Consider the following 57,671-nt stretch of genomic DNA (forward strand, 5'->3'; position numbering starts at 1 on the left):
ATTTCCCTCGCCATCGAAATTATTAAGACCTTCCTGTGCTTATATGTGGCGTATCTGATAGCCGGAGAACTATGGGCCTACCTTGTAATGATGGTCATCGCATCGATAGGTCAGATATGGAGCGTATGGCTGAAGGGCAAGGGTGGCAAGGGACAGACTATCTACGCCGCCGGATTCATGGTGATATGTCCCATTCCGTTCTTAATATCTATCGGGGCTATGTTACTAATATTCCTGGTATCCAAGCGATTTTTACTCGCTAATCAGGTCTGGCATATTATCACGCCTCCGATCATGTTGTTTGCTCTGCTGTTTAATCCGACAATACCAATACTAAATTTGGGCGAACATTCCTGGGGTTATGCTGTCACCGCGGGCGTGTTGTGCTCCTTCTTCTTTCTAAAGAACCAGGCTTCTAACGATGACATAGTGCAGTCGCAGGCCTGGGGCAGTTACAGCCGTTAGAGGCAGTAGAATATGTGGAATATCTATCAGGCAGCCGTCACCATATGTCTTGCTGTTTTCATAATTAACCTCATCTTGAATCTGAGGGCTCTCCACAGGCTCGGAAAAAACGACGGCGCGCTGCCAGATCCCCTGCCTTTGATATCGGTTCTTATCCCGGCTAGAAATGAAGAAAGCAATATAAGGAATTGCCTTGAATCTTTAACGAGGCAGAATTATCCGAATTACGAAATACTGGTTCTCGATGACGGATCGTCCGACCGCACGGCTGACATAGTGCAAGAGATGTCGCAGGCCAATCCTAGGGTAAGGCTGCTGAGGGGCGCCCCGCTGCCTCAGGGATGGGCGGGTAAAACATATGCCTGCCATCAACTTTCGCTGGAGGCTAAAGGCTCCTGGCTGCTGTTCACCGACGCGGATACCATTCATGCTCCAGAGATGCTTAGCAGCGCGCTAGCTTATTCCCACAACCACGGCGTGTCTCTGCTGTCCGGATTTCCTTTACAGCATACGGTCTCTTTCGCGCAGAGGGTGGCGATACCGATGATGTATTTCTTCATATTAAGCTGTCTGCCGTTATGGTGGGTGCAGCGGTCAAAAAAACCGAGGCCGGGCGTTGCCATAGGGCAGTTCCTTTTCTTTAAGGCTGATGATTACAGGGCTATGGGCGGTCACGAGATTGTTAAGTCGAGGATTCTTGAGGACGTCTGGCTTGGTATTGAGATTGTGCGCCGGGGCAAACGCCATGGCGTGGTTGATCTTACGGGTATGATCTCATGCCGTATGTATGAAAGATTAGGTCCTTTATGGGAGGGCATGGGCAAGTGGTTCTATTCTATTACTTCGCTGTCACCGTTGATCTTCACTATAATCATAATCGCCGTATTCGGCGTTTTTATCCTGCCTTTCTTGATAGCTGTCGGCCGTGTCACACCGGGGCTCCCGGACTACGGTTTTTCGTTATTAATTGTATTACAGATATTATTCATATTTCTCATGCGAATAATCATAGACCATCGCTTTCGCCATTCGAAGCGTTATTTTCTGCTGCAACCTTTAAGCATCTCATTCTGGATAGTATGCGGCACGGCTAGTGTTATCAAGCGTTTGACGGGGAGGGGCACAAGCTGGAAACAACGCGTGTACAAGCCGGGGTCAAAGGTCGAGTGAGAATGCTTTTAATGGTTTATCAACCGATGAATATGGCCATTCAGTTCTATGAATTGCCTGTGCCATATTATCATTGTTAAACGTCACTTTTATCTGTCCATCATATAAATGAAGGACAGATCGGCGGAACGATACTTCTTTAACTCTGTCCATGGTATTCTTATATCTTACTGGTTGCGGGTAGATCATTTCACGCTCTAATTTTACGGCGACAATGTTCTTAAGCATGGAGAGTTGTCGCCTTTCCTGTTTTATTAATCTGTGTCACTTCTCTGAAATAAACGACGGTAGCTATTTTGTCATGATGCTTCAGTGTAGCCGCGCTTATGAGGACGGGGATCATAGACCCGTCTTTGTATATGATGTATGTTTCATAATATGATATGGTTGGAATGCCTTTCTGTCTGTTCCTGTATCGTTCAAGAACAATCAAAAAATCATCGGGCGGCATGAATGTGCTCAGCGGTTTCGATAGTATTTCTTCTTTTGTATAGCCTGTTATTTGTATAGCGCCGTCGTTCGCGAAGACGATCAACGCTTCCTGATCTTCAGTGCTTTGCAGTATTACCATGCCGATACCGGCTTTGCTGGAGGCCTCAACCAGCGCCCTATGCCGTTCTTCTGATTCACATAGCGCTTCTTCCATCCGTTTGCGTTCGGTAACGTCGTTTACAAAATTGAGCGTGGCAGGCTGGCCCTCCCAGTCAATTGCCACCGTGTTCATCTGAGCCCACCTGATTTCACCCGATTTCTTGATAAAACGGAAATAGTTTTCATCAGGCACTTTATTTCCCTTCACCCTTTTGGTGTGTCTGCTAAGAATCTGTTCTATGTCATCAGGGTGGATCAGATCTGTCAAAGGCTTCATATGCAATTCATCTTTTGAGTAGCCGGTAATCTCTGCGGCCTTAGGATTGCATAGTTTAAGTATGGAGTCCTGTGCGATACAGATAGCTTCGTTTGCGTGCTCAAATAAGGCCTTGTATTTCTCTTCGCTTTGCCTGAGCGAACCTTCGATAAGACTGGCTTCCTCTTCCAGTTCGATATTGTGCAGCGCCGAGCTCAGGTATTCTGCGACCTCACGAAGGAAGCCGTGCTCTTCCATGTTATTAACTATATTGACGGGAACTGAAGCTACAATGACCCCATAAGCCGTGTTATATTTGAAGCTGACGCTCATGCATCCTTTGCCGTAATAGAGCATAGACAATGGACATTCGCAGCAGTCCATGAGAGGATTATTCGTTACGGATATTGCTTCATGGTTTAGTGAGGGCTTAATACACTTCGGCGGTTTGCCGGTGCTGCACTGATTGACGATTGATTTGAATTCATTTCCTATTCCGGCTTTAGCACTGGCTATAAGGCTGCCCTTTTCATTGAATAAAACAGCCCATGCGTTATGATATTTCCGCACATGAAGGAGTTGATCGCAGGCTTTTTCCAGCATAAGTTCGCGATTCTTCTTAGCGCTGGATGAAATATTAGCGCTTCTTATGGATTGCAGTACGGACTTAAGCTGCTCCGCTTTCTGGTCCGTAAGTTTTTTCGAGGTGATATCCCTGGCGATGACAAATATTTCAGACTTCCCTTTTACACTGACAGGGACTCCAACGACTTCGAAGAAGATTGTAGCTCCGGATTTTGACAGGCCTTCTATCTCATAGGGTGCTATAGGTTTGGCGCGGGTTTGCTTATCAAGTGAAGCTTCAACTACAGGAATGGAGCGTTTTGATACCAGCAGTGAGTCGACGATGTTCTTGCCGACAAGTTCATCGCGTGAATAACCGGTGATTTCTTCCGTCTTCTTATTTACGTATTGAATTAAGCCGCCCAGTGAGTAAGAAATGATAGGGTCAGGGAAATTCTCAATGAACAGATTGAAGCGCTCTTCATTTTGAAGAAGAGCAGTGATTTGTTCGAGTTTCTCAGCCTCGGAAGCTTTGCATTCAGCAAGCTGGCGATGAGCGGATTCAAGTTCTTTATAAAGTTGTTCTTTATCCTTGTTCTCCATCTCAATACACTCAAACAGATGTGCCACAGCCGATTCGGCGATTTCAAGAAGTTCGCGTAATAATGGTCAACCATTTTAGTAAACTAATGATATAATAAAACATAATATATTATAATAGAATATAAAGTATCTGTCAATGGTTTATTAATCATATGTAGCTATTCACCGGTCTCTCTGTGAACACACGTATATATCCTTTTGCCTGCTGTTATCATGTTAATCGTGGTTTATCACTATACTAGATAGCGTTTTTTGACAGCTTATTTGTATCGATATTATATGTGACTATAGTGAGATATAATATGACCCTATAGGATAGCTATTCTATAGTAATCCTTGAGATATGTCAAGGAAATATTACGAAATACAAGAATATTATATTGTTTTACGCCTGAAGGTTAAAAATAAGGAGTTGCTTGTAGTATCTGGGGGCTGTTGTTGGGGGTGATGCAAGATATCTTCAGCGGCTGATATCTCTAATGATAGCCATGAATCCCGCGTGCTCTCCGTTGCTGTCATGCAACAGGGTGGCGCTAATCTCGACAGGACATATATCGCCGGCCTTATTGGCAATATCATACCGGAGATTAACATTGCGTTGTTCTTTATAAATCTTTTTAATATCGTCTGCTAACCTTTTTTGATCTTTTCCCGCGATGAATTTCAGGCCGTCCTTTCCTATCACAGAATCTCTTTCATACCCGAACATTTTGAGAGCGGCATCATTGACCTCTATAATCCGCGCTTTCATATCTGTGGCGATTATCCCCACGTCCATTGAATCAAAAATGAACCGCAGCTTGTCTTCAGAGGATCTCAGTTCATCTGCAGCGAGTTTTCGCTCGGCGATCTCCGACTGAAGTCGCTGGTTGGTTGCAGTGAGCTCTTTGGTACGCTGTTCTATCAGTTTTTCCAGTTGATGGCGATGCTCGTCAAGTTCTTTTTCCATACGTTTGCGTTCGGTGACGTCGCGCGCTATGCCTACAACCTCGGAAGAGCCCTGCTTGGCGATAGGGAAAACGGTTACTTCTATTAGAACACGGCGTCCGCTCTTATTGATAAGTTCAACCTCCTGCGGCCCGCCCGGTATCCCTCTGAACTGCTTCAATTTTTCCGCTACTAACTGGATATATTCTTCCGATATGATTCCCATATCGAAGATATTCTTTCCCATGAATTCTATCTTGGAATAACCGGTAAGCTCTTCAGCTTTCCTGTTGCCGTATATCATGTTGCCTTCACTATCGTAGATAAAAATAGCATCGGGAGCGTTCTCTACTATGGCCTGGAGCCTCTCTTCACTGCTTTTGAGATTAGACTCTATTTTCTTTCTGCTGGTGATGTCCCTGACAACTCCGATAAAACCTTTAGGATCGCCTTCTTCGTCCCTTAACAGCGCGGAGCTGATTTCGGCATCGAATTTCTTGCCGTCAACAGCCCAGAGCGTGTATTCGACCTTGTCCAGCACATCTTTTCTGAGCAGTGTCTCGAACATGTCCTGTTGGAATCGCTGCTGATCTTTCTGCACGATGAACTCAAAGGCGTTCTGTCCGATTATCTCCTGCTTGCGGGTGTATCCCGCCTTCTGCAGAGTAGCGTTGTTGACTTCAACTATCCTGCCCTCGATGTCCGTTACTATTATTCCGTCCGATATTGAGTCTACTATGAACCGGAGCTTCTCCTCCGACATCTGAAGCGCCGCTTTATACGATTTATCGTTGCTTGTATCGAAAAATATACCCCTGATGCCTGTAACCTGGTCATCATCGTCAATTATCCGGTTAAAATGTATCGTCATGGGGAAGGTCGAACCGTCCGATCTTTGAGCGGTGTATTCTTCCAGACCCGGCGTTTCTGCCTTGTTTTCCTCATCGAGCAGTTTGCTTATCGACGATTTCATCCTGTCCGCCTCATCGTCCGCCACGATATTCAGTATATTAACGCCGCTTTTCAGGTCGCTCTGGGTATAACCTAACATTCTTAAGGTCATACGGTTTGCATAGGTGATGTTTCCGTTTGTATCGGCCTCAAAGACCGTATTTGTGATCGATTCCAGCAGATGGCGGATCTTATTTTCGCTGGCCGCGCTTTTTCGTCCCTTTTTGATATTCGATCTGGCATTTTTGTTTGTCTTCGGCATCACGCACCCCACATTTATCCGAGATTGCTAAACCTCTGTTACGATAATAACTGCCGGAATCTCGGAGTCACTATATTATACAATACTGATTCATTAAATATTACCGAACATGACGTTGCGGGGAGAATCGGTTTATCTATTGCGTATTAGTCATGCTTATAGCTTGGGCTCTTCCTCCGCAGCAGGGCTGTTTCTAAGACGCCATCTGAGCAAGACATATATGAAGAATATGAAGGATGCCGCGGGCAGAATAAGCACCAGATATATCCAGTCGCCGTGTGTTGCGGAAGGGGCTGGCGCCGGCTGCGGCGTGGGTTCGGTTGCTTGCAGAGGCGCCGCGATGAGAGCGTATGTGCTGAGGTGATTGGTCGAGCAGATTACGGAAGATGTTTCTGTATCCCAAAGGCTGGGAAGGGCCTCCCATTCATCGGGGGCGCCGTTCATCCTGTAAATCTGCAGCGTTAATTCCTCAGGCGATTTGGGCAGTTCCGAGTCATTGTAGGTGAACCCGATCTCAACCGGCGCCGAGAAACCGGTCCCGTGTGGCGAGAATTCGTAGACGTATACGAAGTAATGCTCGTCCGGAAGCGACAACGGAGGGGCCTTCAAAGTCGGGTCGATTGCGGTAATGTTTATCACCGACAGCGGTTCGCCGAAGGCGTTATACACGAAAGTGTCTTTATATATTGTCATGGTAATCTTGCCGTCTTCAGAAGCGGCGGTGATGTCGCCGAGCACCTTGCCGGTGACGGTCCGCAGACCGATTGTCTTCTGTTCCATGATATTTATGATGAATTGCAGTGATATTGACGGCTGGCTGCTCCCGCTGCTGCTTGTGGCTGTAGGCGTTGGGGTTGAGGTAGCCGTAGGCGTGGCGGTAGCAGACGGTTCAGGGGTTGGTGTCGAAGGCGTGACTGTAGGTGTGGGAGGCGCAGACGTAGGAGTTGGGTATGCGGTCGGTGCAGGCGTAGGCGTAGGAGTAGGTGTGGACGTGCCGGACACGTTGAAGCTGCCTGTAGCGGCGTGCATCTCGTTTTGAGCGGCGCTGATATACGCCATCGAGATACTTGCCGCCAGGCAGAGAGCGATTGTCCATATTACGAATACCCTCACCATAGCGGCCTCGCTATACGGTTTTATTCCCTTCTTATACGCCTCTTCTTAGTTCTGGCTTTAGCTTTGCTGTGTTTTGCCTTACGGCTTCTATATATCATGTAGAAAGCGATGCATAAAAGTATAACAACCGAGCAGACTATGCCTATTATCAGCGGGATATTTGAGTTGTCATCTTTACCCGCGGTTCCGCCATTGTCATCAACTTCGAATGTCATTTCCGGTGAGGAGGTATAAAGAACGCCGTCCACGAACAGCTGGAGCGTGAAGCTGTACAGCCCGTTTCCGCTGTAAGGGAGATAGTCTATTGATCCGCTAGCCCTGCCTATAACAAGCGTCGGGATCGTAGAGTGGTTCTTCTGCTCAACCGTGTTCCCGTCCAGTGTAACAAGCAGTTTTATAGCCACGTTGTCCACAGGTTCATATACGTTTCTGACCGTGTAGTAGATATTGATATAGCCCAGATTACCGTCATTATCGTAGTAGGGCAGGAGGCCGGGATTCTCAAAGTATATAGTGCCTGCCGTCAATTTTATGGTTTTATTCTCATCGGTCGCTATATCAAACGTCTCTTCATCGAGCAGCTGGCCGCCGACATAGGCTTGCGCCAGGAAAGTGCCGGGGGCCACGATCGCGTTAAGTGATGACGCGCTGGTATCGTATGCGACTTCCTGATACCTGCCTTCGATAAGTTTAAATAAGCGCAGTTCGGCGATTACGGGAGTATCGTCAGGGCTGACCGCAAGCAGCGTTACACTGGCGGATTCTCCTATAATGGTCAAGCCGGCTGTCTGCATGATCTCAGGCAGGAGTTGTACGCCGCCCGGGTTTGTAATGTATGGTGTGGCTATAATTGATATCGTGTAGTTGCCGGCGGCAGCGTCTTCCGTAGTTTGTACTTCTATGGAGATGGCTTGACTTTCGCCCGGGTCGAGGGTGAAATCAGTATCAGAGAGATTTATATTGACGCCGACCGGTGTTGCGCAAGTCATCTGGATGCCTATATTGGTTTCATATTCGCTGATGACGGTAACGAAAATCTCGGAAGAGCTTACCGAAGAGCCGCTGGGGATCACGTATTTCTGTCCGGCAAATGTTCCGGACATGGCTACTCCTTCGTCAGCCAGCGCTGCTGTGGAAAGCAAGAATACCGACGAAAGCATAATCATTGACATTATAAGAGCGCATAAGGCGATTATTCCCCGCGGCGATCCAAGCTTCATGATTATCCCTCCATACCTTTAAAAGTGAATCTATAATATATTGGATGATGTAAGAATTCAACAATGTTACGTAGAATAGACGTTGTATTTTAAACCTCCTCAAGCTATCCTCATCTTCTTTATCAGTGATTACCAGCTACTCGTGGCAAGGGGGCGACTATGCGCCCCCTTTGCTGTTCTCAGTTCCAAGATACCGATTAACTTCAACTGTTCGTTATTGTATATGTTATGGTTCCAGAGTAGGTTCCATATACGAAGCCAGAGGCTCCCAGTATACAGTCCATGTACATATCAGTATCGGTTGTACCTTCACTGGTTGCAGCATCCGTCGCGGTTCTGCTGACAGCGCCAAGATCTGTTATGTTGGCGGTCTCCGTAGTTACATATTGTGGCGTAGTCGGATGACCGCTGCCGTCACCGGCATTGTCCTGTGTTAGAGAGAAGTAACCATCTCCGGGCGTACCGTCAGCATCGAGTGTTGCACTGCTTCCGCCGTTGGTCCATGTTGAACTGGATTTCGCGCCGAGGGCAAATGTATCGTTAGATATAGCCACCAGAGTGACATAATGTTCCGCCGGCGTCTGGATCGCTGCCGTACCTCCCACGGCTATATCGCCGAAGGCTATGGTTGCGGAGCTCAGCGAAAGCGCGGAATATGCGCCCATGGATTTGCTGTAGATAGTGGTGCTGGCTGTACCGGCCTGGGCATCTGTGACAGTTACTTTTATGTCCCATTCAGCCGCGGTTCCGTCTGATTCCTGCGCCAGCTTGCCTACTGTGAAGTACAGGTTCCATTCACCCGACGTGGCGCCCATGTCTGCGGGAGTATCGCAGCTCTCGGTTGTTATGCTCCACGTAGTTGTAGCAACGCCGTTCTCCATACTCCAGGTTGGTGTATCAACCCACTTGTAGATGGCTTCATGGTCGGCGTCCCATGTCCCGCCGGGCGCTCCATCGTCGCCGGCATCGTCGTCGCGGAAGATCCATATGTCTATCTGGGTGATATCTGCCAGTGTGTTTGCGTCGCCGGCGACGATTTGCACGACATATGCCGTTTGTGGCGTCATGGAGCCGGTCTCAGTGGCTTTATCGGACTGTTGCAGCGTAATCGACGTTATCGTCGGGGCGGCGTTGGTACATGAGAAGGAACCGGTCGCGCCGCTGTCGGCAGCGTATGCGATCGAAGGCGTAAGACCTATAAGCAGAGTTACTATCGCAGCTATATATAAAATTTTATTAATACATGCTTTCATTTTAACTCTACCCCCTTTCCTTAGATTTTCGGTATCAATATTCGTAATTGCTTTCATAAACGGCCTCCATTTTTACCGTGTGCCGACGTTCCTTTCTTACGCTGCGCCCATATTATAATAGAAAATAATATTATTGTCAATATATTTTAAGCAATTTTATACAATATTGCGGCTGAAAAGAAGTTAATTATGGATAAACCGGTGAGGCTTTCTCAATCGTTTGTAATCGTGAAGGTGATTGTGCCTGAATAGGTGAGAACCTTTAATCCTGAGGCTCCCAGTATACAGTCCATATATATGTTGGTGTTGCTGGTGGATTCGCTGGCGCTTGCTGCAGTGGATGTTCGCGTGTCTGTTCCGTGACCTGTTATGGTTGCGGTTGACGTGGTTACATATTGTGGTGTGGACGGATGCCCGCTGCCATCGCCGGCGTCATCCTGGGTCAAAGAGAAGTAGCCTGCCCCTGGGGAGCCGTCCGTGTCAAGCGTTGCGTTATTCCCCCCGTTGGTCCATGGAGAGCTGGATTTTGAGCCGAGCGCGAAGGTATCGTTAGATATCGCGATAAGCGTGACATAATGCTCCGCCGGCGTCTGGATCGCAGCGGTTCCGCCCAGGGCGATGGAGCCGAAGCTTATGGTAGAGCTGCTGAGTGAAAGTGAGGAATACGCGCCCATCGATTTGCTGTATATGGTGCTGCTGACGGTGTTGGAGACGGAGTCCGTGACAGTGACCTTGATATCCCATTCAGCGGAGGTTCCGTCTGCTTCCTGCGCCAGCTTGCCCACGGTGAAGTAAAGGTTCCATTCTCCCGACGTGGCTGCCATGTTGCCCGGCGTATCGCAGTTGCCGGTCGTGATGCTCCACGTGGTAGTAGCCGAGCTGTTTTGCATGCTCCAGGTGCTTCCCGACTTAGTCCACCTGTAGATGGCCTCATGGTCCGCGTCCCAGGTTTCGCCAGGCGCACCGTCGTCACCTGCATTGTCATCCCGGAAAATCCATATATCTAACTGGTTTATGTCGTCGATAGTATCTGCATCACCGGCCACTATCTCAACGTTGTACGATGTTTGAGGGGTCATGGAGCTGGTGGAGGTAGACTTATCCGATTGCTGAAGTGTTACCGATGTTATAGTAGGCGCATCGTTTGTTACGTATTTTATTATCACTACGCCTGAGCCGCCTGAGCCTCCGTTTCTGATAGTGCCTGTACAATAAGCACCTCCGCCTCCGCCTCCGCTATTAGCGACTGTTACGCTATTACCGTTTCCGTTGCCGCTAGCGCCACTAGCTCCTCCTCCTGTTCCGCCGGAACCACCTGTGGAATGGTCTCCTCCTCCTCCTCCTCCTCCGAACCAGCCATTGGCCCCTACACTAGTGCCGAATATATCACCATAGTAAACCCCAACTCCTCCATTGCCGCCTTGAGTTGTGCTGCCTTCGGCTCCAACTGCGCCAGCGCCACCTCCTCCCCCGGCGGCATAATGAAGACCTATGAGCTGATAGAAACTTCGTCCGCCACTATTTCCCTGCCCTGATGTGCCGCTTCCTCCGTTGTACTCTATCGTAGTGCGTAAGCCACCACCGCCACCGGACCCTCCATTTAGTCCCGTTTGAGTTCCACCTCCCCCACCGCCGTATGCAGTTATTGTGCCAAATACGCTGTTTCCGCCGGTATCACCGGCATCAGTACTGGATCCGCCTGAAGCTACGCCAGCAACGGTGACCGTGATATCTGTGTCAGGGGTTACAGCATAATTGGAATTGTAGATCACACCACCACCACCACCACCACCTGCGGCGTAGAGCGCGATGCCAGCGCCAGCACCGCCGCCACCACCACCGACTACCAGCACTTGAACTGAGGTAACACCATCCGGGACATGCCATGTGGTGCTAGAGGTGAATACAGTCTGCGTTGTCCCTGCTTGGACTGGTTTGGGTGAGATGGTTTGAGGCAGCAGGGCAGATAAGAAAGAGGCGATTAGTATAAGCGCCGCCAGGATCGATATTACCGATGTCCTCTTAGCTGCCATGTCCGTTTCCCGTTAAATCTGAATTCAACAATTATATAGATATCTTCCGGATAATGAAAGACGTCATGAGAACTAGTGTTGATAAATAATTATATTTTATTAAGTAATTTTAGCATAAAAACTGGTTACAGTCAATGTCGAGCTAGAGGCGGCAATCTTGTTATAAATCGGAGTCAACGGTAGCCGGGCTCATGCGCCTGCGTCTGATGACGGCGTAGATGAGGAGCGCCAGCACCGCGGCGGGCAGCAGCAGCGTGAGGAATATCAGGTTGCCGGTTCCCGGCGGCAAGAACAGTATAGCCGAACCGCCGTGCCCTTTGGTCGGCTGGGCCGCGGCGGTCAGAGCGAACGTGCCGAGGGCGCCGATGGAGATAGTCACCATGTTGTCGTCCATATTCAAAGTGGATGGGATCTCATACCACTCATGCAATTCGTTGAGAGAGTACGTGATGAAACTAAGTTCGTCAGGCGACTTCGGCAGCTCGGAAGGGGAGTAGAAAATAAAGATATTTATCGGCTGCGAGAAGGTTGCGCCGTCGGGCCAGAACTCATATGTGCCCAGCACATAATCACCGTCCGGTAACGTTGAATCCGGAGCCTTCATGTGGGGATTGGTCAGTATAAGGGATATCTCCGAGAGCGGGTTGCCGTCGGCATCGTAGGCGTACGTGCCGGCCGGGATGAACAGGGCTATGCTGCCGTCCGGCGATACGGCATAGATGTCCTGGAGTATCTTGCCTTCCGCGGTGCGCAGCCACTGCGTCTGATGCCCGAAGATATCTATAGTCAACTGCACCGATATCGAGGGCTGACTGCCCTCGTGGCTGCCGCCGCTGCCGGAGGGGGTAGAGGTTGGCTCGGGCGTTGATGTTGGCTCAGGGGTGGGCGTCGGTTCGGGAGTGGCCGTCGCTTCAGGTATAGTGAAACTGGACGGAGCAGCCTGCGTCTCGTTATTGGTGACGCCGATAGACAGCATCGAGATGATCGCTGCCAGGCATAGCGCCGGTATTAATATTGTGCAAACCTTTCTCAGAACGACCTCACTGCTGCGGCTTGCTCTCCTCTTTGCCCTTCTTCTTGCTCTGTGGCTGAGGAGCCTTTGCCTTGCGTTTCTTCAATATCATGTAAAGCGCGACGGCAAAAACGACAACTATCGCGCAGACTATGCCGATTATCAGCGGCGTGTTCGAGCCGCCGACGGAGGCATCGCCGGTCACGTCCAGCTGTTTCTCCGTCGAATAGGTATATACTTCGTCGCCTATCTTAAGTATCAGCTTGAAACTGTAATCGCCGGATTTCCATCCTTCAAGAGGCGTGTATTCCCAAACGCCGTTCACTCCGTCCAGGGTCAGCCTGTTGGGCGGGGCGATGGTCTTCTGCTCAAGAGGTTCACCGTCGAGCGTGACATCAAGCAGTATCGACGCATCATCGACCTCTTCATATACGTTCTTGACCGTATATTGTATCTCTACATATGCCAGATTCCCGGTGTCCGAGTTGAAATATTCCAGCACGGCGAAGTGATAGAAATAGATCGTCTCCACCGTAAGGGAGATGGTTTTCGTTTCCCCGGCCGCTATGTCGAAGCTCTCCTCATCCAGCAGTTTGCCGCCGACATAGCCTTCCGCTACATAGCTTCCCGGAGACACCGTGGCGTTTAATAATCCTGTGTCGCTGTAGGCAAACTCGACCTTGCTGCTGCCGATGACTTTAAATAATCTTATCCTGGCGGGGACCGGGATCCCGTCCGGGCTGACCGTCTGCACGGAAACCGTCCCCGATTCGCCGGTGACCGTGAGGCTGGCCGTTTGCCTTACCGAGCCGAGAAGCTGTATTCCCTCGACGCCTGTTGTGTATGCCTCCGCTGTGATGCTGACCTCGTATTCACCGGGGACCGCATCCGTAGTAACGTCGATGCTGACTATGCTGACGGTCTTGTGACTGTCGGGGGCCAGTTCGAAGCTCGATTCGGAGAAAACAAGGCTTACGCCCGTGGGGCACTGGCCGGTCAGATTTATGCCTATGCTTTCATCGTCGTTGTTGAACACCACTATATTCACATTCGACGCTTCAACAGAGGAGCCCTGTGGTATCTCAAAGGTCTTGCTGGAGAAGGTGCCGGAGAGCGCAATTCCTCCGCCATCGGCCGCTGCGGAATAGCCTGGTACAGCTACCGCCGCGAAGCAAGCCATGGTGCATACGGCGAGCCATAAAGCGATTGTCTTATAGAATCGAGATATCTTCACTTTACAATGCCTCCGAGATATATTTCCTGCTTGGAATATACCTCAGGATGGTTTGTTTATCAATAGCATGAATTACGGGAGCACTATTTACGATTATATGAATACCTGTTGCCACGTTACCTGTAATTAAAAAACAGTTCTTTTATAAGCCAACAGAGGGGCGAGATCAAACTCGCCCCTCTGTATCAAACCTTATTTAGGTTCCTTTCTTAGTATGTACCCTGCGCTATCTGATAGTAGATAGCACCGGCGTAGGTGTCGGAAGCAAACGTTGCGTTGAGCTTGAGCCAAACGCTGTTGGTAATTACGGAGTCGCCCACTTCCTCGGTTAAGCTGCCGGTGTCGTCGATCGCTGTATAGGTGTCGGCGACTGTTACGGCGCTGACCAGGTCAGTGTTATCGTCAGCTCGCAGAGCGAACTCGTTAGCATTTAACGCATCCGCTGTCAGTGTTGCTGTGGATGCATTGCCCGCCCAGGTGGCTGTAGAAGCGACCTGCTCGTCATAGGCGCCGTTGCAGATGTAGGTTACGGAGATGTCTGCTATCTCGCTGGGAGCGCCTTCGGCGAAGTCCATACCGGGAGTTACCTCGCCCCAGTGGACGCCTGCTGTGTTGATCGTGACCGACCCGTACCAGGCCATCTCCAGGTCTTCCGTATAAGAGGTGACCGGGGTGGTGCTTCCGTCATCAACCACTAAGAAGATATGCCACTCGGCGTCGCCGCTTGTGCTTTCCTGAGCAACAGGGCTGGGGATGTAGGAAAGAACGAAGTCGCCCGAGGTTGAGCCCAGGTCCGGTGTAACGCAGTTAGCTGTGTCTATTTCCCACATGGTTCCGGTTGGCTCTATGGTCCAGCCGCCTTCCGGTGTCCAGGTCAGGATTACAAAGGTATGTACGTCAGCGCTCTCGTTACCAGTTGGCTCGGCGTAAACGCCGTCGGCATCGTAGTATAGATAGACGGTTATGCTCTCGATATCGGCAAGCGTGTTCGCGTCGGAAACCGAGAAGTTGATGGTGTTTGGTACATCAGGGATGATGGTGTCTTCACCGGTCGTGATTTCTCCTACTATCTCGGGCTGCGAGCTGCCGCAGGAGAAGGAGCTGGGTACCTCAGCCGCGAAAGCTACGCCGGGCGTCAGAGCCATGGCCAGCGACAGAACGGCAATGATTGAAAATACTGCCTTAAGCTTCAAATTCATTTCACCTCCTTTCGCTGTTAATTTGATTGAATTCCTGTTTAAAGTTGTCTTCACTACTAGAACCTCCTTTCAGGTTTCTATTTTGATTAATATTGCCTCTTTTACTTTCTGCTAAAAAATTCGAGCCGCCGAGAATCGCTTCGATCTCTGGCAGCTCAGCTGTCTCCGTTTACTGGAGACCTGTGGCTTTGCGTCCCCCGATCGCTCGGGGTTTACCTTTGTCCGGACCGTTCATCTATTGAATTTTCTATAAAAAAAGAGTTGTCGGCAATTACTCCTCTGTCGGCAACCCAGCTGTCTCCACTACCAGAGACCTGTGGCTTTGCGTCCCCCGATCGCTCGGGGTTTACCTTTATCTAATTCACTTATTGTCTATAATTAATCTAATCTAAAATTTAGGCAGAAGTCAAGTATTTTAATCAAATTTCTAAAAACATCACCTTATTGATAAATTAATCCAAAATAGCATACCTTTATACAATTACTGGGATATCTGGTAAAAAATCGTGCCGCTGAAAGTAGCGTCCGCCATGGGTATTCCAAGGCTGAGCCATAGGCTGTTGAATACTTCAAAGTTGCCGCTCTCCGGCGTTATCGTCCCGATGTCAAATGTCTGGTATAAGCCTGAGACTGTAACCGCTGAATCGAGGTTCTCGTCATCGTTTGCCTTCAGAGAAAATTCATTAGCGCCCGGTGTGCCTGACGGGTTCAGTGCCGCGCTTCCGGAAGGGTTCCCGATCCATAAAGTGGATGCGGCTATTTGCTGGCTGTACGCGCCATTTGATATGTAAGTTATCGAGATGTCGCCCCGGCGGCTGGATGCATCCGTGAAATCGATACCCGGCTCCACAAAGCCCCAGTGAACACCGGTGCTATTTACGATAACCGCGCCGTACCAGGCCATCGTCAGGTTCTGCCTGGTCCCTGTGGCGGTGTTGAAAACGCTGTCCGTTGCCTTAACATGTATGTGCCATCGGGCAGGGTCAGTTGTTTGGGCCGCAACCTTGCCCGGCTTGAAATGAAATTCGAACGTACCGCTGGTCTCGGTCAGTTCGGGCTGGACACAATTCGGTGTTTCGATAGTCCACGTGGTGTCGCTTGCCGGAGATATCGTCCAGGCAGGTGATCCTCCCTTTGTCCACGTGAGTATGGCGCAGTATTGAGTATTTCCTGATGTCGGCACTTCACCTGCGCTGTAAGAGCCGTCTGCGTCATAATAAACATTAGCTGTTACCGTGCTCAAATCATTCAGCGTATCGCCGTCGGTTATGGCTATCTTGATATTGAATTCCACCTGCGGTATGAGAGCGTCCGTTTCATAAGGGGAGCCTTCGGTGGCCCATAACTCTATCGTGTCGATGACGGGCTGCGGTACGGGTGTTGGTGTTGATGTCGGGGTAGCGGTAGGTGTCGCAGTCGGCGTCGGTGTGGGTGTAGGTGTCGGTGTAGCTGTAGGTGTCGCAGTCGGAGTCGGCGTTGCGGTAGCTGTAGGTGTCGCAGTCGGAGTCGGCGTTGCAGTAGATGTAGGTGTCGCGGTAGGCGTCGGTGTATAAGTTGGCGTGGGTGTGGGGCCGGTGCATATATATTTAATTATGACGATGCCGCATCCGCCCTCTCCGCCGCTGAACGCGTCGCCGTTGGAAGAGCCTGTCGCTCCGCCTCCGCCGCCGCCGAGGCCGTTTGTCCCGGGGTTGCCGGCGCCGCGAGTGGGAGGGGCTGATCCGCCGCCGCCGGCGCCGTCTGCGCCCCCAGTGGCTTCGTATCCACCACCACCACCACCACCAGCATAGGTAATCCATGTCCCTGTTATGGCACTGGCAGTACCTGACCCGCCGGCACCGCCGACGCCATAAGCAGCGCCGTTGGCTCCTGCCGTAGACGCTCCGCCGCCGCCGCCGGCGCTATATCCTGATGAGGCGCCGTTGCCGCCTTTATTGCCCTGTGAAGGGCTGGTTGCCGGTGTGTTACCTGCGCCGCCGACCCCGTAAGAGTTGTACCGTCCTCCGCCTCCGGAACCGCCGGCAAGGCCGTCGTCATCGGGGGTTGGGCTGGAAGCCCCGCCGCCTCCGCCTGCGGCAGTTATCGTTGCGAATGACGAATCACCGCCGTTGCCGCCATCGATAGTATGCACACCTGCGGAACCGCCTGTGCCCACCACTACTGTGTAAGGCTGTAACGGAGTCACCGGATATGTTCCTGTTCTGAATCCTCCGGCGCCGCCGCCTCCCGCACCTGCGAAAGCGCTCCCGCCGTTTTCGCCTTCACCGTATCCGCCGATACCGCCTCCACCGCCTCCACCTCCGACTACTAGATACTGAATTTCGGTTGCACACGCAGGAGGTGTGAATGTGTACGAGCCCGGTGTGTCGTAAGCTACTACCACCTCGGTTCCCTGATATCTGATAATGACAACACCGCATCCGCCATTGCCGCCGTTTCTAATATATAAATCATCCGCTCCGCCTCCGCCTCCGCCACCGGTAAATGACTGAGCAGAGGCGCCGCTGCTGTCGCCGCCCCCGTTTCCGCCTCCCCCTATGCCGCCTATTCCACCGCCGTTGTCGTAGTGAGGAGTGCCGCCCCCTCCGCCGCCGCCGAACCAGCCGCCGTCTCCTACGTCTGTGCCGAATATGTCGCCGTAATATACGCCGTCTCCGCCATTGCCGCCTTCTCTAGGATAGCCATCCGCTCCTTTTGCTGAGGCACCGCCGCCGCCGCCGGCTGCATTATCCCAGGAACTAAAAATGCTGCTGTAGTAGCTCTTTCCGCCGTTGTTGCCCTGTCCCGTGGTACCACTGCCGCCGCTGTAACTCGATAATCTGGTTGCGCCTCCGCCGCCTGAACCGCCTGTGCTGCCTGTACCCCTTCCTATAAACGCAAAGCCTCCTCCTCCTCCTCCTCCTCCAACCGCCGTCAGCGCACCGAATGAGCTGTCTCCCCCTTTTGTTCCCTGATTATTATCGCTGCCGGAACCGCCGGCGCCGCCGGCACCTACGGTGATTTTGATTGCCTGACCGGGGGTTACACTATAGCCGGACATATATAATACTCCGCCGGCACCGCCTCCGCCGCCGCAGTAGTTGTCGATGGCGCTGCCTCCTCCCCCTCCTCCTCCGGCAACCACCAGCACTTCCACTGATGTGACTCCCGCGGGCACGGTCCATGTGGTGCTTGAAGTGAGAACCTTTTGTATAGTATCTGCCCGGACAGTATGAGGTGATATGGCTTGAGGCAGCACGGAGACAATTAACGAAGCTGCCAGCGCGAACGCTGTCAGGATCGACGTTGTCATGAATCTCTTAGTTGTCATCGTATCGATTATAACCTTACTCTCACAGCTTACCCGGCTGTATTTGTGATGTGGTTATTTTATACCTGTGATTCTATTATATGGGGTAAAAATTACAGAATCAATCCCATTTAAATTTCATACTATTTTAAGCGATATTAGTATGACAAATATAGTTAATCGCAAAATATAGAAAAGACTATTCAGGTGCCGCAAAGCAAAGCGTATCTGGAAAGTGGAATCCGGGGCTATTTTTTAGGTTTCTTTGCCTTAGCTTTGGTTGTTGTCCTAATACTAGTGATGTCTCTTATGATATCGCATACTTGAGTCTTGCCGTCTTTTGTAATAGGGAAGCCCGTTACTTCCACAATGCCGTGCGAGCCATTCTTCTTTATGAACTCCAATTCAACAGGCTTATTGGCTTTGCCCTTTTTAATTTCCTTCAATCCATCGATGATTATCGGCAGACGTTCCTTGCCGACTAAACCTATATCGAGGATGCTCTTGCCGATATAACCTTTTCTGTTAATGTCGAGCATCTCCGCAGCTTTTTTATTAAAATCTACGATAATTCCTTCAATATCATGTACAAGTATGGCGTCAGGAGCATTATCGAGGAAGGCTTTTAAGTTTTCCTCGCATTCCTTCACTTCATCTTCCAGCCGCTTGAGCTCGGACATCTCAATGCCGACACCTGCGAGGTACGTCTTGTCGTTCAGTGTTATACGGGATCCCGTAAGGTAGTACGGCACCACGCGTCCGCTTTTTGAGACAGCGTTGATCTCTATCGAATCCTTGCCATCGGTAAATGTTCTTTCTATCCTCTGCTGGATCAGGGGCCTGTCTTTCTTATGAAAGAGTTCAATCGGGTTCATCTTAGATATTTCTTCCGGCGTGTACTCCGTCTCGGTCTCGAAGTTATTATTCCACCTCACGAAACGGCCTTTCGTATCTATCATATAAAATACGCCGGGAAGGCTGTTAATCGTGGAATCGGAGAAGTTCTTCTCATGCAAAAGTGCTTCTTCGGCTTTCTTGCGCTGTGTTATATCGACCCATATCGATAGATAACAGGAAAGTTTATCGTTCTGCATTACAATTGTGGTCGTTATTTCGACCCAAAACAATTTCCCGCGCTTTGTTTTCATGGGCAGTTCAAGTTTTTGTACGCTGTCCATCAGGGCTTGCCCGGTATTTTGCACCATTCTTTTGGTGGCTTCCTCAGTCCAGTAGGGATAGGGAACTTTTTTACCTATAAGATCGGCTAGCGAATACCCTGTCAGTTTCAACAACGCCGGATTGACGTATTTAATCGCTGTATTGGGCTCGGCGACAAGTATAGGGTAAGGCGCATTATCAATAAGACTGGAGCTGAACTCCTCGCTTTCCTTAAGGGATTCGAGCAGTTTAAGTTCGGTTATATCCGTAGCCATGAGGCCAAGGCCGTTACCTACCTTGAATATCCTAACCGAAACTCTCATATCACCGAAGGCGGGATCTACTGCAATGTCGTTGATTTCCATCGGCTTTCCCGTACGAAGCACTTCCAGCAATTGCTTATCGCGTCCGCTGGCTTTCATCACGGGCATGATTGATAAGAAGTTCTTGCCGATGTAGTCTTTATTAACGGTGCCGGCGGGAAGATACTTGGTTACCGTATTATTCATTTCCACGATATTTAGTTCTGAATCCATCAGTATGAATATATCATTGGAAGAGTCCATAATGCGGCGCAGTTTCTCTTCCGTCTGATACAGCTTCTCTTCCGTCCGGTTGCGCTCGTTGCCGGAATTGGCAAGACTGCTAATGCGCCGGCGCAAATCTACCAGCTCGGACATCAACTGGTCGGTCGCCTTATCTTCGGCTCCTGCTGTCTGGCTGTCGATGCTATGCAGGATCTTTAGGACATCGTTTTCTTGAAAAGGCTTCTGGATTATATAGGACGGTCCGGGAGGAAGCGTATCTAGTGCGATGGGCTCGCCGCCCAGTCTGGCGCTGATGACGATTGTCGCCTTTTTATCGCTTCTTCTGATCTCCGAGATGATCTCTGCGGTTGTGTCGGAAGCAGGTTTTGAAATTAGAAAGATGACGGAGTAATTTGTTCGTTCCAATTCTTGATAGGCCTGGTTTGGCTTCTTAACGGTGGTGACCTTGAAATTGTCCCGCGTGGTGATCAGATTATTTATCTCCAGTGTCTCCAGGTCGTCCCCGATGAGAAGGACGTTCCTTTCGCTGACCTGCGCTTTACCGGCGAACCAGCTATCGAGCACGGTCCTGTTGAACCGCCAGTGTCCGCCCAGCTTGTAAGCGGGTATCTCGCCCTGCTGCGCCAGCTTGTACAGGGTCATATAGCTGAGCTTCAGGTATTCCGATGCCTCCCTTGTTGTCATCAGGTCGCTCATATTGTCATCCCCTTCGGATATGTTAATAGTATATTATTATATAAAATTTATTAATAAAATTAAAGTGGTTGGTTGGAAAACCATCATTTTGTCATAATAGCACTATCAATATGGGCAGGCAACGTACTTCGTGATATCTCAACCATTATAGTCTGATACATGATATAATATTGCTCTGATAATAGCTATTGAATATACATGTCTAATTTAACAGATTTTCTGCAATCAACTCCATACTTCAACAACCTTGCGGGTAAGAACGAGCTCGAGGGCATAGGCAGGTATGTGCTTGAGAAGAAGGCGGAGAAGGGCGATCTGATAGTGGCGGAGGGCGAGCATCCCACGGCCCTTTATTTCGTCGTCTCCGGCGCGATTAAGCTGTTCAAGACATCGCCCGAGGGCAAGGAGCAGATATTCGGCATCGTGTACGGCGGCGGAACGTTCAACGACGTAGCGGTGTTCGACGGGGGACGCAATCCCGTAAGCGCGCAGGCGATGGTTGCTTCGACGCTTTACAGCATACGCAAAAGCGATATCGAGATAATAATCAAAGAACATCCCGGCGTGGCCGTCAACGTCGGCAAGGTCCTTGCCGGACAGGTGAGGCAGCTGGGCGGATTGGTCGAGGATCTGTCCTTCAAGAACGTTATGGCCAGGGTAGCGAAAATCCTCATTGAAAATTCTGGTGACGGATATGGCAGGCAGCACAGGCTGACGCAGCAGGACATGGCGGCCATGGCGGGGACGGCGCGTGAGGTGGTGGGGCGGTCTCTGAAATCGCTTGAAGATGACGGCGTGATAAAGATAGAGCGGCATCGCATCATCATTAAAGATATCGATGTGCTTAGAGACATCGCGGGGGCGAATGTATGAGACAAAAGTCATATTCTATACGAGATTCCGGTAATAAGATTATATTTAGAAGGTTTGACCTATGGCAATAGAGATGCCGAAAATAGACCACGATAAATGCGACTGCTGCGGCCTTTGCGTGGAAGTGTGCCGATGCGGTGCATTGGTTCTTGTAAACGGCGTAGTGACAATTATAGAATCGAAGCTCTGCGGCTGGTGCCTTCAGTGCGAAATCATTTGTCCCCGGGATGCCATATCCTGCCCTTACGAGATAGTCGTCGAGAAGCGTTAGCTATCGGATTCATCCCCTGTTATTCCCCCATACGTTGGTTGCAGGGTAAGGGCTTGATTAATCAAGCCCTTACAGGACACCCACCGGCCCCCCGGTCCTTCCGCGGAAGGGCAACTCTTCTCTTGAGGTTGACGTACGAGAGATAGATTATCCAAACCCCCGGCTAATCTCACATACGTTGGTAATCGGGTAGGGGCAGACCTGCGTGTCTGCCTGCAATGGGCGAACACATAGGTTCGCCCCTACAGGTCATTACCATGTCTCCCGTCAGGATACGATTCTCCTGAACTTCTTCTGAATATGTCTATACATAGACGTTTCATCACAGATTTTTCTCGATCAAATAGCTTCATAAGAACAAAAATGGGACTTAAATCACATACAAAAACCCGACAACGACATAGAATGTTCGTGAAAAAAGGAAAGGGGGTGCGCCATGAAGAGGAACGCGACATTAGCCCCCCGTGTTGACAGGGAACCGGCTGATAAGGAGCGCTCAACCTGTAGCCATTACTGGGTTATAGAGAAGGCTAAAGGTCCTATCAGCAGGGGGCAATGCAAGTATTGCGGAATAAGGAGGGATTTCTCCAATTTCATCCCTGATTACCAGTGGGATTCGGGATTATTTAGTAAGCCCGGGTCCGGATTGCCGGTGATTGATGAAGTGAGTAAAGAATCCGTGTCAGTTAATTAAAAAGCATATAGTATACTATTAACCGAATCGATCTGGTACGGAGGGTTACAAGTGGATATAAAGATATACACCACGCCGACTTGCGGCTACTGCCATATGGCCAAGAAATATCTTTCGGAACGAGGGATACCGTATACAGAATATGACGTATCGCGAGACAGACAGGCCGCTGATGAGATGGTGAATCTCACCGGTCAGATGGGAGTTCCGGTTATCGTTGTCGACGGCCAGGCCATCGTAGGATTCGACAGGCAAAGGCTGGAACAATTGATCGCCGGAGGCGGCGGAAGTAATCGTCCCAGGTTCGGTTTGAAGGTGGCGGATGCAAGCAAGGTCGCCAAGAAGGTGGGCGGATTACCCGTTTTCGGGGCGCTTGTCGGAGCCGTGGCCCCGGGTTCGCCCGGTGAGCGCGCCGGAATAAAGGAAGGGGATATCATAACCGAAATCAACATGCGACCAATACGGGGCGCCGATGATCTGGAGAAAGCTCTGGCCAATCTGCGCGCGGGAGGCAGGGTAACTATTATCCTGCAGCGGGGGCAGCAGGAACTGAGGGCGGAAGTAGTTATCTAGTATCGACCAGGGCAAGGGTATCGAATGAAACTGTCGCTCGTGTTGGCCTAATATTCAGGAAATATGTAATGTCGAACAATTGGAAGAGCGGAAGACGGGTGTTGCATTGGATGGTAGCGGCGGCCTTCGTCGTGATGGTACTGACCGGACTGACGCTGCTGGTGCCCGCTCTGTCCGGACTGGCCGCGGGCGGCTGGACCCGACTAATTCATAAAATAGCGGCGGTTTTACTGGTCGCGGCTCCGCTGGCTTATATTTTTGTGAACCGCCCCGCTGTCCGGCGCTGGTTCAGGGACGCCGCGGTCTGGCACAGGCCGCAGCAGAAAGAGCGCTACGCAGTTCATGTCTGGCAGCGCTGGCACAAACTGATCATATCCGCAGGCTTCATCATAGTCGTAATCACCGGCTCCATACAGTGGTTCCTAAAAGGCATCGTGCCGTCTTCGGTGTTCAATTTTTCCTTACTGGTACATGGCATAGTGTTCTTTTCCGCGCTGCTCATCCTGCTCTACCATGTCTACTTCGAGCTCGTGTGGTGGCTGTGGCGCAGGAGATATTGCAGGAACTGTCACGAACCCCAATGCGTCGACGAGTGTCCCGTAAACGCTGTTTCGACCGGAAACGATAATATGGCTGTGCGCGATATGTCAGTATGCAACGGATGCCGGCTTTGCATGAAATCGTGTCAGCGCGAAGGTTATTACATAAAGTCTGTTCGAACTAAAAAGACGGATGCGACGACAACCGATTAACTACGAAGTGGGATGTCGATCACTGCCCGATGTTGTATTCGAAGACGGAAACGTTTAACTCCACAGCATCATCGCCGAAGATGTAGCGATCGTATCCTTTCAGACCTTTAAGGTGGTATTGAAACCACGCGGTAAAGTAGCGGCTCGAAATTCGCCGCTGTTCCTCAAAGCCTATGCTGATTTCCGGCTCTATTTCAAATAGTACGGCTATTTCCGCGAAGTTCCAGGTTAAGAAGCCTATGTGGTTGCCACCGTTTATCTCGATGTATTGCTTCGTAGTCGTATCAGGTATAATGTCGGTATAAAAGGGCAGAACGCGCTCGGGAGGCACGAATGTATCGGCGCTCCCAATCTGAAGTTGGACGGGAACGGAGATATTCGCTGCGGCGTTCATGGTCGCCGTAGTGTGGCTGGAGTTATATCCCGCCGGCGCCAGCGGAACGGCGGCATCAACGCCGGAATTTGCGGTTCCGGCAGCCTCCAGGCACCCCCCTCCGCCCATAGAAAGGCCGATTACGCCGAAGGTTTCTGTGTCGATGAGTCCGTAGACAGGCGATGACGGGTCGCTGTTCTGCAACTTCAATTGTTGGATTCCCCCGATGAAACCGGCTGCCCATTGCGTTGTGCTGTTGCAGAACATGTCGGGAGGCGTGAATGCCAGCGTCACGTATCCGTGTGAGACGAGGTGCTCCGATATCCAGCTGACCGACCATTCGCCCCCGCCGCGCCCGCTGCTGACGATGATGCCCGGGTATGGCGCGGCGGAATCGTCGACGGATGCAAGCTGTCCGTCCTCCTCAGCTGGATACCTTACTGTGGCTTCATATGTCCCGTAATCCGAAACATTGTATGAGATGCTGTACTCGCCTACGTGGTATGCGCCGGGTTCATCCGGCGGAGCGATGGAGATACATGAGGTCAGGATAGCGGCCATTGTGATCACTAGCAAGGTCGCCGAGCACTTCAGTGCTTTCATGTGCGTTATTATATCACGGGAAAAGAGGCTGAAGATTGTATATCTTCGTTTACGTATAGATTGATTATCCAAACCCCCTGGTAGTCCACCATATATTGGTCACCGGGTAAGGGCTTGATTAATCAAGCCCCTACGGGACACCCCTATCCTTCCATACATCTTAATATCATGGAAGGATCGTCAGAGGGTGATCCCTCTGTACTCCCCTTTTACGATAAATCGTGCCGGGGCGAGTAATATCGGTTCCTTTCTGGATTAATGAATTATGGACTTTATAGCGGGCTTTTGTTATATTGATGGACTATTAGAAGTAGAAGTCTCCGGCGGCGATTTCAGACAGCGAGGCGATATGAAGAAAAGCAAAGAACCTCAGAAGGATTTGTTCTCGTTACAGGGCGAAAAGGATTTTCAGCAGGGGGCTCCGCTGGCGGCAAGGATGAGGCCGCAGGGCTTCACCGATTTCCTGGGGCAGGAGCACCTGGTAGGTGAGGGGCGGGCGCTGCGCAGAAGCATCGAGTCCGATCAGCTTTCCTCGATGATATTGTGGGGTCCGCCGGGCAGCGGCAAGACGACGCTCGCTCTTATCATCGCGGGCATGACCAAATCTCACTTCTCGCCCATCTCCGCGGTGAGCTCAGGCGTCGCCGATATGCGCCGCGTTATCGAGGAAGCTAAGGAGAGGCGCAGCCTGCATCGGTTGAGGACGATACTTTTCATCGACGAGATACACCGTTTCAACAAGTCCCAGCAGGACGCGGTGCTGCCGTTCGTGGAGGACGGGACGGTCACGCTCATCGGCGCCACTACCGAGAACCCGTCTTTTGAAGTTATATCGCCGCTTCTCTCAAGGTGCAGGGTGTTCGTCCTCAGGCCTTTAAGCGATGACCACGTGCGGCTCATCGTGGAGCGGGCGATTAAGGACGAAGAGAGGGGACTGGGGAAGCTGAAGCCGACCGTCGATGCGGAAGCTGTCGATTTCCTGGTCACCATGGCCAACGGAGACGCAAGGATCGCATTGAATAACCTGGAGATGGCGGTACTAGCCGCCAGACCCGATAACGACGGCGCGAGGAAGATAGCCGTTTCCACCATCGAGGATGTCATACAGCATCGCGCTTTGCTCTACGATAAGAGCGGGGAGGAACATTACAACCTGATATCGGCTTTACATAAGTCGCTGCGTGGTTCCGATCCGGACGCCGCGCTGTACTGGCTGGGGCGTATGCTGGAGGCGGGGGAGGACCCGCTTTATATCGTTCGCAGGCTGGTTCGATTCGCTTCCGAGGATGTGGGTATGGCCGATCCTCAGGCGCTGGTGGTAGCCGTTTCGGCGCAGCAGGCCGTGCATTTCGTGGGTATGCCGGAGGGCAACCTGGCCCTGGCCCAGGCGGCTGTATACCTGGCCACGGCGCCCAAGAGCAACTCGCTTTATGCAGCTTATTCGCATATGCAGCAGGATGTTCAGCAAACGCGGAACGAGCCGGTGCCGCTGCACCTGCGCAATGCAGTGACCGGGCTCATGAAAGCCGAGGGATACGGCAAAGGGTACAAATACGCCCATGATTATGCCGGGCACTTCGTGGAACAGCAGAACCTGCCTGATTCGATAAAGGATAAACAATACTATTTCCCGAGCGACCAGGGCGAGGAATCGAAGATTGCGGCCAGACTTAAGTCGCTGCGGGAGAAAAAGAAATAGTCGCTTGAAGTCGCCGACTTGTCTCCGATAAAGACCTGACAAAAGTCTGCGCCGCCCGTCTTTATAGGTAAGAGCGAGAGAGGGCGGCAGATTCATGGACGGTTCTGTATATTGCGGCACTATTCAACGGGCGGATTCCCGTGCTAAAGAAACGAGGAGGGATCACCTGAACGAGAAATGCGATAGCGAAACCAAGACCGTGGAATCCGTGATCGCCGATCTTTTCGAGGAGTATTACGACAGGGTCGTGCGTTATATCTATGTCCGGATCAGCGACCAGCCGGAAGCCGAGGACCTGGCGGGAGAGGTGTTTTTAAAAGCTTTGAAATCCATGGGCTCTTACCGGGGCTCGGTTGCGCAGATGCGGTTCTGGATCTTTAAGATAGCGCGCAATATAGTTATCGACCACTATCGCAAGAAGGGCATACGCAAGACCGTTAATCTTGACGATGTAGAGATACCGGATCATTCCAATGTCGAAGAGCTGGCCGAGCGCAGGTTGCAGGTCGGCGAGTTGACGAAGGCTCTGAAACAATTAACCGGGGCGCAGCAGGAGGTAATAGGTCTGCGATTCTTCGCCGGGCTGTCATCGGCCGAGACGGCCCAGGTGCTGGGGAAGAGCAGTGGGGCGGTGAGGGAGATGCAGTGCGATGCCATACGCAAGCTGCGCACGCTGATGTAGATAGGATGAAGGGGGTGTTGTGATGAGAGATGACATAGAAAAAATACTGGACGAATGCATAGACCGCATGAGCGCCGGCGAGTCGCTGGAGGCTTGTCTCGCAAGCTATCCTGAGCATGCCGAGGAAATTCGTCCGTTGCTGCTGGCGGCCGGCGGTATCAGGAATGCCGATATGCCGCCTGTGAATCAGCAGGCCAGAGCGGCGGCGAAGCTCAAGCTTAACGCGGCGTTGGTACAGAGTAGAGAGGAGGCTGGATTTATGCAGAGATTACCTGGTTTATTTGCGTTTCAGAAAGTTAGGGCGATGGCCGCAGTGTCCGTATTGCTTGTCGCGGTTATTGTGGGGGTTAGCGTCTACTCGGTTACGGGGGGAGGGGGAACAACTCCCGGGCAGAATGTAGCTGTGTCTGCCGGCGTCAGCAATTTCCTGTCGCAGGAGGAGTTCGCTAATTATATATTGGCCAATTCGCAGAACACGGGCGGCAACTATTGGAACGGCGGAGTCGGGCTTGGTCTGGAAGGCGAGTGGGAAGATTCCAGCATGGTTCCTGCGCCTGTCTGGGAAGAGAAGGACTATTCGTCGCAAACCTCGGGTGACGGTTATAACCGGGTGTCGGGCACCAATGTACAGGTCATAGGGATAGACGAGCCCGATATCGTGAAGACGGACGGCATGAACATATTCTTCTCAAGGGAAGAATTCTATTATTACTATTACGAGTATGAGTCAATTGCGGGTACGGATATTATGCCGCCGGAAATGAACAGCGGTATCCAGATCGTCGCTGCGAATCCTCCAATCAACATGTCAGTGCTGAGCGAGATCGACAGGAACGGCGACCTGCTGCTGTATGAGGACACGCTTGCGGTCTTCACCTGGGACGGCATCTACGGTTACGATGTGTCGGATCCGCAGAATCCTGTGAGCAAGTGGGAGATTACGCTTGACGATTACACCAGCGTGGTTGCGGCCAGGCTGTACCAGGGCAAGATATACCTGGTGACGCAGACCTGGGTCTACGCCTACGACCCGCTGCCGATAAGACCGATGGAGGTCAACGGCCAGTCCGTGGAACTGAAGTATACCGACATATACTATCCGGTGATGCCAGTAGATACAGACAGCACCTTGAACGCCATGGTTTTCGATATGGGGAGCGGCAACCTCGAGGATACGGTATCCTTCGTCGGCGCCTCGTACTCCTCGACGGTATACATGTCGGGCAGCGCCATATATATCGGTTACTCCTACTGGGAGGACGAGACTCCGTTCGTCATAGATTTCTGCAGGGAGAGACTGCAGGGGATAGTGCCGGATTCCGTTATCGCCAGGATCAATCTGCTGGATACATATGATATCAGCGACGCGGCCAAGATGACCGAGATTGGCGTTATCTTTGAGGAATACCTTAGTTCATTGAGCGGCGATGAGATGGCGCAGGTGCAGGACAATATCGGGAATGCGATGGATGATTATTTCGCCGAACACATGCGGGAACTGGAGGGAACCGGCATCTTAAAGATATCGCTTGACAGCCTCGACGTGACGGCTGCGGGCGGCGTGCCCGGAACATTGCTGAACCAGTTCTCGATGGATGAGTACGACGGTTATCTCAGGGTGGCGACCACTGTGGGGGGCATGTTCGGGTTCAGCGGGTTCTGGGTCAGCGGCGGGAGCGCCAACGATATATATGTGCTGGACGGCGACCTGAACATCGTCGGCTCCGTCATGGACCTGGGCCTCACCGAGCAGATATACTCGGCCAGGTTCATCGGCGACAAAGGATACATCGTCACGTACAGGCAGGTCGACCCGTTCTACGTGCTTGACCTGTCCGATCCGACCAATCCACAGCTCAAAGGCGAGTTGAAGATACCGGGATATTCCTCATACATGCATCCGATATCGGGGGACAGGATGCTGGGCATTGGGGAGGAGGACTGGCAGGTGAAGATATCCCTGTTCGACGTGCAGAACCCGGAGCAGCCTGCGGAGCTGGGTAAGTACATACTGGACGACTACTGGTCCGACGTGCTGAGCACGCATCATGCCTTCCTGTTGGACGAGGCGCACGAGATATTCTTCCTGCCGGGAGATGACAGCGGCTACATCTTCTCCTACGCCGGCAATACCCTGGAAATCGTGATGGAGGTCAGCGACATACAGGCGACAAGGGCCATTTACATAGATGACAACCTTTACGTGATAGGCGACGATAAGATAGTCGTGGTCGATGAGCTTACTTGGCAGGTCGTGAACGAGCTCGAGTTCTAAAGTCGCAAATCGACGGATAACAATAAAGCCCTTCGTAGCTTCGCGCCGCGAAGGGCTTTTCATTTGCGTCGTTCGACAGCCGTTCTTTTTAGAACGTCTTTCTGTTCCTGTATACCCGTCAGGCTTTTTTCGCAGAATATCCTGTTGCCGGACATATCCGTCTCGCAATAGTACATAGCGGTCGATATGGTCGACGGCGTGGGTGTGAATATCTGCACCTGTTCCGGGATCAGCTTTAAACGAGACGACATGAATGTCCTGAGCGCCCGCATGTGCTCCGGGGTGCAGCCGGGGTGCGCGGCGATGATGTAGTAGGTCAAATACCGTCGACGGCCTGACTTCTCGCATGCTTTGTCGAACAGCGCCTTGAATGCCATGAGCGATGAGATGGAAGGCTTGTTCATCAGTGACAGGACTTCGTCCTCGCAGTGCTCCGGCGCGAGCTTGAGCTGGCCGGAGACGTGATGTTTAACCAGTCCGTCGACGTAGCTTTTCCCGTTTTCCCCGTCGGCGACCACCATGTCGTGGCGGATGCCGGAAGAGACGAAGACCTTCTTAACCTTCGGGATCTTCATGAGGTCACTCAGCAGCTTTACCTGCTCTTCGTGTCCGAATTTCAGGTTCGGGCAGATATCCGGCATGAGGCAGTGCTTGCGCTTGCAGCGCCAGCCCTTATCGCATGTGACGCCGTACATGTTCGCGGTGGGGCCGCCTACATCGTGGATGATACCGTTGAACCCCGGCTTCTTTGCAATACGCTCCGCTTCCTTTACTATCGACTGCCTGCTGCGGGAGACGACGCCGCGCCCCTGATGTACGGCTATAGAGCAGAAATTGCAGCCACCGAAACATCCGCGGTGCGTGGTTATCGACTGTTTGATGGTTTCCAGCGCTCTGACCTCGCCCGTTTTGTAGTAAGGGTGCACGTCGCACTCGAAATCAAGGTCGCATATCTCGTCAAGCTCATCGGTCGAAAGCAACGGCTGCGGCGGGTTATGGATGAGATATCGCTGGCCGTGCTGCTGGATAAATTCGGTGTTCGCATCGTCGATTTTCTCATGGAACAACCTGGTCATGGACATGAAGGATTCTTTGTTCGTCGAGGTTTCTTCAAATGAAGACAGCCTTGTGTATTTGTCGACGGGATTCGGCGAGATGTAACATATGCCTTTGAGCTGCTTCCAGTCGGCGCCTTCAGCGAGCGTCCGTGCAAGCTCAACGATTGTTTTCTCGGCCATGCCGTAGGCCAGGATGTCAGCCTTTGAATCGAACAGGATGGAGCGGCGTACGGCGTCGTCCCAGTAATCGTAGTGAGCGATGCGGCGTAAGCTAGCTTCGATGCCACCGATAACGATGGGGACGGTGTTCTTGAAATGTTGTCTGATGAGATTGGTATAAACTATCGTGGCGCGATTCGGCCTTACGTTGATGCCGCCCGGCGTGTAGTCGTCCTGCCTGCGGGGCTTCTTGACCGGAGTGTAGTTAGCCACCATCGAGTCGATGCATCCCGCAGTAATCCCCCAGAACAGGCGCGGCTCCCCCAGGCGCTTGATATCGTTCCCATTCGCTGTCGACGGCTGGGCGATGATCGCGGTCTTGAATCCGTGTTTAAGCAGGTACTTGCCGATTACGGCGACGCCGATATGCGGGCCGTCGATGTATGTATCGCCTGTGACCAGTATGACATCCGGCCTGTCCCAGCCGAGCGTTTTGATTTCTTTTTCAGTGGTCGGTAAAAACATAGCTTCTATCCTATCAAAAGGATAACCAAGTTGTCCGGCAATATCAAATTGAGAAGCAGGGTGTATTTTACATGGCATGTAATATAATATATGAAATAGATATCAGTTTACGTTGGCGAGTATATTGTCTGCGTAGATGTAGAGGTGATTATGAATAAGAAAATCTATAATAAGCTTATAGAGGTGGCTAAGAAGAACACAGTTATCTACGAAAGCGATCTTGCCAATGCAGCCGGCATGAATTTGAGCCTGCCCCATGAGCGGCGCGAGCTGGACAGGCAGCTCGACGAGATAAACAGCTATGAGCGCGAGCAGGGTCGTCCGGTGCTTTCGGCCGTGATTATTCAGAAAGACAGCCATATGCCGGGACGACACTTCTTTGAGTTTTGCAGGGATATCGGCTTACTCAAGAGTGAAGACGAAGACGAATTTTATATAAAGGAACAGCGCAAGGTCTACGTCTTCTGGGCTTCGCAGTAGCTATACGTAAACTACGCCGGCTTTGCATCTGCTGTTGGGACACGGCTTGACGCCGGTGCCGTTACACACCCTGCATTTTTCATTCGGTTCGGCGTGCGGGTCGATAAGCTTATGAACGGTCCTTGTGCCTTTTCCGCCGCAGAATCTACATGTAACAACGCCTTTACCACCGCAGTTGCCGCAGGTGCAGTGACCCAGTCTCGATAATGACATATTATGCCTCTATATATTTCAGAGTTTTCTGATTATAAGTAACAGAAAATTGAAGTAATTTACTACAATGCGGAACGTTTGTCAATAGGCATTCGGTAATTCTGTGGCTAAGGCAGTGGGTCTTTTCGCGGGTTTTGCGGGGTGGGACGGTCGCCGGGATCAGCTATGTTGCAGCTATGAAAAAGCGTCCCCGGCGCGACTCGAACGCGCGACCCACTGCTTAGAAGGCAGTTGCTCTATCCAACTGAGCTACGGGGACGTCTGCTATCGAATTTTAGCACCTGCCTAGTGCTGTGGCAAGTAATCTAGTACTGATAACGATGTGCGGTATCAGGCTGCTATATCCTGTAAAGCGCGTTCGTAGGCCTTATATGTACTGTCGTCGAAGAGCACGAATACGACCTCTTGCAGCGATTCATCGTGTTTCAGAAAATCGATGACTGTGTTGATAGCGATCTGCGCAGCCTGCGCCAGCGGATAAGAGTAGACCCCGGTGCTTATCGATGGGAATGATATAGTCTTCAACTTGTTGTCGACCGCTGCTTTAAGGCTCTCGCGATAGGCACTGGCGAGCAGTTCAGGCTCGTTGGACTTGCCGCCATGCCATATCGGGCCTACGGTGTGAATCACGTGCTTCGCTGGCAGATTGCCGCCGGTGGTGATTACCGCCTTGCCCGTCGGCAGTCGCCCGCTCTTGGCGACGATTTGCTTGCACTCATCGAGTATAGCGGGGCCTCCCGCGCGGTGGATCGCGCCGTCCACCCCTCCTCCCCCCATCAGGCTCGAATTAGCTGCGTTGACGATGGCGCCGGTGGACTGTTTTGTGATGTCGCCCTGGATGAGGGAGAGAGTGGTTTTGTTGATTTTCTTGTTCAGCATAATGCTAATCAACCCCCTTTATCCCCCAATCATGGGGGAAGAAAAGTAAATTAGGGGACACCCCTAAAACCCCGGCAGGAGATTTCTCCTGCACCTCGTATCTTAGCTACCCTCTCTTTAGCAAAGAGAGGGTCAGGGTGAGTTCGCATCCGTCATTGCGAGGAATCCTTCACATTAATTCTATCATGGAAGGATGACGTGGCAATCTCGTCGTAGGTCAACCCCCTGACCCCCAATCTTGGGGAAGAGAAAAAGAATATGGGGGACACCCCCATGTCCCCCGGCAGGAGATATTCTCCTGCGCCACTTTTTAGCGTTCGACTACGGGATTTTCTGAAAAGAAAAGAGGGCTCGATGTACCGCACCAAGCCCTCTTGCTAACTTCTTTAGGTGCCGACGATTGCGACGCCCACCACGCTCCATGGCGGGTATCCGCCCATGTTGTGGGTTAGCGCCAGCTTTGGATCCTTTATCTGACGGTCGCCGGCCTTGCCCTGGAGTTGCTTGTAGCACTCGTACATCATCCTGAGACCAGAGGCTCCGATGGGGTGCCCGAAGCACTTGAGGCCGCCGTCGGGCTGTACCGGCAGTCCGCCGGTGATATCGAAGAATCCGGATTCGATATCTTCCTTGACCTTGCCGCGCGGGCTGAACTGCAGGTCTTCCATGGTCACCGCCTCGGTGATGGAGAAGCAGTCGTGTACCTCGGCCATGCTGATCTCCTCGCGCGGGTTCTTAATGCCGGCTTCCTTATAAGCGCGCTGTCCGGCGCGGAAACCGGTCTCAGCGTGCGCGTAATCGTAATCGGTATACCACATGTCCTCGCCTGAGGCCGCCGCGATGGTGCAGCCCTTGATGTAGACCGGGTTTTTGCAGGCCTTCTTTGCATCCTCGGCGCGCATCAGTACGGCCGCAGCCGCGCCGTCGCTAACGCCGCAGCAATCAAACAGGCCCAGGGGCCATGCGATTATCGGCGCGTTGATGATGGCGTCCAGCTCAACGGCTTTCTTCAGGTGCGCCTTGGGATGCTTCGAACCGTTCTGGTGGCTCTTCCAGGTGACCCTGGCGATCATCTTCTTGCCTTCCTCCGGTGAGAGGCCGTAAACGGCGAAGTACCTGGTGGCCATCATGGCGTATACGCCGGGTCCGGACGCGTTGGGCGCCCAGTACTGCTCGGCGGGCGGTCTCATATCCGGCAGTCCGCCGTAGCCGACGTCCTTGAGCTTCTCCATGCCGACGCACAGCGCGACATCGATAGCTCCGGAGGCCAGCGCGTAGGTGGCGCCGCGTATAGCCTCGGTGCCGCTGGCGCACAGGTTCTCGACGTGGGTTACAGGTATATAAGGGAGGTGCAAAGTCTGAGCCAGCTGTATGCCGCTGAGGCCCTGCATCGGGTAAAGAGTGGAGAACCACGCGGCGTCGATGTCCTTCATCTCGACTCCGGCGTCCTGCATGCACTCCTGATAGGCGTCGATTATCAGATCGGGCCCGCTCTTATCCCACAGCTCGCCGAACCTGGTGCAGCCCATTCCGATGATTGCAACTTTATCTTTAATGCCCTCTGCCATTTATCGTCTCCTTTACCCCTGAACGGGGGTTCCTTTCCAGCCATAGCCGACGTAGCCGGGGGCTTCCCATCTCTTGCGGAACGTCATCTCTACAGGCATATTAACCTTGAGTTCTTCAAGGATACAGTCGCTGAGATTGAACATGGCGCGTCCGCCGCCGTCGAAGTCGATCATACCGTAAAGCTCCGGCGGTGTCGGGGAGAATGCCAGGTTGTCTCCGGTGTAGGTGAACAGTTTTCCTTTTTTATCGGAGAAGCGGCACTCTTCCATCTGGTCGATGACCTTGCACTTGGGGTTGATGCACACCCGCTGCGGCGGCCATTGCGGCGTGCCGCAGGCCTTGCACTTTGTGCCGATCAGTCCGAAAAGTTTCTTGCGGTCGCGCCAGAGTATGGTTGCCGAAGTTTTGAAGAACTCGTCGCCGCGACCAGCGGTATCGATGGTAATCACGTTGCGGAAGGTGACCATCTTCTCGTAGCTCTTGAGCTCCGTCTTGTGCTCCATGTGCTTCTTCACGCCCTTGCGCGGGGCCAGTTTGGTGATCTCTTCAGTCACCTCGAACAGCAGCACGTCGCCGCCGTTGCCGTAGCTGGCCACTATAATCTTGTCGCCCGGCTTTGCGTCTTCCAGCGCCGCCACCAGCATGAGCAACGGGTTGGAAGCGCCGCTCAGTCCCACCGTGGTGAACATGTGGTCCTGAAGCTGCTCCGGGGTGAAGCCAAGCTTCTTGCCAATGGCGGGATGCTGGCGGTGGTACATGCCGGGGAAGCAGACCTTGGAGATGCTCTCGGGCTTGAGGCTGTACTTCTTCATCAGTCCGCCGATAGCCTCGCCGACGAACTTGCCGTAGCCCTCGTCGCGCACCCATCGGTCTTCCCAAATGCGGGTGAACCGCTCGCCGTCGGGCCGCCAGTGATCCATGAAATCGTATGTTATTGAGTGTGTTCCAATGAGGTTGGCGATGACCTTATCCTTGCCGATAAGGACGGACGCAGCCGCGTCGCCGTATATCTCCTCCTGGAAACTTCCCGCAGGTCCTATCCTGCAATCCGAAGCGCAGACCAGTACGTTGTTTGCCGTTCCAGCGGCGACCGCGTCGCACGCGGAAATTGTGGCTGTTGTTCCCGCTTTTACCGAGGCAGTGAAGTCGGCGGAACGTACTTCAGGCTTAAGGTCGAGAGCGGTGGCGATTATGCCCGCGTTCTGTCTCTCCTTGTACGGTGCCGTCGTCGTCGCCAGGTAAAGGCCGTCGATCTTGCTCCGGTCGATGCCCGTCAAGCAGTCCATTCCCGCATTGACGGCCATGCTGAGGCTGTCTTCGTCATAGTTAGCTACTGCCTTTTCCCCCGGTGTTATCGTTGCCTGGTTGATAAAACCGATAGTCCAGTAAATGGTCATTCGGTTGATACGATGCCAGGGTATGTAGGCGCCATAGGCTGTGATACCGACCATCTAACGCTCCTTTCTTGTAGAGGTTCGTATAAAAGATACTGTTTTTGGGGCCTTTCTGTCAAGCTGAAACCGTAGCTGGAAAGCCCTGCGCGAAGCAATTTGGTTTATAGCTGGGGTACGAAGGAAAAACGTTTGTCGCAAGCCGGAGCGGGAGGTCGTAACTCTGATCGACATAACGCAGAAGAAGCTATCCTATAATGGCGTGAACGATTGTGGAGTTAATAGTATTCCGCTCTAATCGCGGGAAAAGACAATCACGCAGGCGAATAACAGGAAACCAACGCCCAGTCCGATGAACATGCCGGGGACCAGGCTGTCCACCGCAAAACCGACGCCCATGCCGATGAATAGTCCCGCGGGGATGAACAGGCCGCTGGCTCCCTTTTTGCCGGACTTCTTGGGATTTTGCGCTTCAGACATTTTCCGCCTCCTTCAATTCATGAACAACATTTATTGCTGAAAGTAAGATGATAGACCAATCATTTCCAACTAGTCAATTGGGCCCCTTCCGTTATCGTCCGCCGATACAAGGATGCTCACATTGCCGGTGCCCGCTTCGATGAAGTCCGTTGCATTAGTTGCTAAATTACTATTGAGTCTGGTTTGGAGTTCCTTAAGGATAATATTAGTTTTTCACTTCGGAATCTTTTTTCTCCGATTCCTTCTTCTCCAACTCTCGTTGGCGCAGCATTGAGAAGTAGTTTTTCCTATCGAGGATAACAAGGATAAGAGGGATTAAATAGATTAGAGTCCAAAAGATAAGCATAATGAGAATCTCAGAATAATTAACAGCATCTTCAGAATACTTTGCAAAGTCTATTGATTCGTATAAATAAATTCCTATAGGGCAAAGAGCAATAATAGAAAGAAGAGTCACAACAATTATCCAAGACCGCTTACTTCTTTTTAATAGAAAAAAGCTCGAGGCAAAGTAGAAGATACTCCCAATAAACAGAATCAATGCAATAATAATTGCTTGTTTAAGTTGTCCCGTATTGAATGAAAAATAAAACGAATAAGGCGACCATATTAAAAGAAAGATTATCAAAGCCGCTCCTATGATTATCAGCCACCACACTGCAATCTTGGTTTTAGTCGGGAGCTTGGCTTTATTCATACTCACACCCTCGCTTTGTGTCATCTATTTAGGCTGTTACTTTCAGTGTAAAATATCACATATAGCACCATGTAACAATAACTATGCATGCGGCATCTATTGGGTAAAATGCAATCGATGCCGCACATACTTGCAGTTCTCTCTATCCTACAATTCACCGAGTTCTTTTACTCGTTAGTGATAGTCACCTCGATATAATCCGTCCATATACCGCAATTCCAGGAAAGGCCGCTTCTCTGGGCACAGGCAAGTATATACAGGTTTCCTGTTGCATCTATGTAGTTCGAGCAATTAGCCACGATGTTATCGATCCAGGTCACGTCACTGGTTGTGTTCTGTTGATTATGAAGCTGTTCCCATGCACCGCTTGATGGGTTCCATATCTTAAGGGTTGTATAGTAGATCGTTTCTCCGATGGTGCCGTGCCCCTCCCACTTGAGGCCGATGTTACTGATGGCGGACGGGCTTTCCGCGATGTTGAACTTGAAGAGCTCGCAGTTCCTATCAAATGCGCAACAGCCTAGATCATGAGAGATGCTCGATAGCCATCGCGAATCATCCGAGGCGCTGAGTGCGGAATAGACGGATGCTCCGCCTTCGATGTAGCCGTATGAGTTAGCAAGGTCGGCCGGTGTCGTGGGATGGCCGCCGTTCCAGTCTATCATATGCACATGTCCTTCCCAGCACCACTTGTTCGTGCCTCCGCCGCTGGCGAAGGTGTATGTCGTTGTGGACGGAGACGCCGGAGTATTCGCGGCATTCACGTTCAATGCTATGTAATCCGTGAATATACCCTCGGTATCTTCGGTCAGCCCTCTCCCGTCATCGTCCGCCGACACAAGGATGCTCACATTGCCGGTGCCTGCTTCGATGAAGTCCGTCGCGTTAGTGGTTATGCCGCGGTCATAAGTCTGAAAGATTTTACTGCCGGGGCTGGTGACATCTACAAGGGTATGCCATGAGCCGGTCTGGTAATTCCATATCTTGAGTTTAGTGTGGTATATCAAATCACCGTTGTCGCCGTGTCCCGTCCATGTGATCGAAAGGTTTGAAACGCCGGCTCTGTCCTGGGTTATTGTATATACAAACAATTGTGAGTGTTCCCAGGGCAACGGGAGCGATTTGTAGCCGGTTTGCCGCCAGTAGCTGGAATCATCGGCGCTTATCCGTGAGTATATGGAGCCATCGGCGGTTACAAGGGGATACGAATAACTGCCGAAAAAGTCGGCGGGGCTTGTGGGATATCCGCATCCGTACCATTCCAGGAAGCCCCATGTCCTTCCCCATGCCGACAGCTGCGGCTTGATGATAAACGTTACCGAAGCCGCTGCGACATTGCCGGAGCTGTCGGTGACTGTTACAGTCATCGTATGTCCTCCCAGTGCCAGAACGGCTGGGTCGATGTTTTCGCCATCAATGGCGTTGCCATCGAGCGTGATTACTACATCCGGTGTCTGATCGCAGATATCGACGGCCGTGTAGGTTACAGCTATCGGCCCCTGCGTGTTGATGTATATGCGGCCGTCCTCCGGTGAAGCAATGCTTACCTCCGGCGATATAGTATCAGTTACAGTAACTGTCATTGTGTCGGTACCGACGCCGCCGTCGTCATCTGTCACGGTCAGCGTCACCATGTATATTCCGGGATCGCAGTATGTATGCGCGGGAGAGAGCGTGCCCGAGTCGCCGGCGCCGTCCCCGAAGTCCCAGCTGATTGTATATGTATCAGGGATGCCGGGATCGGTGAAGCTTCCGCTGAAAGCTACCTCGGTGACGCAGCACTCGGCGTTCTGGTCCGGGCCCGCGTCAACTGTAGGCGCGACATTGTTCACGGTCACCGTCGTCGTGGCGAAACCCGTCGTTCCCTCGTCGTCGGTAACTTTCAGGCCGATGTTGCCGCTATAGTCGTCCGTCCAGGTGTTCTGTATTATTGCTCCCTGGGCATCGGAGAAATCGCCGTCGCCGTTCAAATCCCACTCGTAACTGACTATCGAGCCGTCTGGGTCATATGAAGCGGAGCCGTTGAAGGTTATCGCCGAGCCTTCATCTCCCGTGTACGGGCCGCCCGGGTCGGCGATAGGCGCATCGTTCACGTGAACGGTCAGGGTATCGCTTCCAACGCCGCCGTCATCGTCAGTTACCGTTAATGTCACGGTATAATCGCCGCCCGAGGCGTATGTATGAGTCGGCGTCAGAGTGCCCGTTACTACCGGCGTGCCGTCGCCGAAGTCCCATGCGATGGTATGAGTATCGAGCCATCCGGGATCGGTAAAGCTGCTGTTGAAGTTGATCGTTGAGCCTATGGGCACATCCTCCATGTCCGGCCCGGCATTTACTACAGGCGCGACATTGGCTATCGTCGCGGTGGTCGCAGCCGTGCCAATCGCACCGTTATTATCGGTGACGGTAAGTGTCACGGTGTATGTGCCGTTGTCACCGTATGTATGAGATGGAGCAGTCCCTGTTACTGTCGCTGTGCCGTCGCCGAAATTCCAACTGTAGGCAGTTATAATCCCGTCAGGGTCGTGGGACATGCTGCCGTTGAACGTAATGGCAGAGCCTTCATTGCCGGTGTAAGGTCCTCCGGTGTCGGTGACCGGAGGATGGTTGACGTGGACTGTAAGTGTATTAATGCCGATTCCTCTGTCGTCGTCGGTGACCGTCAGTGTCACCGTGTAGCTGCCGCTAGAGGTAAAGGCGTGCGTGGGTGTCAGTGTTTCCGTTACCGTGGGTGTCCCGTCTCCGAAGTTCCATTCTATGGTGTGGGTATCCAGGACTCCGGGATCGGTGAAGCTGCCATTAAAGCTTATAGTTGAGCCAACGAGTACGCTCTCGATATCCGGGCCCGCGCTGACTGTCGGCGCGACGTTATTTATCGCGACCGTTGTTGCAGCGGTGCTCGTAGCGCCGCAGTCGTCTGTTACTCTTAGGCCGATGTTACCGGAATAGTCATCCGGCCAGGTATGCTGTACCACTGTGCCTTGAGCGTCCGAGAAGTTTCCGTCCTCGTTCAAGTCCCACTCATAGCTGACTATTGTTCCGTCCGGGTCGTAAGAACTGCTGCCGTCTAATTCTATCTGTGAACCCTCGTTACTTATATATGGCCCACCTATGTTAGATACTGGCAGCCTGTTTATTATTTCAAAAAGCTGGCTATCATAGTAAGGCAGGTAGTCCGTATCACCGTCAAAGCCGTACTCGATGTAGTAGTACTGGCATGGGATTTGGTTGAGCGTGAGAGAGGCTGTTGCTATGCCGTTGTAATCGGTCACGGCCGATACGGATTGGTTTCCGATCGTGAAGTTGATGGTTTTACCGGATAATCGGCTGCCGTTTTCAGTGGATAGGGTGGCTGTTAAGTTGACCGTGTCAGATTTGAAACCGCTGAGGGCTCCGGTATAGCTGAGGTTGGTAGCCGTTCTTTCTTTTACTTCGAATATATAAAGGTCAGCGGGAATTTCTTCCATAGAAATATTCTGTGCCAATGTTATTGGTGTATAGCCCCACTTATCTTCTGTCGGTGATGCTGTGAGAGTAAACGTGTCTGTGTTGTTTGCAGTGGACCATGGTATAACCTGTATTGAATAGTTCCCAAGCTTCCGATCAGGAATCCAAACTACGTTACAAGAGGAACTATTCCCATTAATGTCGTATTCCTTTGTTATATACATTGCTCCCGGTATTTGGTTTACATCTTTGCTTATCACAAGGCCATCAGGATCGGTAACAACCATATCCACGGGGCAGTCAGCCCTATAAGTTACAGCGTGGAATAAGTCTTCATCATGGTTTATGTTAGTTTTATCGTTTGGGTCTAGCTTGACGATTTGGACCCATGGCACATTTAAGTTGCCTGGTATTGTGACACAGGGCATAACGAAGTTTACCTGGGGAGAATACGGCTGTCTAAAGATCACCCACTTCGTTATAGCCATACGATCACTCAGTATATAGTCCTGACCAAGGAAATGACCTGAATCACCTGGATGATGATGCCCTGAGAACTGTATTGCTAGATAGTCTTTGTAGAACCACAGTGTTTGTGCTATAGTGTCCTTTTCTCCAGCAGAAAAACCCATCATTTCTTCTTCTATATCACCTACTGGCCAATATGTACCAGTATAAGGGCCTTCAAATGGGTGATGTGACAGGATTATGACATTTTTCCCGTTATCTGTACTGTTTACATAGTTATAAAGATGTTGGGTAAACCAATTCCATGTTCCCCCTTCAAAGCTATGTAGATCGCCTTCAGGACCAACACCTGGATTGCGGTTACCAGGCCAAGGGATAAAGGGAGCATGATTCCTGGTGTTGAAATCCAACCCTATGAAGTGGAAACCGCCGTATTCAAATTCAAAGTTTTGGAAGTAGCTGTAAAAGTTAGGGCTTGTCTCAGTATTCAGTATAGGTATAGGCTCTTTCCAAGATGAAGGTAGTCCTAAATCGTCAGCGAAATTTTGATAAACATCATTCCACATGTTGCTATTGAAATAGTCGTTGAAGTATATATCTGGACCGTCCCCATTGGTTATCGGATAAGGGGCTTCGGTATCACCAGTATAAGGCCAGATATCATGGTTGCCTATTATAGGCAACCATGGCACAGATAAAGTATTTAAAATATCAATAGCCGCCTGCATCTCCGATAGTTCCGCACTTGAAGTAATATCGCCTAAAACTGCGACAAATTTGATTTTATCAGTGTTAACTCTTGCATTTATTTTTTGTACCGAACTCATTAAGTTTTGAAGTTGCTGGTTCTGAATATCTTCATTAGAACCATAAGAACCATTGTCATTCCATCCAGGATATCCGAAGTCATTGTCAGAATCACTTTCTCCAACATGCAGGTCCGTAATGATAGCAAATGACCAGGGCGTTGCAGTGGGCGTAGGTGTGGGTGTAGGAGCCGGCGTTGGCGTAGTTGCCGCGCTTTCTGTGATGAAGTGCTGGATTGAAGAAGATGTAATGGAGCCGCAGTCATTGACTGCTTCGATCTTCCAATAGTAAGGCGTGTTATAGGATAGCGGTTTCGTTACGGAGTACTCACTGCTAAGAATGTATGCGGCATATAATGAAAGATAATTTTCATTAGTTCCTAAATATAGGTCGTAATATTCGACGTCACCTGAGGCGGACCAGTCCAGATCCGGAGTGGTATCAGTGGTCTCGCCGTCGATCGGGCTGTAGAGCACAGGTTTGGTAGTAGTTGGACAGGGGGAAGGTGTAGAGGTGGGGGTGGGGGTCGGGGTTGGTGGGGTGTCTTGTGTGTATTTTATTTTAAGATAAGGCCAGTATCCATCTCCTTTCATATAATCCCAGTAATCGAACTGGTCGCCATTTCCAAAAGTAGGGGGCTGACTCAATCTATCAGCATTAGACATCAAACAGAATTTAGTGATATCTCCCGGGTGGATCAAATCGTAAGAACCCCTCATTCGGATGGAGCAATAGTCTGTAGTACACCATGACGATGCTCCTATACTCCCGAAAGGAGTCTGTTCAGCGCCAATATAAGGCACTCGATTGAAGTCCGATGCTCTTAAGGGAATATGAGGATATTCGGGCTGTTCTTTGTCATTTTGTGCGGATAACACAAACAGATCGGCACTTGATAACTGGGGTCCCTCAATGCCGTACAAATATATCCAGGCACCAGTTATTGTAATATCCTGTGGCAGTTCCTGTGTATTGAAGTACAGGAATCCTCTCATAATTTGATAGTCTGAATAGGTTTGTCCGTCAGTTCCTATATAATTGCTCATATCTTGTCCGGCGGACGCCCACATATAGTTTTCAGATCCGCCGTGTTTTGTATTGATATGAAGAGTAATTTCGGCCCCGAGGTTGCCCGTTCCATCATCGGCGTGTGCCGATTCATAGCTGGTAGGATGGTAACTTTCGATGAATCCGTTGTAATCCGTGGAATAGTAAGGAAAGGTTGGATCAACAGTTACCGGGTATGCAGCGCCATGAAACTCGCTGGCGTTTACTAACTTATCATCGCTTATATTCAAGGGATTACGATTTGCATCATAGGCAAAAGGCTTATTATCCCATGAGAAATTTCCGGTCTTCAGGGTGTTAGACTGAATTTGTATGTCGCCGTTAGGGTCCGTATCGAATACGTATGTCTCGGATAGAGCTCCTTCTATGATCCTGATTCTCCGTACGCATATGCCGTAATCCCATTCAATGGTGTTGTTGTGGTAGTTCTCATTTTCAGGGTCGGTTTCTAGGAGTACGGCATCTCCTATTACCGGGACGGGAGTATTATTGAGGAGAACGGTCGGATTCCAGATCATCTCCTCCCCGTCTTTCCCTGTGGTCGCAATTGTCCTGCGGACGCTTAAATTAAAGATGTTAACTCCGGCATGCCACTTGCCGTTCTCCGAATCCCAGTAGAATTGCGGATCGATCTTGGTTACCAAATCCGGCATGTATATGGGTGCCGATTCAATGGTGGCGGTATACTCGTAGACCGTCCCGCTGGGTATAACTGTCTCTCCGACAGCATTTGTATAAGGACCACTAAACGTATTTGTAAGTACTACCTCCGTGTTCTGGTTTAGAACGATTATACCGGGTTCAGGTTCTTCAGCCGCGGCACTTTGAGGATTTGTCAAAGGAATAGAAGCTGCCACAGCCATAGAGCTTACGATCAAGATGATAGCTAGGACTGTGAATGCCAGACCTTTCATCGAATACCTCCTAATTATCTTTTCAACAATAAAAAAAGCTTTCCTCTCTCAGAGAAAAGCTCGCAAATGCTCAACCGGTCTCCGGCAGCCCAGCCATCCTTCCTCGTTCAGGACCTGCGGCTTTGCGTCCCCCGATTCCTCGGGGTTTGCCTTTCTCGGAAATTAATAATAGCTTAGTGGGTTATTTTAAAATTATCCTGCTGGGTAATAATATTATCATGCGGTGTTACGGCATGTCAACAGTTCTTTTTGGGGATGTTTGTGTTGCTGCTATTGACTATCGTCTAGTCAGAAGGCTGCATGTAGTGCTCAGTGACAAAGGGTTATAACGGTGGTGGATGATTAATATGTATTGACATACTTTATTTCCTGAATTAAAGTGATACTATCTTATGTATCATCATTTGACTCTTATAGGTTTTATTTAGAAGGTTATGCGCTAGAGTAGTTCTTGGAAATGCTGGAGAGTAAATAATGGAGAACGAATGCGAGAAATTAGTTGATGTAAGGGGAAGAGGGAAAAAAACTGCGGGTGCCATTTTGCTTGCGATAGGGATTGCGTTTCTTGTTATTGGCATTATTTTTAGTGTTGGTGCACTATCATCTGGGGGGGGGGAATTGGACCGAGCATTTGGAATGGCATCAGGTTTTGTTGCATTTAGTGCGTTTGTACTAAGTTGTCTCTTCATGCTAATAGGATTAATCTTGTACTTCGTAGGCAGAAGCCAGTCCAAGAGACAGAAGAATCAAAACATTCCCCATGCTTAGTAATAAGCTCCTTTAAATTGTCCGCCTAAACAAACTCCTGTTATAATCTTCATCGTGCATTGCCGCTCAATATATTTCTGGAGGCTGCTATGCTGACTAAGAAACTCAGTGAAGTGGAGAAAAGTATACCCCAGATGCAGGGCGCCGAGGGCGTTCACAAGCAGGTCCCGCTCTCGGTGAAGGACGGGGTCCCTGTGTTTTCATTCCGTGTATTCACCATTGCGCCGGGAGGGCACACGCCTTACCATCAGCACCCGTTCGAGCATATGAACTACGTGATCGAGGGGAGCGGCGTCCTGGTCTCGGCCGACAAGGAACATGAGCTTAACAAGGGTGATTTCGCGCTTGTCCTGCCCGATGAGATGCACCAGTTCAGGAACACGGGTAAAAGCGACCTCGTGATTATATGCGCCGTGCCTAAAGAGTATGAGTGACTGTTAATAGTTACCCTTTGAACTGTCATTCTGAATCTTCCCGCAGAACGATGAAGAATCTCGTCATTTCCTGTTGTCCCCCGATGTTTCGGCCATCGTGTAGGGGCGTCCTTCCGTGGAAGGATCGCCCCTACGATTATCGAACGCCCCCTCGGATGTATCACTTCCCCCTCTTTAATCAAAGAGGGGGATGACAGGGGGAGTTCGTTCAGCGCGTGCAACGAGGAGTGCTGGGAGGGGTGGGGGTGATCCGGTGTCCATGAGAGAGAGCGGACAAAAAATTATAATGGAGTTACTAGGATTATTTAGTGTCTATTGAATCGAACATATCATACTGTGATGGTAATACCGATTCGTCTATAGGCAATTTCCCAGTTAGAGAACCGTTGATTAGAGCAGATAGCTGTAAGCACTTCTGGTAGTTTTTAAAGAACGTGTTTAAATAGTGATAGGGAAAATCATGATTAATGACAGTTGCAGCACTCTCAAGCATCTTAATTGTCAAAGATATTGTTTGTTCTCTAACCTCTTCAAAATTGATTTGTGGATTATCAAACGAATCTGTCGGTAGTAGTTTAAAAACTTCATGTAGAATAAATCTATTACCATGGACTGCTACCAAACGAGCTGTCTGGGTGCGCCTTTCCTTTTCGCGAGCAAGTGCATTATCAACGCTACGTAGTGTTTCAACACAACGCCACATATATCTTGCACTGAGTTTGTCGTTGAATAGTGTTGTATATGGTGGACGCTTAATATCAGACCATAAAGTACTAATTTTCTGTTTTGCGTCAACTGCTAATTGCAAATCTCCGTTCGCGCAAGCTAGAGCTATAGCGGCTTCTTCAAATGCACAACCTTCGTGGGGTGGAGTTAAATCGCCACCCTTATATGCGTAAATCTTGTTTTCGTCTAATAGAAGATCTTGTCTAAGTCTTTCCTGTAAGGGGTCTAAAGAAGCGAAATCACGTCGTTCAATTTTATTCTGGGTATTTGTTGCAGTAGTTACCTCAATAGAGAAATCTGGTGGACATTCCTCAAGCGAGATAAAACGGACGAGTACACTAGCCTCGTTGAGCTTTTCAGGATAATATTTTGCCATAGAGGCTATACAACCAACTGTTTGAGCTCCGTTTACAATGGAAACACCTTCACAGACGAATAAGCCTACACTTTTATCTGATCCTCCACGTGGCTTTTTCCCTATTTTTTTGCATAGAATTGTAATACCGTTATTAAAGTACCAAAATTCTGCGGGGCTATTTTCTAAAGTATTTTTAATAGATAAGTTGACTTCTGTATCTCCTTTGAATTTCCGTAAATTACGAGCCAATAGGCGGTTGTTATTTGCTTCGTACCATTGAGCTATTTCTACAGCTGGTACTTGGCCATAGTAGGCAGTATAGGGTTCTTTTATAATGCCCCAGTGGTAGAGGGTAACATCTATATCGATAGTGTTCCCTTGTAAACATCCAGTTATTACATCCAATAGCTGCTTTTGGCTATATAGTTTTAATGATAATACAGTAGTGGGAACGTTCATTTCTGCTAAGTAGTCATCAAGTGGTTGTTTAACAGGTTGTGACAGGTCTTGTGTACCTGTATAGGCTAAAACAAGTTGAAATGTGACATCTGTGTTTTCTAAAGCTTTTGTGATTTCATCTTTTTTTGCGATGACTTTTGTGTTCGAGAAACGATCGAATTTTTCTGTTAAAAGGTCTCGTATTCCCTGAATATATTTTTGTACTTCCCCTACGTTCGGAGTTCCGTTACCAGATGATATCCACTTAGATTGCACAATATATACAATGTCTGTTTCAATATCAAAGTATAATGCGTCGATACCATTGTCACCAAACCCATCAACTATTGAGGCTGAAGCAGTTTTTGTATCAATATCAGCAGCGTGGCCTAATGCGAGCGCTGCTTGACTTCGCGTTAGGAAGTGTTTTTCTAGCTCTTCTTTTGGTCTATTTTGAATATCAGATAGGTCTATTATCCCGCTGTAGGTTTTTTCAAGAGCAGTTTTGATGCGGTTTACATGAATTTGGCTCAAGTTCCTTCTCCTGTTTAATTAAACCAAATACAATTTAATACCGTACTGGCATCTCAATATTTGTATAGTTACCTAACGGCAATTCGTAAATAACCGATCGGGTTTTCCTGATTATACACAGAGGTCTATCAAGTGTAAAGCTGAGGTGAGGCTGACTTCATACTCCCTTACTGGACAAGACGATGTTCTCTTTATTCAGCAATCGCGAGAGATAAAGGATAATCGCCCAGACAACCGCCGTGCCGGCAAGATACCACAGGGCGAAAGCCCATGAGGCTACATTAACGGCTCCCGTGGCCAGCCCTATTGGCAGCCCCATCATCAGCCCGAATCCCAGGATGAAGGACGGAGCTAAGGCTATCTCCGGGTTGTTGGCTATAGCGAAAAGCACCATGAAGGCCAGCAGGCCCAAGAACAGCAGCGGATTGATGATGAAGCCGGTGAGCAGCGCCGGGGCCGGCAGGATGAAATGCCCGGCGGAAGGATTTATCGCGAACAGATTTACCGCCAGCAGCACCAGCAGCGCGGCGATGACGGAGACGGCGTAGCCGGGGAGGAAGACGGCCAGGCATTTGCCCAGCCAGAGGGCGCGGGGGGTGAGTGGGGTGGCCAGCAGGCACTCGATGTTGCCGTTGATCTTCTCTCTGGTTATCGGCAGGGTGGCGAAGGACCAGATGAAGCTGATGAGGATTAGCAGCGGCATGAAGTAGGCGATAAGGCCCGTAATCAGTTCCAGCCCCGGCGCGGCGGCCGCTTCTCCTACCCATTCCTGCTGTCCCAGGACGATGCTGATGCCCGCCGCCGCGGCGATGACGATTAGCACGGACACAATGACTATGATGCGGAAGGCGTTGCTCTGCCGCAGCTCGCGGAAATCCCTGTTAAGGATGATGCTCATCGCTCTCAAGTCTGTCTCCTGTTAAGACTATTGAAGAAGTCTTAATCAACCCCCTAAATCCCCTGTATATTGGTCATCGGGTAGGGGCAGGGCTTGCCCTGCCCGATGGAAGGGCGCAGCGAGCGGCGCCCCTACGTGAACCCCCGGTTCCTCCGGTCCTTCCGCGGAAGGACGCCTCTTTTTCGACAATCTGCTACTGTGAGAGTATTATCCTCTCTTTGGTGAGGCGCGGCCGCAGCAGAACAGCGATAACGCCTATTACTAGGGCCACGCCCAGATTCGCCAGCGCGAACTGCCATGAAGCGGCGTCCAGAACATTATGTACCCCCAGGTTTATCATCAGCGAGGCGAAAACGGGCAGAAATACCTGCACGATAACGTTGCCTGTGGCCGGCTTGCCGGTGAGCCCGACGAGGTGCACCAGCAGACTCAAACTCAAATAAATGAGAGGGGCCGCAAGAAAGCCGCTGACAGCCATCCAGGGGGTGAACAGGAAGCCCACCTCGGGAACGAAATAGATATAGTTGACGGCTACAAGGGAAATCAGTGCCAGGACCTCTCCCAGGATCAGTCCGGGCAGGTAGACGGCCAGGCTTTTAGCTATCCAGATATGGCGTATGTCGAGCGGGGTGGCCAGGAGCGCCGCCATGTTGCCGCGGGACTTCTCGCGCGTCATCGTCTGGAAGGCGAACACGTTCATATTTATTCCAAGTCCGATAAGGCAGGAGCTGTAGACTATAACGGTGAGATAGGTTTCCAGCGCATGCACGTCGATTGGTTCAGCCTCCATCGCGGGAGCTACGGCGAGAAGGCAGAAGGCCGCGACCAGGGCGATGACGCATAAAAGCACCATCGCTATCTGCACGGCGATTATTATCTTCATCCGCATGTTGTTCTTGACGCTGGCGGCGATTATGAGCGATATCTCTCTCATATCGGCTCGACCTCTTTCAGGATGGCGGAATACATCTCTTCGAGTGAAGCTTCCTGCCGCGCTGCCCCCTCGATTTTGACGCCGCGCCCGGCGAGCAGGCTTATGATGTCGGAGATATCGGTGTCCTGCTGCGGGGAGAAGATGAGGCTTCTTTCCGTCTTTTCCCGCAGCCCCAGCCGGGCCATGCCCTTAAGTTCATCGAGCAATGACTGCGGAATCTCCCCGGCCGTCTCTATCACAACGGTGCCGTCGCCCATGCCGCGCCGCAGCGTCTCCGTCTCGCCATACAGCTTTATCTCGCCGCGGTCTATCAGCGCGATGCGGTTGCATATCCTCTGTACCTCGTCCAGGTTGTGGGAGCTGAGGAAGACAGTCTTATTTTTATGGTGCGCCGCGTCGAGGATTATCTGCCGTACCTCTATCTGCCCCGACGGATCGACACCGGCCGTGGGCTCGTCCAGCACCAGCACCTCCGGGTCATGGGTCATGGCCCGCGCCAGCGCCAGCCTCTGCCTCATCCCCTTGGAGTAGGTTCCCACCCTGTCCCCGGCCCTGTCGCTCAATCCCATCGCTTTCAAAAGCTCGGCTATCTTCTTTCCATAGTCAGTCAGTCCGTATATCCGCGCGTAGAACTCCAGGTTCTCCTCGGCCGTCATGTTGTCGTACAGGCCGTCCGGGTCCAGCGCGAAGCCTATCTTCCTGCGGGTACCGCTTTTTGATATGTCCTGTCCCATGATGTCGAGCCTGCCGGAATCGGCCTGGAGCAGTCCGAGAAGTATCCTGATGGTCGTGGTCTTGCCCGCTCCGTTTGGGCCCAGGTAGCCGAAGACATCACCTCTGGCCACGGTGAAGCTTATCCCCTTCAGAACCTCCCGTTTACCTAGGGTTTTCTTAACATTTTCCAGGCTTATCGCTGCATTCATCTGACATCCTCACGGCGTTCGATATCTATCGTATGTCTAAGGCTGCTTGCTCTTTTTATCCTTCATTGTCGAGCCTACTTCACGGAAAAAGTCGGCGGTGCCTTCCATCATCTTCTGCATGATATTGAACGGAGCGATCCAAAGGCCCGTTTCCATGTCGCCAAAAACGAGCAGCTTGTCGCCGGTCTTGATATTGAAATCCTTTCGTGCCTCAGACGGTATGACGATCTGACCCCGTTCACTTACCTTTATCGAACCGTAAAACCTTTTTCCTTCGGGTGGTCCCATATCGCACCTCTATATCGTATGAATTACAAGATATATCTTACTTGTAAGCAATAATTTACCATGGAGTAAAAGGGATGTCAAGAGTGAAATGTGCGGGTTCGATTCCCTCGTTGAACGAAATGTCGTCTCAGTCGACCAGAGTTGCTTCTATGCACTTGAAAGTTCTGTTATAAGTGCCGCTCATTTTGGCATCGACGATTTCGTTCTTTAGCGGCCTGTCGCTGCGGGCCATCACGCGGATGTAGTTGTCCGTGAGCCCGTTCCAGATGCCGGGCTCCACCTCGGTTTCCCAGAGTACCGGCAGCGTCTCATCTTTGAATCGTCGACCGAAGCGTAAAGCGCCCTCCCGTGCCAGCTTCAGCACCTTCCTGCTGCGCTCCTTCTTGATGCGCTCGTCCACCTGTCCCGGCATGGCGGCGGCAGCCGTGCCCGGCCTCTGCGAGTATGAGAATACGTGCAGGTTGGCGAAGGCCATATCTCGACAGAAGTTGTAGCTTTCCTCGAACTCCTCATCCGTCTCACCGGGGAAGCCGACGATAACGTCCGCGGTTATCGAAACATTAGGCATCATTTTTCTGATTCGTATGATAGCGGATTCGTAGTCGGCAATGCTATATGGGCGGTTCATGCGCTTGAGCACGGCCTCGCTGCCGCTTTGCAGGGGCAGGTGCAGGTGGCGGCAGAGCCTCGCGTCGTTCCACAGCCCGAGCAGGCTGTCGGTGATATCGCCCGGACGTAGCGAGGAAAGCCGAAGACGCTTAACATCGGTACGGTCGAGTATGCGTTTTATCAGTGATTCGAGGTCCGGCTCGTACGCCCCGATGTTTGTTCCGGTGAGGACTATCTCCTTGAAGCCGATACGTATCCTCGACTCGATCTCCGCGATGATTTCGTCGACCGGCCGGCTGCGCTCGCGGCCACGCACGTACGGAACGATGCAGTAGGTGCAGTAGTTATCGCAGCCTTCCTGTATCTTCACCATGCTGCGGGTGCGCAGAACATCGCTGACTGACGCTCCGTCCGGTATCTTATGACGATTCAATCTCAGAATCGACGGGAGTTTGTCCTTGGCATCGTTGCCGAGGATCAGGTCGACGCATTTCAGTTTTTTGAGTTCTTCGATGTCCCGTTCGGGATAGCAACCGATGGCGACGACCGTCGCGTCCGGATTGCGCTGCCGCGCCAGCCTTAAAAAGTAGCGCGACTTGCGGTCGGCGACGCCGGTGACGGTGCACGTGTTCAGGATGTAGATGTCGGCGGCGTCGGAAGGAGATACGATTCGGCAGCCGTTTTGCGCAAGTTGCAGTGCCATGGCCTGGCTCTCGGCCTGGTTTAGCTTGCAGCCAAGAGTCTCTATGGCAACGGCGGGAGCCCTGGTCGGCGATGTGTTCATGGATAAATGATAACATAGAAGGCTCTAACTGCGTTGACTATGCTCGCATCGCCTGAGATAATTCATGCGGAGGATACGCCATGAACTGGAACACCAAAATAACGGAGATGCTGAAATGCAGATACCCCATCATCGAAGGGGCTTTCGGCGGGTTCGGCACGTCCGCGCTGGCCGCCCCGGTCTCAGATGCGGGCGGCTTCGGCATGATAACCGCCAGCGCTCTTAAAACCCCGGAGAGGCTGAAGGAAGATATCCGCAAGGCTAAATCGATGACGGACAAGCCGTTCGGCGTCAACCTGTCGGTCGGCGCAAGCGCCTCGATAAACGAGATGCTGGAGGTCGCGTTGGCGGAAGACGTGCCGGCGATTTTCACCGCCGTCTACCGCGCCGATGATATCGGCAAGAGGGTTCATGAGGCGGGCAGGGTGTGGATACATAAGGTGGCGACGGTGAGGCACGCCGTGGCCGCCGAGCGCCACGGTGCCGACGCCATCATCATTGTGGGCATGGAGGGCACCGGATTCAAGAGCGTGGAGCAGCTGCCGACGCTTATAAGCATCACCAACGCCGTGAAAATGATAAAGGTTCCGCTCATCGCCGCGGGGGGCATCGGCGACGCGCGCGGCATGCTGGCGGCGCTGGGCATGGGCGCCGAAGCTGTCTACATGGGCACGCGCTTCATGGCCACCGAGGAATGTCCCATATCGCCGCGCTATAAGCAGAAGCTCGTCGAGTCCCAGCCCTGGGAACCCAAGGTGCGCGACCGCATCCTCAACGTACAGCGTAATGAGCAGTACGAAGAGATACTCAAGATGAAGGGCAAGGTGCCTCAGGACGAGTGGCTCAGGATGGTGGAGAAACACTCCTTCAAGCGCTCGTCGGAGCTAAATATCGACTGGCAGAAGGACTACGACGAGGAGGTGGCGACGCATGTCACCGGAGGCTCGCTGGCCGTCGGCGTCATCGACAGCGTGGTCAGTTGCAAAGTGCTGATCGAAACCATGATACGAGAGGCCGAGGCCATACTGGCTAAAGAGGGCAACATCGGCAAGCTGGTGCGGTAGTCGATACCTGTGTGTCACCTGTAGGGGCGAATATAGTCGAGATTGCCACGTCGCTGCGCTCCTCGCAATGACAGTTCAAGAGAGGCACCCCGATGAATCGGGGACGGGGTTATAGGGGTGTCCCCTATATTTTTTCAAATTCCCCCAAGATTGGGGGATAGCAGGGGGTTGATTCAAAAGGCATCATGTCATCGACAGTATAGGGAGGTGCAATATGTGCGACAACGAAGAACTTGAAATGAGAATAGGAATCATCGAGGACATCGAGGCGATTAAGAAGCTCAAGGCCAAGTACTGGCGCTGCGTCGATAACAAGCTGTGGGATGAACTGCGCGAGTGTTTCACCGAGGACGCGACGCTGGAGTACGGCACGGACAACCCGAAGGGACGCGACGCTATCATCGATTTCCTCAGCAAAAGCACCGGCAACAAGAAAATCGTGACGATTCATCAGGGCCACAACCCTGAGATCGAGATAACCGGCGAGAATACGGCGAAAGGTATCTGGGCCCTTCACGATTACCTTGTCTTCGGCTCGCGTATGTCCATAAACGGATGGGGCTACTACTATGACGAGTACGTCAAGCAGGACGGCAAATGGCGGAAAAAGAGCACAAAGATAACACGACTGCGCGAGGAGTGGAACACGGTCAAATAAAGAAGGTCGAATATGAACTGGAATACAAGACTAACAGAACTTCTCGGCTGCAAGTATCCGATAATACAAGGGGCCTTCGGCGGCTTTGGCACGTCGGCCCTCGCTGCGCCGGTTTCCGCGGCAGGCGGCTTCGGCATCATAACCGGCAGCGCCCTGCGCACCCCTGAAAAGTTGAGGGATGATATAAGAAAGGCCCGTTCGATGACCGGCGCTCCCTTCGGCGTGAATTTCTCCATAGGCATGTGCCCCAACGTGGAGGGCTTGCGAGATGTAGCTATCGAGGAGCGTGTGCCCGTGATATTCACATCGGCCTTCCGCGCCGACGAACACGGCAAACGCATCAAGGAAGCAGGCTTGAAGTGGATACACAAAGTGGCTTCGATTCAGCACGCCATAGCCGCCGAGAAACAGGGAGCGGACGCCGTTGTTATCGTCGGTCTCGAAGGCACAGCCTTCAAGAGCATTTCGCAGCTTCCCACTCTGACCGGCATCACCACTGCGATTAGATCGATAAAGATTCCCATAATCGCTGCCGGAGGCATCGGCGACGCGCGCGGATTCGTCGCTGCTTTGTGCATGGGGGCCGAAGGCGTCTATATGGGAACCCGGTTCCTGGCGACGAACGAATGTCCCGTGTCGGACAGCTATAAACAGAAGCTTGTCGAAGCCAAGCCGTGGGACAGCGAGTACCGCGATCGCGCTCTCACCCCGCCGAAACCGGAAGAGTATGCCAAGCTTATGGGCAGCAAGGGCGATATGCCGCTGGACAAATGGCTCCAGCACCTGGAAAGCACCATGTTCGGTCACAAGCCGGACGGCGAGATCGACTGGGACAGCGGGATAAACGTAGAGGTGGCGCTGCGCATAGCGGGGGGCTCGCTGGCGGTGGGCATGATCGACAGCGTTGTAAGCGTGAGAGAGCTTATCGATACGATCGTGCGCGATGCCGAGGCGATACTGTCGCAACAGGGAAATATCGGCAGGCTCGTGTTTTAGTAGACGTCGTAATCACTTTTTAGCTAGGTGTTTTGTGGTTGTAAGGGCTTGATTAATCAAGCCCCTACGTTCCAACGGCATCTTGGCATTAATAGAGGATTGACCGAGATAGTAGTATCCTATCTACCATATTAGGAGGCGCCAATGTGCGATAACGAAGAACTCGAAATCAGGATCGGTATCCTTGAAGACATCGAGGCCATAAAAAGACTCAAGGGGAAATACATCCGCTGTGTGGACAGGAAGATATGGAAGGAACTGGAGGAATGTTTCGTAGAGGACGCAGAGGCGCATTATGGCGAAAACAATGACTATATAGGAAGGGATGCGATAATCGATTTTCTTGGAGGCTGCCTCAAAGAAGGCGTCGTCACCAGTTCACACGAATGCCACACGCCTGAAGTCGAGGTCAACGCTGATGGTACGGCCAGGGGCGTCTGGAAATTTCACGACTATATAGTGATTAATCAAAAGCCGTTCTTGAACGGCTGGGCCTACTACGAAGACGAATATGTTAAAGTGGATGGAATGTGGAAGATCAAAACTGTAAGCTACACCCGCGACTACCAGGAAACAACAAAGCTGTAATCGGACTTTACTTGTGGAAATCGCATCGCCGGATGAAAGCCCTCGTCAGTCCGGCCGACAGCCTATAAGCTCTCTTTCAACCTCTGCGCCAGCGGGCGCGTCATGCCCGGAACCGCCGCAATGTCGTCTATGGCCGCCTCGCGTATACCCTTCATCGAGCCGAATTTTAGCAGCAGCGCCTTCTTGCGCCTGGGTCCGATGCCGGACACGCCGTCGAGCGCGGATCTCATTGTTTCCTTAGCACTTACCTTATGATGGTAGCCGATAGCAAAACGATGCGCCTCGTCGCGGATACGTTGGACCAGATGCAGCGCATCGGAGTCGCGCGGCAGCACCACGGGCTCATCGATTCCCGAAAGGAATATCTCCTCGTTTTCCTTAGCGATGCCGGCCACAGGAATGTAGTTTACCTCGAGGTTGCTCATCTCATCCAGCGCCGCGTTCAAATGTCCCCTGCCGCCGTCTATTATCACCAGGTCCGGGACCAGACCCCAGGAGCCCTCCGACTGGCCCACCCTGCTGAAACGCCTTCTCAGTATCTCTTTCATCATGGCGTAATCGTCTATGCCGCCCACGCTCTTGATGCGGAAACGGCGGTAATGGGCTTTCTTCGGCAGGCCGTTCTCGAAGACTACCATACTGCCCACAGCTGCCTTACCCTGTATATTAGAGATATCGTAGCACTCGATACGGTGCAGCGTACCGGGGAGATGTATGGCCTCTTTCAATGCCGTAAGTGTCGATGATGTTTTATCCGTATCCGACAGGTCATTGACTATCATCTGCTCGATGCCGTGTACAGCGTTCTCGGCGACCATGTCCACAAGCTTCTTCTTATCGCCGCGGAAAGGAACGTGGAGCCTGACACTGGAGCCGCGTTTGCAGGAGAGCCATTCCTCAAGTAGGAAGAAGTCGTCCGGCTGATGCTGCAGAAGTATCAGGGGCGGTATATAGGATGACGAACTGTAGAACTGATTGAGGAAGCTTGCCATTATCTTTCCATCATCCTCCTCTTGCACACCCAGCACTGTGAAATTGTCCTTTTCGACAAGCTTGCCTTCCCTGATAAAGAATATCTGTACATACGCCTGGTCGTAGTTCCTGGCGAAGGCGATGACGTCCTGATCATCGCCTTCAGCGGCGGCTACCCTCTGATGCTGCGTGACCATCTCAACCGAACGTATCTGGTCGCGCAGCACCGCCGCGCGCTCGTAATCCATGCATCCCGCAGCCGAGGCCATCTCCAGCCGCAGTTCCCGTAAAATGTCGTCCCTTTTGCCGTCCAAGAACATTATCACCTGATTGATTATCGCTCCGTATTCCTCCTCGGACACGTCCCCCACGCAGGGGCCGCAGCAGCGGTGAATGTAATACTCGAGGCACGGCCTGCTGTCTTTCCCTGTGATGGTGCGCTTGCAGGAACGGAAAGGGAAGAGCTGTTTCAAAAGGTTCAGCGTTCTCCTCACGGATTGTGCGCTGGCATACGGCCCGAAGTAGCGCGAGCCGTCCTTTTCCATGTGCCTGGTGATGAAAACGCGCGGCCAACTGTTGCAGATATCTATCTTGAGGTAAGGGTATGTCTTATCGTCCTTGAGACGCACGTTGTAACGGGGCCGGTATTTCTTGATCAGGTTGTTCTCAAGGATCAGCGCTTCCTGCTCCGAATCCGTAACGATGAATTCGAAATCGGATATGTAGGAGAGCATCCTGAGCTGTTTGCGGGACAGCCCCTCTTCAACACCGAAGTAGCTTCTAACCCTGCTGCGAAGGTTGGCTGCCTTGCCGACATAAATCACGCCGCCGGCGCCGTCTTTGAAGATGTAAACGCCCGATTGTTGAGGCAACGCGTCGATCTGCTTCTGCAGGCGCTTTTTGTCCATGAGACGCTTTCCCTGATCAAAGCACGAAGGCAAGAACTATCAGGATGAGGACCAGGGGCACCGCGACTATGGCGATCTTGCGGATATCGCGAACCACGTACTGGTACCGGTTCTCATCCAGTTGAGCTGATTGAGAAGGCTTCGCTGATATATTGCGCGCCGGCTTCTCAACTATCTCGGAGCTTACACTCGAAGAAGTGACCGCGGTTCCGGTTGAGGCCGGAACGCCCGAAGATTCAACATGCTTGTCGGAAGACTGCGATTTTTTCTTCCTTTTTCTTTCCCTGCTTATCGCAGCCTGCCTTGATGCAATCTGATGAGACCTTTTTGTCATCTTAACTCACCTTAACCACATTTCCATCTTCTACCTGGCATGTCACAGGCGTATTCATCCGCTTAAAAGCGAAATCTATGCTTACCTGACACTTTAAATCCAGCTTTTTCTCCTGGCCTCTAATGTTGATAACAAGTACCGGCCCGTTTACACCGTCCCTTATCCCGATTAGAATTCCTTTCAGCGTTTCGCTTGCCATACAACTCCTTTAATCGCTATCCGCTATTTCTCGGCTCTCGGGTGAGCCTTGTCGTACGAATGACGGACGTGCTCGCTCGTCAGGTGCGTATATATTTGCGTTGAAGATATGTTGGCATGACCGAGAAGCTCCTGAACAGATCTCAAGTCCGCCCCTCCATTCAGTATATGAGTCGCGAAGCTGTGTCTCAGGGTATGGGGCGTCACCGCCTTCTTGATGCCGGCGGCTTTGGCATGCCCCTTTAATATCAGCCAGAAACCCTGCCTCGTTAACCGCTCGCCGCGCCTGTTCAGGAACAGGGCGTGCTCCTCTTTGCCTTTCAAAAGTTGAGGGCGCCCTTCCGAGATATAATCCTTAATACTTCGAATCGCTCTATCATGTATCGGTATAATGCGTTCCTTGGAGCCTTTACCCAGACAGCGCACAAAGCTAGCCTTGAGATTTATATCATTAACGTTCAAGTCTACAAGCTCGGAGACCCTCATACCGCATGCGTACAACAGTTCGAGCATGGCGACGTCCCTCATTGCTTCAGGCGCCGATGATTTTGCCGGCTGGGCCAGCAGCGCGTCAACTTCCTGCAACGATAGGGGCTTGGGCAGAGATTTATTTACCTTGGGGGAACTGATATTTTCGGTTGGGTCGTTTTGAATCTTCCGTTCGGCAACGAGGAAGGCAAAGAACGATTTTACCGCCGCTACTTTCCTGGCCACTGTGGCCGATGAATAATTCCTATCCTTAAGATCGATGATATAACTAAT

At 51.4% G+C, this 57,671-nt stretch carries 46 protein-coding genes, 1 tRNA gene, 1 pseudogene and 3 riboswitches (2 of these 51 only partly in view); of the genes and pseudogenes, 17 read left to right on the forward strand and 31 right to left on the reverse strand.

Going from position 1 to position 57,671, the window contains the following annotated elements:
* A protein-coding gene (locus WC562_04130) for a glycerol-3-phosphate acyltransferase (GenBank protein ID MFA5055347.1) crosses the window boundary here: on the forward strand, window positions 1-465 show its 3' portion. The gene continues 174 nt to the left of window position 1, outside the view; the window shows 465 of its 639 coding nt (coding positions 175-639); the start codon falls outside the window, past its left edge; its stop codon occupies window positions 463-465.
* 12 nt (window positions 466-477) lie between these two features.
* On the forward strand, window positions 478-1,635 hold the full coding sequence (locus tag WC562_04135; GenBank protein ID MFA5055348.1) for a glycosyltransferase family 2 protein: 1,158 nt from the start codon (window positions 478-480) through the stop codon (window positions 1,633-1,635).
* A gap of 220 nt (window positions 1,636-1,855) precedes the next feature.
* Here WC562_04135 and WC562_04140 read toward each other — a convergent pair whose 3' ends face one another.
* The 11 genes from WC562_04140 to WC562_04190 form a co-directional block, all read right to left on the reverse strand.
* Window positions 1,856-3,676: a PAS domain S-box protein gene (locus WC562_04140; GenBank protein MFA5055349.1), complete on the reverse strand. Its 1,821-nt coding sequence runs from the start codon at window positions 3,674-3,676 to the stop codon at window positions 1,856-1,858.
* Window positions 3,677-4,109: 433 nt separating this feature from the next.
* Complete coding sequence (locus WC562_04145; GenBank protein ID MFA5055350.1) at window positions 4,110-5,789, reverse strand: PAS domain S-box protein; 1,680 nt, start codon at window positions 5,787-5,789, stop codon at window positions 4,110-4,112.
* 156 nt (window positions 5,790-5,945) lie between these two features.
* Entirely contained in the window at window positions 5,946-6,905 is a 960-nt protein-coding gene (locus tag WC562_04150) for a hypothetical protein (protein ID MFA5055351.1), read from the reverse strand.
* A 20-nt stretch (window positions 6,906-6,925) separates the two neighbouring features.
* Complete coding sequence (locus tag WC562_04155) at window positions 6,926-8,125, reverse strand: hypothetical protein (GenBank protein ID MFA5055352.1); 1,200 nt, start codon at window positions 8,123-8,125, stop codon at window positions 6,926-6,928.
* A 203-nt stretch (window positions 8,126-8,328) separates the two neighbouring features.
* Complete coding sequence (locus WC562_04160) at window positions 8,329-9,378, reverse strand: hypothetical protein (protein ID MFA5055353.1); 1,050 nt, start codon at window positions 9,376-9,378, stop codon at window positions 8,329-8,331.
* Window positions 9,379-9,590: 212 nt separating this feature from the next.
* Window positions 9,591-11,411: a glycine-rich domain-containing protein gene (locus WC562_04165; GenBank protein MFA5055354.1), complete on the reverse strand. Its 1,821-nt coding sequence runs from the start codon at window positions 11,409-11,411 to the stop codon at window positions 9,591-9,593.
* A gap of 160 nt (window positions 11,412-11,571) precedes the next feature.
* Window positions 11,572-12,387 (reverse strand): hypothetical protein, encoded by an 816-nt coding sequence (locus WC562_04170; protein ID MFA5055355.1) that lies wholly within the window; start codon window positions 12,385-12,387, stop codon window positions 11,572-11,574.
* Between the two features lie 64 nt (window positions 12,388-12,451).
* Window positions 12,452-13,657: a hypothetical protein gene (locus WC562_04175; GenBank protein ID MFA5055356.1), complete on the reverse strand. Its 1,206-nt coding sequence runs from the start codon at window positions 13,655-13,657 to the stop codon at window positions 12,452-12,454.
* Between the two features lie 209 nt (window positions 13,658-13,866).
* Window positions 13,867-14,856: a hypothetical protein gene (locus WC562_04180; protein ID MFA5055357.1), complete on the reverse strand. Its 990-nt coding sequence runs from the start codon at window positions 14,854-14,856 to the stop codon at window positions 13,867-13,869.
* 146 nt (window positions 14,857-15,002) lie between these two features.
* A riboswitch (cyclic di-GMP riboswitch) is annotated at window positions 15,003-15,083 on the reverse strand.
* 54 nt (window positions 15,084-15,137) lie between these two features.
* A riboswitch (cyclic di-GMP riboswitch) is annotated at window positions 15,138-15,217 on the reverse strand.
* Window positions 15,218-15,337: 120 nt separating this feature from the next.
* On the reverse strand, window positions 15,338-18,148 hold the full coding sequence (locus WC562_04185) for a glycine-rich domain-containing protein (protein ID MFA5055358.1): 2,811 nt from the start codon (window positions 18,146-18,148) through the stop codon (window positions 15,338-15,340).
* A gap of 245 nt (window positions 18,149-18,393) precedes the next feature.
* Window positions 18,394-20,547 carry a PAS domain S-box protein gene (locus WC562_04190; protein MFA5055359.1) on the reverse strand — a complete coding sequence of 718 codons (2,154 nt, stop codon included), beginning with the start codon at window positions 20,545-20,547 and terminating at the stop codon, window positions 18,394-18,396.
* A gap of 198 nt (window positions 20,548-20,745) precedes the next feature.
* Here WC562_04190 and WC562_04195 point away from each other — a divergent pair, with 198 nt between their 5' ends.
* The 5 genes from WC562_04195 (at window position 20,746) to WC562_04215 (ending at window position 23,710) form a co-directional block, all read left to right on the forward strand.
* Window positions 20,746-21,420 (forward strand): Crp/Fnr family transcriptional regulator, encoded by a 675-nt coding sequence (locus WC562_04195; protein ID MFA5055360.1) that lies wholly within the window; start codon window positions 20,746-20,748, stop codon window positions 21,418-21,420.
* A 61-nt stretch (window positions 21,421-21,481) separates the two neighbouring features.
* Entirely contained in the window at window positions 21,482-21,691 is a 210-nt protein-coding gene (locus WC562_04200) for a hypothetical protein (protein MFA5055361.1), read from the forward strand.
* A gap of 436 nt (window positions 21,692-22,127) precedes the next feature.
* The gene (locus WC562_04205; protein MFA5055362.1) at window positions 22,128-22,385 is read left to right on the forward strand and encodes a hypothetical protein; all 258 of its coding nucleotides are present in this window, start codon (window positions 22,128-22,130) and stop codon (window positions 22,383-22,385) included.
* 51 nt (window positions 22,386-22,436) lie between these two features.
* A complete protein-coding gene (locus WC562_04210) occupies window positions 22,437-22,958 on the forward strand; it encodes a Uxx-star family glutaredoxin-like (seleno)protein (GenBank protein MFA5055363.1) in 522 nt (173 codons plus the stop codon).
* A 68-nt stretch (window positions 22,959-23,026) separates the two neighbouring features.
* On the forward strand, window positions 23,027-23,710 hold the full coding sequence (locus WC562_04215; GenBank protein MFA5055364.1) for a cytochrome b/b6 domain-containing protein: 684 nt from the start codon (window positions 23,027-23,029) through the stop codon (window positions 23,708-23,710).
* Between the two features lie 19 nt (window positions 23,711-23,729).
* Here WC562_04215 and WC562_04220 read toward each other — a convergent pair whose 3' ends face one another.
* Window positions 23,730-24,686, reverse strand: a complete 957-nt coding sequence (locus WC562_04220) for a dienelactone hydrolase family protein (GenBank protein MFA5055365.1) — start codon at window positions 24,684-24,686, stop codon at window positions 23,730-23,732.
* Between the two features lie 436 nt (window positions 24,687-25,122).
* Here WC562_04220 and WC562_04225 point away from each other — a divergent pair, with 436 nt between their 5' ends.
* The 3 genes from WC562_04225 to WC562_04235 all read left to right on the forward strand — a co-directional run bounded on the left by WC562_04225 (window position 25,123) and on the right by WC562_04235 (window position 29,342).
* Complete coding sequence (locus tag WC562_04225; protein MFA5055366.1) at window positions 25,123-26,385, forward strand: replication-associated recombination protein A; 1,263 nt, start codon at window positions 25,123-25,125, stop codon at window positions 26,383-26,385.
* 94 nt (window positions 26,386-26,479) lie between these two features.
* The gene (locus WC562_04230) at window positions 26,480-27,067 is read left to right on the forward strand and encodes a sigma-70 family RNA polymerase sigma factor (GenBank protein ID MFA5055367.1); all 588 of its coding nucleotides are present in this window, start codon (window positions 26,480-26,482) and stop codon (window positions 27,065-27,067) included.
* A 22-nt stretch (window positions 27,068-27,089) separates the two neighbouring features.
* Complete coding sequence (locus WC562_04235; protein MFA5055368.1) at window positions 27,090-29,342, forward strand: beta-propeller domain-containing protein; 2,253 nt, start codon at window positions 27,090-27,092, stop codon at window positions 29,340-29,342.
* Window positions 29,343-29,401: 59 nt separating this feature from the next.
* Here WC562_04235 and WC562_04240 read toward each other — a convergent pair whose 3' ends face one another.
* A complete protein-coding gene (locus WC562_04240; GenBank protein MFA5055369.1) occupies window positions 29,402-31,084 on the reverse strand; it encodes a YgiQ family radical SAM protein in 1,683 nt (560 codons plus the stop codon).
* 150 nt (window positions 31,085-31,234) lie between these two features.
* Between WC562_04240 and WC562_04245 the strand changes: the two genes are divergently transcribed.
* Window positions 31,235-31,564, forward strand: coding sequence for a hypothetical protein (locus WC562_04245; protein MFA5055370.1), 330 nt, complete (start codon window positions 31,235-31,237; stop codon window positions 31,562-31,564).
* Here WC562_04245 and WC562_04250 read toward each other — a convergent pair whose 3' ends face one another.
* The 8 genes from WC562_04250 to WC562_04285 form a co-directional block, all read right to left on the reverse strand.
* Window positions 31,565-31,777, reverse strand: a complete 213-nt coding sequence (locus tag WC562_04250; GenBank protein MFA5055371.1) for a hypothetical protein — start codon at window positions 31,775-31,777, stop codon at window positions 31,565-31,567.
* A 185-nt stretch (window positions 31,778-31,962) separates the two neighbouring features.
* Window positions 31,963-32,036, reverse strand: a tRNA-Arg gene (locus WC562_04255).
* A gap of 71 nt (window positions 32,037-32,107) precedes the next feature.
* Window positions 32,108-32,656, reverse strand: a complete 549-nt coding sequence (locus WC562_04260; GenBank protein MFA5055372.1) for an O-acetyl-ADP-ribose deacetylase — start codon at window positions 32,654-32,656, stop codon at window positions 32,108-32,110.
* A 386-nt stretch (window positions 32,657-33,042) separates the two neighbouring features.
* Entirely contained in the window at window positions 33,043-34,224 is a 1,182-nt protein-coding gene (locus WC562_04265) for an acetyl-CoA acetyltransferase (protein ID MFA5055373.1), read from the reverse strand.
* 12 nt (window positions 34,225-34,236) lie between these two features.
* Window positions 34,237-35,676, reverse strand: coding sequence for an OB-fold domain-containing protein (locus WC562_04270; GenBank protein ID MFA5055374.1), 1,440 nt, complete (start codon window positions 35,674-35,676; stop codon window positions 34,237-34,239).
* A gap of 234 nt (window positions 35,677-35,910) precedes the next feature.
* Window positions 35,911-36,096 (reverse strand): hypothetical protein, encoded by a 186-nt coding sequence (locus WC562_04275; GenBank protein MFA5055375.1) that lies wholly within the window; start codon window positions 36,094-36,096, stop codon window positions 35,911-35,913.
* A 205-nt stretch (window positions 36,097-36,301) separates the two neighbouring features.
* Window positions 36,302-36,793, reverse strand: a complete 492-nt coding sequence (locus WC562_04280; protein MFA5055376.1) for a hypothetical protein — start codon at window positions 36,791-36,793, stop codon at window positions 36,302-36,304.
* Between the two features lie 167 nt (window positions 36,794-36,960).
* A complete protein-coding gene (locus WC562_04285) occupies window positions 36,961-40,260 on the reverse strand; it encodes a PKD domain-containing protein (GenBank protein ID MFA5055377.1) in 3,300 nt (1,099 codons plus the stop codon).
* Between the two features lie 3,317 nt (window positions 40,261-43,577).
* A riboswitch (cyclic di-GMP riboswitch) is annotated at window positions 43,578-43,658 on the reverse strand.
* Between the two features lie 313 nt (window positions 43,659-43,971).
* Here WC562_04285 and WC562_04290 point away from each other — a divergent pair.
* Together WC562_04290 and WC562_04295 are read left to right on the forward strand one after the other, a co-directional pair.
* Window positions 43,972-44,265, forward strand: coding sequence for a hypothetical protein (locus WC562_04290; GenBank protein MFA5055378.1), 294 nt, complete (start codon window positions 43,972-43,974; stop codon window positions 44,263-44,265).
* An 89-nt stretch (window positions 44,266-44,354) separates the two neighbouring features.
* Window positions 44,355-44,699, forward strand: coding sequence for a cupin domain-containing protein (locus WC562_04295; GenBank protein ID MFA5055379.1), 345 nt, complete (start codon window positions 44,355-44,357; stop codon window positions 44,697-44,699).
* 301 nt (window positions 44,700-45,000) lie between these two features.
* Here the strand turns inward: WC562_04295 and WC562_04300 are convergent, their stop codons facing one another.
* The 6 genes and pseudogenes from WC562_04300 to mtaB all read right to left on the reverse strand — a co-directional run bounded on the left by WC562_04300 (window position 45,001) and on the right by mtaB (window position 51,191).
* Window positions 45,001-46,755, reverse strand: a complete 1,755-nt coding sequence (locus tag WC562_04300) for an AIPR family protein (GenBank protein ID MFA5055380.1) — start codon at window positions 46,753-46,755, stop codon at window positions 45,001-45,003.
* A 157-nt stretch (window positions 46,756-46,912) separates the two neighbouring features.
* Complete coding sequence (locus WC562_04305; GenBank protein ID MFA5055381.1) at window positions 46,913-47,653, reverse strand: ABC transporter permease subunit; 741 nt, start codon at window positions 47,651-47,653, stop codon at window positions 46,913-46,915.
* A gap of 193 nt (window positions 47,654-47,846) precedes the next feature.
* Window positions 47,847-48,587 carry a hypothetical protein gene (locus tag WC562_04310; protein MFA5055382.1) on the reverse strand — a complete coding sequence of 247 codons (741 nt, stop codon included), beginning with the start codon at window positions 48,585-48,587 and terminating at the stop codon, window positions 47,847-47,849.
* Window positions 48,584-49,510 (reverse strand): ABC transporter ATP-binding protein, encoded by a 927-nt coding sequence (locus tag WC562_04315; protein ID MFA5055383.1) that lies wholly within the window; start codon window positions 49,508-49,510, stop codon window positions 48,584-48,586. The genes WC562_04310 and WC562_04315 overlap by 4 nt, the downstream gene beginning before the upstream one ends.
* A gap of 36 nt (window positions 49,511-49,546) precedes the next feature.
* Window positions 49,547-49,798: pseudogene (locus WC562_04320) on the reverse strand (AbrB/MazE/SpoVT family DNA-binding domain-containing protein).
* A 127-nt stretch (window positions 49,799-49,925) separates the two neighbouring features.
* The gene (gene mtaB, locus WC562_04325; protein MFA5055384.1) at window positions 49,926-51,191 is read right to left on the reverse strand and encodes a tRNA (N(6)-L-threonylcarbamoyladenosine(37)-C(2))-methylthiotransferase MtaB; all 1,266 of its coding nucleotides are present in this window, start codon (window positions 51,189-51,191) and stop codon (window positions 49,926-49,928) included.
* Window positions 51,192-51,271: 80 nt separating this feature from the next.
* Between mtaB and WC562_04330 the strand changes: the two genes are divergently transcribed.
* From WC562_04330 to WC562_04345, 4 genes are all read left to right on the forward strand, one after another.
* Entirely contained in the window at window positions 51,272-52,255 is a 984-nt protein-coding gene (locus tag WC562_04330; protein MFA5055385.1) for a nitronate monooxygenase, read from the forward strand.
* Between the two features lie 214 nt (window positions 52,256-52,469).
* The gene (locus WC562_04335; GenBank protein MFA5055386.1) at window positions 52,470-52,913 is read left to right on the forward strand and encodes a nuclear transport factor 2 family protein; all 444 of its coding nucleotides are present in this window, start codon (window positions 52,470-52,472) and stop codon (window positions 52,911-52,913) included.
* A gap of 12 nt (window positions 52,914-52,925) precedes the next feature.
* The gene (locus tag WC562_04340; protein MFA5055387.1) at window positions 52,926-53,909 is read left to right on the forward strand and encodes a nitronate monooxygenase; all 984 of its coding nucleotides are present in this window, start codon (window positions 52,926-52,928) and stop codon (window positions 53,907-53,909) included.
* A 144-nt stretch (window positions 53,910-54,053) separates the two neighbouring features.
* A complete protein-coding gene (locus tag WC562_04345) occupies window positions 54,054-54,497 on the forward strand; it encodes a nuclear transport factor 2 family protein (protein MFA5055388.1) in 444 nt (147 codons plus the stop codon).
* Window positions 54,498-54,559: 62 nt separating this feature from the next.
* Here WC562_04345 and uvrC read toward each other — a convergent pair whose 3' ends face one another.
* The 4 genes in view from uvrC to xerD are tightly spaced (at most 23 nt apart) and all read right to left on the reverse strand, a layout consistent with a single transcriptional unit that may run on beyond the window.
* Window positions 54,560-56,377, reverse strand: a complete 1,818-nt coding sequence (gene uvrC / locus WC562_04350) for an excinuclease ABC subunit UvrC (protein MFA5055389.1) — start codon at window positions 56,375-56,377, stop codon at window positions 54,560-54,562.
* Between the two features lie 16 nt (window positions 56,378-56,393).
* Window positions 56,394-56,711, reverse strand: a complete 318-nt coding sequence (locus WC562_04355; protein ID MFA5055390.1) for a hypothetical protein — start codon at window positions 56,709-56,711, stop codon at window positions 56,394-56,396.
* A gap of 1 nt (window position 56,712) precedes the next feature.
* On the reverse strand, window positions 56,713-56,910 hold the full coding sequence (locus tag WC562_04360) for a hypothetical protein (protein ID MFA5055391.1): 198 nt from the start codon (window positions 56,908-56,910) through the stop codon (window positions 56,713-56,715).
* Window positions 56,911-56,933: 23 nt separating this feature from the next.
* On the reverse strand, window positions 56,934-57,671 hold the 3' portion of the coding sequence (gene xerD, locus WC562_04365) for a site-specific tyrosine recombinase XerD (GenBank protein ID MFA5055392.1). 174 nt of this gene lie beyond the right edge of the window; only the last 738 of its 912 coding nucleotides appear in the window; the start codon falls outside the window, past its right edge — the gene reads right to left on this strand; its stop codon occupies window positions 56,934-56,936.

Source organism: Dehalococcoidia bacterium (assembly GCA_041649635.1).
In the GTDB taxonomy this organism is placed as follows: domain Bacteria; phylum Chloroflexota; class Dehalococcoidia; order E44-bin15; family E44-bin15; genus JAYEHL01.

Bases quoted from the DNA above. Each gene is read 5' to 3' on its own strand.
- WC562_04220 (MFA5055365.1), bottom strand. From the start codon at position 24,686: ATGAAAGCACTGAAGTGCTCGGCGACCTTGCTAGTGATCACAATGGCC.
- WC562_04345 (MFA5055388.1), top strand. From the start codon at position 54,054: ATGTGCGATAACGAAGAACTCGAAATCAGGATCGGTATCCTTGAAGAC.
- WC562_04205 (MFA5055362.1), top strand. From the start codon at position 22,128: ATGAAGAGGAACGCGACATTAGCCCCCCGTGTTGACAGGGAACCGGCT.
- WC562_04200 (MFA5055361.1), top strand. From the start codon at position 21,482: ATGGCAATAGAGATGCCGAAAATAGACCACGATAAATGCGACTGCTGC.
- WC562_04250 (MFA5055371.1), bottom strand. From the start codon at position 31,777: ATGTCATTATCGAGACTGGGTCACTGCACCTGCGGCAACTGCGGTGGT.
- WC562_04280 (MFA5055376.1), bottom strand. From the start codon at position 36,793: ATGAATAAAGCCAAGCTCCCGACTAAAACCAAGATTGCAGTGTGGTGG.
- WC562_04285 (MFA5055377.1), bottom strand. From the start codon at position 40,260: ATGGAAGAAATTCCCGCTGACCTTTATATATTCGAAGTAAAAGAAAGA.
- WC562_04180 (MFA5055357.1), bottom strand. From the start codon at position 14,856: ATGAATTTGAAGCTTAAGGCAGTATTTTCAATCATTGCCGTTCTGTCG.
- WC562_04165 (MFA5055354.1), bottom strand. From the start codon at position 11,411: ATGGCAGCTAAGAGGACATCGGTAATATCGATCCTGGCGGCGCTTATA.
- WC562_04235 (MFA5055368.1), top strand. From the start codon at position 27,090: ATGAGAGATGACATAGAAAAAATACTGGACGAATGCATAGACCGCATG.
- WC562_04265 (MFA5055373.1), bottom strand. From the start codon at position 34,224: ATGGCAGAGGGCATTAAAGATAAAGTTGCAATCATCGGAATGGGCTGC.
- WC562_04355 (MFA5055390.1), bottom strand. From the start codon at position 56,711: ATGACAAAAAGGTCTCATCAGATTGCATCAAGGCAGGCTGCGATAAGC.
- WC562_04230 (MFA5055367.1), top strand. From the start codon at position 26,480: ATGGACGGTTCTGTATATTGCGGCACTATTCAACGGGCGGATTCCCGT.
- WC562_04260 (MFA5055372.1), bottom strand. From the start codon at position 32,656: ATGCTGAACAAGAAAATCAACAAAACCACTCTCTCCCTCATCCAGGGC.
- WC562_04275 (MFA5055375.1), bottom strand. From the start codon at position 36,096: ATGTCTGAAGCGCAAAATCCCAAGAAGTCCGGCAAAAAGGGAGCCAGC.
- WC562_04155 (MFA5055352.1), bottom strand. From the start codon at position 8,125: ATGAAGCTTGGATCGCCGCGGGGAATAATCGCCTTATGCGCTCTTATA.
- WC562_04225 (MFA5055366.1), top strand. From the start codon at position 25,123: ATGAGGCCGCAGGGCTTCACCGATTTCCTGGGGCAGGAGCACCTGGTA.
- WC562_04315 (MFA5055383.1), bottom strand. From the start codon at position 49,510: ATGAATGCAGCGATAAGCCTGGAAAATGTTAAGAAAACCCTAGGTAAA.
- WC562_04215 (MFA5055364.1), top strand. From the start codon at position 23,027: ATGTCGAACAATTGGAAGAGCGGAAGACGGGTGTTGCATTGGATGGTA.
- uvrC (MFA5055389.1), bottom strand. From the start codon at position 56,377: ATGGACAAAAAGCGCCTGCAGAAGCAGATCGACGCGTTGCCTCAACAA.
- WC562_04295 (MFA5055379.1), top strand. From the start codon at position 44,355: ATGCTGACTAAGAAACTCAGTGAAGTGGAGAAAAGTATACCCCAGATG.
- WC562_04310 (MFA5055382.1), bottom strand. From the start codon at position 48,587: ATGAGAGAGATATCGCTCATAATCGCCGCCAGCGTCAAGAACAACATG.
- WC562_04150 (MFA5055351.1), bottom strand. From the start codon at position 6,905: ATGGTGAGGGTATTCGTAATATGGACAATCGCTCTCTGCCTGGCGGCA.
- WC562_04190 (MFA5055359.1), bottom strand. From the start codon at position 20,547: ATGAGCGACCTGATGACAACAAGGGAGGCATCGGAATACCTGAAGCTC.
- WC562_04160 (MFA5055353.1), bottom strand. From the start codon at position 9,378: ATGAAAGCATGTATTAATAAAATTTTATATATAGCTGCGATAGTAACT.
- WC562_04335 (MFA5055386.1), top strand. From the start codon at position 52,470: ATGTGCGACAACGAAGAACTTGAAATGAGAATAGGAATCATCGAGGAC.
- WC562_04340 (MFA5055387.1), top strand. From the start codon at position 52,926: ATGAACTGGAATACAAGACTAACAGAACTTCTCGGCTGCAAGTATCCG.
- WC562_04195 (MFA5055360.1), top strand. From the start codon at position 20,746: ATGTCTAATTTAACAGATTTTCTGCAATCAACTCCATACTTCAACAAC.
- WC562_04290 (MFA5055378.1), top strand. From the start codon at position 43,972: ATGGAGAACGAATGCGAGAAATTAGTTGATGTAAGGGGAAGAGGGAAA.
- WC562_04245 (MFA5055370.1), top strand. From the start codon at position 31,235: ATGAATAAGAAAATCTATAATAAGCTTATAGAGGTGGCTAAGAAGAAC.
- WC562_04145 (MFA5055350.1), bottom strand. From the start codon at position 5,789: ATGCCGAAGACAAACAAAAATGCCAGATCGAATATCAAAAAGGGACGA.
- mtaB (MFA5055384.1), bottom strand. From the start codon at position 51,191: ATGAACACATCGCCGACCAGGGCTCCCGCCGTTGCCATAGAGACTCTT.
- WC562_04360 (MFA5055391.1), bottom strand. From the start codon at position 56,910: ATGGCAAGCGAAACGCTGAAAGGAATTCTAATCGGGATAAGGGACGGT.
- WC562_04330 (MFA5055385.1), top strand. From the start codon at position 51,272: ATGAACTGGAACACCAAAATAACGGAGATGCTGAAATGCAGATACCCC.
- WC562_04135 (MFA5055348.1), top strand. From the start codon at position 478: ATGTGGAATATCTATCAGGCAGCCGTCACCATATGTCTTGCTGTTTTC.
- WC562_04305 (MFA5055381.1), bottom strand. From the start codon at position 47,653: ATGAGCATCATCCTTAACAGGGATTTCCGCGAGCTGCGGCAGAGCAAC.
- WC562_04170 (MFA5055355.1), bottom strand. From the start codon at position 12,387: ATGCTGTCTATCGGCGTCACCAATAACGAGACGCAGGCTGCTCCGTCC.
- WC562_04185 (MFA5055358.1), bottom strand. From the start codon at position 18,148: ATGACAACGTCGATCCTGACAGCGTTCGCGCTGGCAGCTTCGTTAATT.
- WC562_04240 (MFA5055369.1), bottom strand. From the start codon at position 31,084: ATGTTTTTACCGACCACTGAAAAAGAAATCAAAACGCTCGGCTGGGAC.
- WC562_04270 (MFA5055374.1), bottom strand. From the start codon at position 35,676: ATGGTCGGTATCACAGCCTATGGCGCCTACATACCCTGGCATCGTATC.